The 57,671-nt window shown below is 44.3% G+C and carries 48 protein-coding genes, 2 tRNA genes and 1 pseudogene (1 of these 51 running past the window's edge); 26 read left to right on the top strand and 25 right to left on the bottom strand.

The window, feature by feature from the left end; all coding sequences use genetic code 11:
* The first annotated feature begins 713 nt into the window (after positions 1–713).
* Positions 714–2,036 (top strand): TIGR03013 family XrtA/PEP-CTERM system glycosyltransferase, encoded by a 1,323-nt coding sequence (locus FCL48_RS00005; protein WP_169309008.1) that lies wholly within the window; start codon positions 714–716, stop codon positions 2,034–2,036.
* A 56-nt stretch (positions 2,037–2,092) separates the two neighbouring features.
* Here the strand turns inward: FCL48_RS00005 and FCL48_RS00010 are convergent, their stop codons facing one another.
* On the bottom strand, positions 2,093–3,733 hold the full coding sequence (locus tag FCL48_RS00010; RefSeq protein WP_136870185.1) for a hypothetical protein: 1,641 nt from the start codon (positions 3,731–3,733) through the stop codon (positions 2,093–2,095).
* 91 nt (positions 3,734–3,824) lie between these two features.
* Positions 3,825–4,550 (bottom strand): polysaccharide biosynthesis/export family protein, encoded by a 726-nt coding sequence (locus FCL48_RS00015; RefSeq protein WP_136870186.1) that lies wholly within the window; start codon positions 4,548–4,550, stop codon positions 3,825–3,827.
* Positions 4,551–4,820: 270 nt separating this feature from the next.
* Between FCL48_RS00015 and FCL48_RS00020 the strand changes: the two genes are divergently transcribed.
* Complete coding sequence (locus tag FCL48_RS00020) at positions 4,821–7,103, top strand: tetratricopeptide repeat protein (RefSeq protein ID WP_136870187.1); 2,283 nt, start codon at positions 4,821–4,823, stop codon at positions 7,101–7,103.
* A gap of 74 nt (positions 7,104–7,177) precedes the next feature.
* On the opposite strand, the gene FCL48_RS00025 is transcribed toward FCL48_RS00020, so the two are convergent.
* From FCL48_RS00025 to FCL48_RS00035, 3 genes are all read right to left on the bottom strand, one after another.
* Positions 7,178–8,044: a polysaccharide biosynthesis tyrosine autokinase gene (locus FCL48_RS00025; RefSeq protein ID WP_136870188.1), complete on the bottom strand. Its 867-nt coding sequence runs from the start codon at positions 8,042–8,044 to the stop codon at positions 7,178–7,180.
* 8 nt (positions 8,045–8,052) lie between these two features.
* Positions 8,053–9,066: an ExeA family protein gene (locus FCL48_RS00030; RefSeq protein ID WP_136870189.1), complete on the bottom strand. Its 1,014-nt coding sequence runs from the start codon at positions 9,064–9,066 to the stop codon at positions 8,053–8,055.
* 61 nt (positions 9,067–9,127) lie between these two features.
* Entirely contained in the window at positions 9,128–10,699 is a 1,572-nt protein-coding gene (locus FCL48_RS00035; RefSeq protein ID WP_136870190.1) for a Wzz/FepE/Etk N-terminal domain-containing protein, read from the bottom strand.
* A 568-nt stretch (positions 10,700–11,267) separates the two neighbouring features.
* On the opposite strand from FCL48_RS00035, the gene FCL48_RS00040 reads away from it, so the two are divergent.
* Positions 11,268–12,056 (top strand): 1-acyl-sn-glycerol-3-phosphate acyltransferase, encoded by a 789-nt coding sequence (locus FCL48_RS00040; RefSeq protein WP_136870191.1) that lies wholly within the window; start codon positions 11,268–11,270, stop codon positions 12,054–12,056.
* Positions 12,057–12,189: 133 nt separating this feature from the next.
* On the opposite strand, the gene FCL48_RS24870 is transcribed toward FCL48_RS00040, so the two are convergent.
* Positions 12,190–12,489: a hypothetical protein gene (locus tag FCL48_RS24870; protein WP_169309006.1), complete on the bottom strand. Its 300-nt coding sequence runs from the start codon at positions 12,487–12,489 to the stop codon at positions 12,190–12,192.
* Between the two features lie 215 nt (positions 12,490–12,704).
* Between FCL48_RS24870 and FCL48_RS00050 the strand changes: the two genes are divergently transcribed.
* Positions 12,705–12,802, top strand: a tRNA-Sec gene (locus FCL48_RS00050).
* A gap of 333 nt (positions 12,803–13,135) precedes the next feature.
* On the opposite strand, the gene glyQ is transcribed toward FCL48_RS00050, so the two are convergent.
* The gene (gene glyQ / locus FCL48_RS00055) at positions 13,136–14,002 is read right to left on the bottom strand and encodes a glycine--tRNA ligase subunit alpha (protein WP_136870192.1); all 867 of its coding nucleotides are present in this window, start codon (positions 14,000–14,002) and stop codon (positions 13,136–13,138) included.
* A gap of 212 nt (positions 14,003–14,214) precedes the next feature.
* Here glyQ and FCL48_RS00060 point away from each other — a divergent pair, with 212 nt between their 5' ends.
* From FCL48_RS00060 to secB, 3 genes are all read left to right on the top strand, one after another.
* Positions 14,215–14,646 carry a CoA-binding protein gene (locus FCL48_RS00060; protein WP_136870193.1) on the top strand — a complete coding sequence of 144 codons (432 nt, stop codon included), beginning with the start codon at positions 14,215–14,217 and terminating at the stop codon, positions 14,644–14,646.
* Between the two features lie 33 nt (positions 14,647–14,679).
* Positions 14,680–17,550 (top strand): excinuclease ABC subunit UvrA, encoded by a 2,871-nt coding sequence (gene uvrA / locus FCL48_RS00065; protein WP_136870194.1) that lies wholly within the window; start codon positions 14,680–14,682, stop codon positions 17,548–17,550.
* Between the two features lie 115 nt (positions 17,551–17,665).
* Positions 17,666–18,136 (top strand): protein-export chaperone SecB, encoded by a 471-nt coding sequence (gene secB, locus FCL48_RS00070; RefSeq protein ID WP_136870195.1) that lies wholly within the window; start codon positions 17,666–17,668, stop codon positions 18,134–18,136.
* A gap of 92 nt (positions 18,137–18,228) precedes the next feature.
* Here the strand turns inward: secB and FCL48_RS00075 are convergent, their stop codons facing one another.
* The 7 genes from FCL48_RS00075 to pilM are packed head-to-tail and all read right to left on the bottom strand — an operon-like array spanning position 18,229 to position 25,994.
* Positions 18,229–19,242, bottom strand: coding sequence for a hypothetical protein (locus tag FCL48_RS00075; protein WP_136870196.1), 1,014 nt, complete (start codon positions 19,240–19,242; stop codon positions 18,229–18,231).
* 46 nt (positions 19,243–19,288) lie between these two features.
* The gene (locus FCL48_RS00080; protein ID WP_169309009.1) at positions 19,289–21,172 is read right to left on the bottom strand and encodes a hypothetical protein; all 1,884 of its coding nucleotides are present in this window, start codon (positions 21,170–21,172) and stop codon (positions 19,289–19,291) included.
* A 52-nt stretch (positions 21,173–21,224) separates the two neighbouring features.
* Positions 21,225–23,141, bottom strand: coding sequence for an AMIN domain-containing protein (locus tag FCL48_RS00085; RefSeq protein WP_136870198.1), 1,917 nt, complete (start codon positions 23,139–23,141; stop codon positions 21,225–21,227).
* A gap of 3 nt (positions 23,142–23,144) precedes the next feature.
* Entirely contained in the window at positions 23,145–23,675 is a 531-nt protein-coding gene (locus FCL48_RS00090) for a pilus assembly protein PilP (protein WP_169309010.1), read from the bottom strand.
* Between the two features lie 17 nt (positions 23,676–23,692).
* Complete coding sequence (locus FCL48_RS00095; protein WP_136870200.1) at positions 23,693–24,310, bottom strand: type 4a pilus biogenesis protein PilO; 618 nt, start codon at positions 24,308–24,310, stop codon at positions 23,693–23,695.
* 27 nt (positions 24,311–24,337) lie between these two features.
* Positions 24,338–24,916, bottom strand: a complete 579-nt coding sequence (locus FCL48_RS00100) for a PilN domain-containing protein (RefSeq protein WP_136870201.1) — start codon at positions 24,914–24,916, stop codon at positions 24,338–24,340.
* 22 nt (positions 24,917–24,938) lie between these two features.
* Positions 24,939–25,994 (bottom strand): type IV pilus assembly protein PilM, encoded by a 1,056-nt coding sequence (pilM, locus tag FCL48_RS00105; protein ID WP_136870202.1) that lies wholly within the window; start codon positions 25,992–25,994, stop codon positions 24,939–24,941.
* Positions 25,995–26,351: 357 nt separating this feature from the next.
* Here pilM and lepB point away from each other — a divergent pair, with 357 nt between their 5' ends.
* The gene (lepB, locus tag FCL48_RS00110; RefSeq protein WP_136870203.1) at positions 26,352–27,008 is read left to right on the top strand and encodes a signal peptidase I; all 657 of its coding nucleotides are present in this window, start codon (positions 26,352–26,354) and stop codon (positions 27,006–27,008) included.
* Positions 27,009–27,074: 66 nt separating this feature from the next.
* On the opposite strand, the gene sfsA is transcribed toward lepB, so the two are convergent.
* Positions 27,075–27,770: a DNA/RNA nuclease SfsA gene (sfsA, locus tag FCL48_RS00115; RefSeq protein ID WP_136870204.1), complete on the bottom strand. Its 696-nt coding sequence runs from the start codon at positions 27,768–27,770 to the stop codon at positions 27,075–27,077.
* A 181-nt stretch (positions 27,771–27,951) separates the two neighbouring features.
* Here sfsA and FCL48_RS00120 point away from each other — a divergent pair, with 181 nt between their 5' ends.
* The 5 genes and pseudogenes from FCL48_RS00120 (at position 27,952) to FCL48_RS00145 (ending at position 30,731) form a co-directional block, all read left to right on the top strand.
* A complete protein-coding gene (locus FCL48_RS00120; protein WP_136870205.1) occupies positions 27,952–29,169 on the top strand; it encodes a type I glyceraldehyde-3-phosphate dehydrogenase in 1,218 nt (405 codons plus the stop codon).
* Between the two features lie 44 nt (positions 29,170–29,213).
* Positions 29,214–29,645, top strand: a complete 432-nt coding sequence (gene rimI, locus FCL48_RS00125; RefSeq protein WP_169309011.1) for a ribosomal protein S18-alanine N-acetyltransferase — start codon at positions 29,214–29,216, stop codon at positions 29,643–29,645.
* 403 nt (positions 29,646–30,048) lie between these two features.
* Positions 30,049–30,288, top strand: a pseudogene (locus FCL48_RS00135) (triose-phosphate isomerase); the annotation flags it as partial.
* Entirely contained in the window at positions 30,285–30,632 is a 348-nt protein-coding gene (secG, locus tag FCL48_RS00140; RefSeq protein ID WP_305790998.1) for a preprotein translocase subunit SecG, read from the top strand. The pseudogene FCL48_RS00135 and the gene secG, both read left to right, overlap by 4 nt.
* Positions 30,633–30,646: 14 nt before the next feature.
* Positions 30,647–30,731 (top strand) — tRNA-Leu (locus FCL48_RS00145).
* Between the two features lie 296 nt (positions 30,732–31,027).
* Here FCL48_RS00145 and FCL48_RS00150 read toward each other — a convergent pair.
* The 3 genes from FCL48_RS00150 to FCL48_RS00160 all read right to left on the bottom strand — a co-directional run bounded on the left by FCL48_RS00150 (position 31,028) and on the right by FCL48_RS00160 (position 34,794).
* The gene (locus tag FCL48_RS00150; protein ID WP_136870210.1) at positions 31,028–32,197 is read right to left on the bottom strand and encodes an FAD-binding protein; all 1,170 of its coding nucleotides are present in this window, start codon (positions 32,195–32,197) and stop codon (positions 31,028–31,030) included.
* Between the two features lie 147 nt (positions 32,198–32,344).
* A complete protein-coding gene (locus tag FCL48_RS00155; RefSeq protein ID WP_136870211.1) occupies positions 32,345–33,142 on the bottom strand; it encodes a sulfite exporter TauE/SafE family protein in 798 nt (265 codons plus the stop codon).
* Positions 33,143–33,177: 35 nt separating this feature from the next.
* On the bottom strand, positions 33,178–34,794 hold the full coding sequence (locus FCL48_RS00160; RefSeq protein ID WP_136870212.1) for a SulP family inorganic anion transporter: 1,617 nt from the start codon (positions 34,792–34,794) through the stop codon (positions 33,178–33,180).
* Positions 34,795–35,431: 637 nt separating this feature from the next.
* Between FCL48_RS00160 and FCL48_RS00165 the strand changes: the two genes are divergently transcribed.
* The 3 genes from FCL48_RS00165 (at position 35,432) to FCL48_RS00175 (ending at position 38,502) form a co-directional block, all read left to right on the top strand.
* Positions 35,432–36,061: an NlpC/P60 family protein gene (locus FCL48_RS00165; RefSeq protein WP_136870213.1), complete on the top strand. Its 630-nt coding sequence runs from the start codon at positions 35,432–35,434 to the stop codon at positions 36,059–36,061.
* Between the two features lie 83 nt (positions 36,062–36,144).
* Positions 36,145–37,443 carry a pyridoxal phosphate-dependent aminotransferase gene (locus FCL48_RS00170; protein WP_136870214.1) on the top strand — a complete coding sequence of 433 codons (1,299 nt, stop codon included), beginning with the start codon at positions 36,145–36,147 and terminating at the stop codon, positions 37,441–37,443.
* A gap of 93 nt (positions 37,444–37,536) precedes the next feature.
* Positions 37,537–38,502: a MipA/OmpV family protein gene (locus tag FCL48_RS00175; RefSeq protein ID WP_169309012.1), complete on the top strand. Its 966-nt coding sequence runs from the start codon at positions 37,537–37,539 to the stop codon at positions 38,500–38,502.
* A 5-nt stretch (positions 38,503–38,507) separates the two neighbouring features.
* On the opposite strand, the gene FCL48_RS00180 is transcribed toward FCL48_RS00175, so the two are convergent.
* The 5 genes from FCL48_RS00180 to FCL48_RS00195 form a co-directional block, all read right to left on the bottom strand.
* Positions 38,508–41,603, bottom strand: a complete 3,096-nt coding sequence (locus FCL48_RS00180) for an efflux RND transporter permease subunit (protein WP_240744692.1) — start codon at positions 41,601–41,603, stop codon at positions 38,508–38,510.
* Complete coding sequence (locus FCL48_RS00185) at positions 41,600–42,862, bottom strand: efflux RND transporter periplasmic adaptor subunit (RefSeq protein WP_136870216.1); 1,263 nt, start codon at positions 42,860–42,862, stop codon at positions 41,600–41,602. The genes FCL48_RS00180 and FCL48_RS00185 overlap by 4 nt, the downstream gene beginning before the upstream one ends.
* A gap of 39 nt (positions 42,863–42,901) precedes the next feature.
* Entirely contained in the window at positions 42,902–44,299 is a 1,398-nt protein-coding gene (locus FCL48_RS00190; RefSeq protein ID WP_136870217.1) for an efflux transporter outer membrane subunit, read from the bottom strand.
* 151 nt (positions 44,300–44,450) lie between these two features.
* Positions 44,451–44,612: a hypothetical protein gene (locus tag FCL48_RS24875; RefSeq protein WP_169309013.1), complete on the bottom strand. Its 162-nt coding sequence runs from the start codon at positions 44,610–44,612 to the stop codon at positions 44,451–44,453.
* A 174-nt stretch (positions 44,613–44,786) separates the two neighbouring features.
* The gene (locus FCL48_RS00195) at positions 44,787–45,791 is read right to left on the bottom strand and encodes a hypothetical protein (RefSeq protein WP_136870218.1); all 1,005 of its coding nucleotides are present in this window, start codon (positions 45,789–45,791) and stop codon (positions 44,787–44,789) included.
* A gap of 158 nt (positions 45,792–45,949) precedes the next feature.
* On the opposite strand from FCL48_RS00195, the gene FCL48_RS00200 reads away from it, so the two are divergent.
* The 10 genes from FCL48_RS00200 (at position 45,950) to lipA (ending at position 56,540) form a co-directional block, all read left to right on the top strand.
* Positions 45,950–47,644, top strand: a complete 1,695-nt coding sequence (locus FCL48_RS00200; RefSeq protein ID WP_136870219.1) for a TrkA family potassium uptake protein — start codon at positions 45,950–45,952, stop codon at positions 47,642–47,644.
* Positions 47,645–47,771: 127 nt separating this feature from the next.
* Positions 47,772–48,377, top strand: coding sequence for a CDP-alcohol phosphatidyltransferase family protein (locus FCL48_RS00205; RefSeq protein WP_136870220.1), 606 nt, complete (start codon positions 47,772–47,774; stop codon positions 48,375–48,377).
* Between the two features lie 98 nt (positions 48,378–48,475).
* A complete protein-coding gene (locus tag FCL48_RS00210; protein ID WP_136870221.1) occupies positions 48,476–49,663 on the top strand; it encodes a polymer-forming cytoskeletal protein in 1,188 nt (395 codons plus the stop codon).
* 336 nt (positions 49,664–49,999) lie between these two features.
* Positions 50,000–50,446: an Lrp/AsnC family transcriptional regulator gene (locus tag FCL48_RS00215; RefSeq protein ID WP_136870222.1), complete on the top strand. Its 447-nt coding sequence runs from the start codon at positions 50,000–50,002 to the stop codon at positions 50,444–50,446.
* A gap of 56 nt (positions 50,447–50,502) precedes the next feature.
* The gene (locus tag FCL48_RS00220) at positions 50,503–51,765 is read left to right on the top strand and encodes an aminomethyltransferase family protein (protein WP_136870223.1); all 1,263 of its coding nucleotides are present in this window, start codon (positions 50,503–50,505) and stop codon (positions 51,763–51,765) included.
* 21 nt (positions 51,766–51,786) lie between these two features.
* Positions 51,787–52,182: a glycine cleavage system protein GcvH gene (gene gcvH, locus FCL48_RS00225; protein WP_136870224.1), complete on the top strand. Its 396-nt coding sequence runs from the start codon at positions 51,787–51,789 to the stop codon at positions 52,180–52,182.
* Between the two features lie 4 nt (positions 52,183–52,186).
* Complete coding sequence (gcvPA, locus tag FCL48_RS00230; RefSeq protein ID WP_205747604.1) at positions 52,187–53,518, top strand: aminomethyl-transferring glycine dehydrogenase subunit GcvPA; 1,332 nt, start codon at positions 52,187–52,189, stop codon at positions 53,516–53,518.
* Positions 53,518–54,975: an aminomethyl-transferring glycine dehydrogenase subunit GcvPB gene (gcvPB, locus tag FCL48_RS00235; protein ID WP_136870226.1), complete on the top strand. Its 1,458-nt coding sequence runs from the start codon at positions 53,518–53,520 to the stop codon at positions 54,973–54,975. Before gcvPA ends, gcvPB begins: the two co-directional genes overlap by 1 nt.
* A complete protein-coding gene (gene lipB / locus FCL48_RS00240; RefSeq protein WP_240744693.1) occupies positions 54,968–55,663 on the top strand; it encodes a lipoyl(octanoyl) transferase LipB in 696 nt (231 codons plus the stop codon). Before gcvPB ends, lipB begins: the two co-directional genes overlap by 8 nt.
* Complete coding sequence (gene lipA, locus FCL48_RS00245; protein ID WP_136870228.1) at positions 55,647–56,540, top strand: lipoyl synthase; 894 nt, start codon at positions 55,647–55,649, stop codon at positions 56,538–56,540. The genes lipB and lipA overlap by 17 nt, the downstream gene beginning before the upstream one ends.
* Positions 56,541–56,757: 217 nt before the next feature.
* Here the strand turns inward: lipA and FCL48_RS00250 are convergent, their stop codons facing one another.
* Positions 56,758–57,162, bottom strand: a complete 405-nt coding sequence (locus FCL48_RS00250; protein ID WP_136870229.1) for a GFA family protein — start codon at positions 57,160–57,162, stop codon at positions 56,758–56,760.
* 188 nt (positions 57,163–57,350) lie between these two features.
* Positions 57,351–57,671: the end of a hypothetical protein gene (locus tag FCL48_RS00255; RefSeq protein ID WP_136870230.1), read on the bottom strand. 822 nt of this gene lie beyond the right edge of the window; the window shows 321 of its 1,143 coding nt (coding positions 823–1,143); the start codon falls outside the window, past its right edge; the stop codon is at positions 57,351–57,353.

Genomic DNA, 57,671 nt, shown 5'->3' on the forward strand with positions numbered 1-57,671 from the left:
AACAGCTGTTGAGCTTAATCCTGTAAATCAGGCACCTGAAAATAGTGAGGATAAAATTGCTGCATAAAAGGAAGTATTACTCTTTTATGTGATGCAATTTAAGCACAGTGGTGAGCGGAAGTAAAAGGCAACTCTGAGAATGGGCCCCAACTGGATGTTCGTCGGAAGAGTTGGCTTTTGCTGAAGCGGATTATTACAAGGATGCCAAATTAATCTTTGTAAATGAGCAAATAAGGCGAAAACTATCTTGACACCTACCGTACATTGGCGATCAAACCCTATTGCAAAAGAGCGAAAGAACTTGCCGTTCTTGAAGAAATTGGCTTGAGATAATTTCACACAAAAGAATTGACACTACACAGAAATCTCTCCTACTGACCATAGAAGAAATGATTACAATCGGAAATATTGACATAGACACGAAGGCTTGTATATATATTCAGTTAAAAGTTTTCCACGAGAGTTCGTTAAAATAGCTTTTACTTAAGTACATCAAGCAGAAAAATACAAGCATAGCTTAGTAATTAGAGTCTGAATGTGATAAATTTTAACCTGACATTTTGATTGTAAATTCAATGACAAAGAGGATCAGGTAAGCCAAACAGTAACGATCGTGCTGTAATCCTCAACATCTAATTTTCTTATTGAATATGCCATATTTTTTCAACAAATACTATCCACTACGAGATGTCTTGTTTTTTCTTGGAGAGGGAATGATGATTTTCTCCTCGATATTGTTCTCATGTTTGATTTTTGTAGGGATGAATCAATTTATCAGCCAGATTGCACTTTATTGCAGTCAAGCGCTGCTTGTCACTTCTGTATTTCAGCTGTGCCTCTATTTTTTTGATATGTATGAAATGCGGCAGGATCTCAGTATGTTGGATAATGCAATTCGATTGACGCAGGCGTTCGGGGTAGGTTGTATTTTGCTTGGTCTCTTGTATTATATTTTCCCGTATCTGTGGATAAACACCTATATTTTTTGGACGGGCTATGTACTTGTTAGTTTTTCATTGCTGTTTTACAGGTATTTTTACCACCGGATTTTACGAAGAAGGATGTTTGCTCAGGATCTTGTGCTCATTGGTACAGGAGAGTTGGCAAGTGAGATAGCAAAAGAAATTGAGGGACGGCATAATTCTGTTTATCGAATACTTGCTTTTGTCGGTGATAGTTCTCCCATCTACAATCCTTATCATGTTCCTGTTTTTAAAAAAATAGAGGATGTTGAAAATATTTTACCTCTCACGACAATCCAGAGAATTATTGTAGCGCCAGACGACAAAAGAGGTGGCACACCTATTCGGACCTTGTTGAAATGTAAGTTAGCCGGCACGATAGTAGAGCAAGGAGTACCCTTTTATGAGCGAATTACAGGTAAGATAATGGTGGAGAAGGTGGATCCGAGTTGGATTGTCTTCTCAGATGGTTTTACAGTAATCAGTCGGTGGCGTTATTTGGTGAAGCGGTTGGTGGATGTGGTACTCAGCGGTGGATTGCTTTTTTTGAACGCCCCTGTAATGCTTGTTTCAGCAATAATTATCAAATTAGAGAGTCCCGGGCCAGTTTTTTATCTGCAAGAAAGGGTTGGTGAGGGGAATGTACCCTTTAAGGTTATTAAATTTCGGTCGATGGGCCAGGATGCCGAAAAAGATGGGGCTGTGTGGGCTCAGAAAAATGATAGCAGGGTCACAAGATTTGGTGGCTTTATACGTAAAGTTCGCATAGACGAACTGCCCCAGCTCTGGAATGTATTAAAAGGGGAGATGAGCCTGGTCGGACCAAGGCCGGAGCGACAAGTATTTGTAGATCAATTAGTTGAGGAAATTCCGTATTACGGTATTCGGCATGTGGTTAAACCGGGTATTACTGGCTGGGCTCAGGTGAGTTATCCGTACGGTGCTTCGAAACAGGATGCTCTGCGGAAGTTGGAATATGATCTTTTTTATATTAAAAATAACTCAATAGCTCTGGATCTTTTGGTTATTTTTTATACCGTGAAGACCGTGCTGTTTGGGAAGGGGGGGCGATAATATATTGGTTCAGTGTGTATTGGGCATCTCCAATACACACTGAACCAATATTCTGACTACCAGCGAAAGATCTCCTTTGAAGCAGAGAGGGTAAGATATACTCTATGCTCATCGTAATCGCGATCAATTTCTGACTGATAATCTGCGTAGCGGTAGGATGCAGAAACTGTATACCAGCGCAGGAAATTGTAGCTGAGCGTCAGACCTACATCATATGACTCCTCTGTGTATTCAGTTACATTGTCATCTGTGGTGTCCTCGCCTTCAAGGTTGAGAAGTACAGTTGTTGCTAAAGGTTCTTCGTTATCACTTCTTTCATAGCCGGTGGATAAGGATAGAGAGAGTTGTGGGGAAAATTGATAAGAGTAACCGAGTTCTGATCGCCATGTTTGGCTCAATCCGGTTCTGTCACCATCAAAATTATCAAATTCATATCCGTATGAGCTGTTTGCTGTCAACGATGCATGTTGAAAATCCCAGATCAATCCAGCATATGCATTATATCCGGTATCAGTTGAGCGTTCATCATAGGTCGCGAAGCTAGGACCACCGGAGAGGGTCATGTGCAGGGCTCTACTAAAGTCATGGCTCCAACCTAAGGTAATTTCGTGAATAGCAGCATCTTCTCTCAATACTGATTCGTAATCTGTTGCATCATAGGAGTACAGGCTAAAGAGGCGATCATGTGTCCGCCAGTCATAATTGAGCTGTAAAAGAAACTGATATTCCTCCAGATCATCACTAAACTCCTCCTCGCTCTGATTATAGACCGTTTGTTCCTCATACTCTGTTTCCATCCCTTCCTCTTCATCACTTTCATCTTCCACCGGCACTTGAATGATTTCTGGCTGAATGAATGTGATTTCAGTAGGCTCATAGATTCCCTTGACATATCCCACTTGAGTTTCCATCTGCCAGGAGCGGTTGAAACGATATGACAGTCTTCCTGTGCCTTCGTGTCGATCATAATCTTGGTAACCGTCTTCGTCATCACTGATATTGCGTAGCACTCCAAATGTATATCCTAATCCAACCACAGAATCCTGGGCATACGTGTAGTCGGTTCCGATATCCAAAGTGTTACGCCAGTACTCATGTCGTTCATTTTGTTCTCTGAGTGATTGGTCTGTTCCTTCTGCCTGCTCGGCGCCGATTGTTTGTTCGTCTTCGGTTTCGTCTGTACCTGGTATGATCGCTGAACTACTTAACAGTGCATCTTCAACGGCGTCATCTCCGTAATAATAGTTGTCACTCGCATAGAAACTCCAGTTTCTGGTGAAAGATTTTTCGGCCAGCAGATTTAGATCGTGGCCCATATCAGTATCGCTTTCAAGTTCCTCGTAGTACAAGGTCGGCGCGTAGGTGAATTCCAGAAGATCGTTGATTCCTTGGCTGGAAATTCGAATTCTGGGCGTTATAATCCATCGACGTACATCACCTTCATCAGTTTCATTTGGGCCGAGATCATCTGTTACCACGTTTTCAGCTTCTGCAAGGTTTGAATCAGTGTTCTGGCCTGCTGGGACGGTCACTTCGGTTGTGACTTCATTGTCATTATCATCATATTTGCGTTCAGCAAAATCATATCCGGTTGAAATCTCCCCAATAACAATATTCTGCCGGGAATAAGCAGAGTTATTCCAACAGAAAGCCGTTAATAAAATGAAAATTATTGCAGTACAATTTGGAGAGACCATGATTTGCTCCGCAGTCGGATGATTGGGTGATAAGGAGTTGCTCGTCACCATAATGTATTTTAGCCCGAGGTCTGAATATCTACTTCTGGTACTAATCTACGATAATGATATCGCTGGCTTGAACCAAAACATTTTTGTTGAGGGATTTGCCGGAAATGAAATCATCGTAGTCAAAAACTAAGGTGTTTCCTTTAAAAACTGATTTGTTTTCTTGCTTGATATTTTCTCGCACAACGGTGATTTTTCTACCTGCCCACTCTGTAAAACCCCCTGCTCGAGCGACTACCTGTACCAGGCTCATTGGGTAGTCGAGAAAGAAAATCCCGGGTGCGGTCACCTCACCCATCACGGTGTAACGCAGGCTGTTGCTTTGGGCCAAAGTTGTTGTGATAATAGGATCATCATATATCACTGAGTATAGTGTTTTGAGATAGTCTGCAAGCTCTGTCAGTGTCAGTCCAACAACCTCAACGTCACCAATATTTTTTAGCGAAATACGCCCATCCATCATCACTGGGGTGCCTACACCGGCAGAGCGAGGTGCGTCGGTTGCTTGATCATCTCTTCCTGCAGTTATGGGTGCTGATACAGACATGTCACCTTCCTCAAAAATACTGACGGTGAGGATATCTCCATGACCAATGATGTATTCATCGTTGGATTGTGACTGTAACGTTTTGGAGCCGAGTATTTTAGCTAAGGCGGATTTCTTTTGCTCAGGTGACACTGTGACATCCGCACTGGACTGAGCTGAAAAAACGAATGAAGTATTGAGCGTGAGAAACAAAAATTGAACAACTAAAAGAAGTCTGATCATTGAACATCTCCTGATGTACTGTTAGTTTTCTCGTTAGTATATTTGAAATACCTCTTTCCCTTACAAAGAAAGGAAAATCATATAAAATCATATTTATTCTGTTTTGTCACTGTCTGACCTACACATGCAGGCATTTATTCTAAAAAAAATGGTGGCCTGTTCGTTTGTTTGTGCATAATTGTTGCTTATAACATGGATGTGTTGTTTCTTGTATAGAGAATCAGTTCCGTTTAATAACTCGGTTGATATATTAACAATTAAGGTAACAGTATGGGCATATTAACAAACACGTTTAAATTAATTTTCCTCGTTTTTTGTATGAGTATGATTATTTCCTGCTCTTCTCCCGAAAAAGATAAAGTGGAGTATTACCAAAGCGCGCTTGAGTATGTAAAAAAAAATGAGACTCAAGCCGCTATTCTACAACTGCTCAATGCGTTGCAGATTGATGCCAAATATGGAGATGCTCACTATCAGCTGGGGCTACTCTACCTAGAAGAAAAACAGCCGAAAAAAGCTTTTGATTCCCTGTTGAGAGCTGCAGATCTTCAGCCTGAAAATCTTGACGCAAGCCTTCGAGTCGCACAGTTTTACCTGTATAACAGACAAAAAGAAGAAAGTCGGAAACGGATAGATCATATTCTTAGCAAAGAACCTAATAATCGCGACGCTTTGATCCTTCTGACGAACCTTGAGTTGGTAGAAGGAAATTATGCAGAATCCATGACGGTTCTCGATAAAATCGGAGCTGATGTAGAAACCTCTGCGGAGTTACAAAACCTCAAAGGCAGAATCTTTGCTGCTCAAGAGAATTGGGAGCTTGCAGAAGAAGCTTTTTTGAAAGCGGTTTCACTTGGTAAGGATGACTTGAACAATTACCGGACTCTTCTTCTTCTCTATCAAAAAAATCAGGATAAAGAAAAAACTAAACAATTACTCGATGACATGATAGTGCAGTTTCCTGAAAATGCGCTGGTTCATCAGTTGCTCGCAAATTTTTATCAAAGTATTGGGGACAAAAAGCTCTTCGTTGAAGAATTGCACAAACTCATAGGGATGGCTCCTGATAATCCTCGCTACAGATTGCAACTTGCAGAGTATTACCGGGAAAACAATCAAGATACTGAAGCAGAAAAGGTTCTATCCGACGGGCTCTCGGCTATGGAGGATAATGCTGACCTGACAGCAGCGCTCGCAACCCTTTATTTTGATCAGATGAAATTTGAGGAAACCAAAGTACTTCTTGAAAAATTGGAGAGTAAAAGTAAGGGGCATGGTGGCGCTAAGCTGCTTCAAGCTCGTTTTTTGATGAAGGATGGAAAAACAAGAGAGGCCATCACCCTCATGCAGGAGCTCAATAAGGATTTCCCGAATTGGGGGGAACCCTATTTTTACCTTGGCTTGGCACACTATAGTTTAGGGGATGTTGACCTGGCACAAAGTGCAGTTTCAAGTGCAATCGACAAATACGGTAAAAGCGCAAAGTATCATACGCTCATGGCGCAAATATTTCAAACTCAGGGGGAGTTTGAAAATGCGCAAGAAGAGGCAGTGAGTGCTTTGCGGTTGAATCCTAAAAATATTCGTTCAGCTCTTATTCTAAGCCGGGCGCTAGTCGACTTGAAGCGCTACGATCAAGCGATTTCACTACTCAGCAACATGAATAGCCAGGTTGCTGGTAATGTTGAAATTTTAGGCAATCTTGCAGTAGCGTATTTAGGTGCGGGCCAAAAAGAAGAAGGAGAGAAAACTCTTATCTCTCTTCTCGACTCTCATCCAGGAAATGTTAAGGCAGTGTCACTTTTGCTCGATTCTAAATATAAAAAAGATTATCCGGCTGCTGAAGCGTTTGTGCAGCAACAAATTGAGCAAGCACCGGAAAATGACAAATTGTACCTGTTACTAGGAGATGTTTTTAGTAGGCAATCGAAATATGATGATGCATTGCAGGCATATAAACAAGCACAAAGTTTGTCTCCTGATGATATTAACGCATTTTTTGCAGAGGCAAAATTACTTCGTCAAATGGATAAAATAAATGAGGCAATGGAGCTCTATCAGGTAATACTTGAGAAGCAACCTCGGTCCTTGCCTGCCCAGATGAGTATAGCCGATTTGTTGCAGGCAAAAGGCGATACGGTAAAGGCGGTGGAGCATTATAGAGAAGTTCTCAAGATTCAGGAGAACTTTGCTCCTGCGGCTAACAATCTGGCCTGGTTGATTGCGTCAGATCCTGCGGGTGACCTTGGTGAGGCGTTGATGCTTGCGATGCGTGCAAAGCAGGCTAGTCCTGATTCCCCTGTAATTGCAGATACTCTCGGTTGGGTTCACTATAAAAGGCAATCTTACTCACTGGCTATCACGCAATTTGAACAGGCACTTAAAGGCCTTCCTGATAATCCGACTATGGCCTATCACCTTGCCTTGGCTCTAGTGGGTAATAATGAAAAGGAAAAAGCTATCAAAACTCTTGAGCCTTTGGTGGCCGGCAAAAAAGAATTTGCTGAGCGAATTGACGCAGAAAACCTCCTGGCTGAATTGAAAAAAGGATGATTTCTGATAGTTGCCACCGAGACATGTCTAACTCTTCTTAAATGTGTCTCGGTTGACTGTATCACTACACCATTTTAATGATTATCAGCTTCAGTGTGCTGGTAATAACCATAACTTGTGGAATAGACTTTGTTAAGGAAATGTTCTGTCTGGTCGTTGTAGACTAGTCCCAAAATCTTGTCTTTGCCGATGGCGTCAATAGTCTTCTGAATCTCAGTTTTTTGTGCCAGCCCTTCTCTGACAACAAGAATTATGGTGTCGACCAACCCTGCTAAAACTCCAGATTCAGCAGCAACCATAACAGGTGGAGAATCGAAGATAATGATTCGATCGTCGTACCTTCTCGATAATTCAGTTACGAGGTCTTTCATGCGTGATGAACTCAGGAGTTCCGAAGGATTCAGGGGAGGTCTACCACTTGGAAGAATTGATAATTTATTCATGGAGGTTTTGGTTATCAGCTCTGGTAGGTCCATATCCTCCTTAAGGTAGTCAACGAGACCGTACATCTGGTTGAGGCCTAGTAATCGAGACAATGTTGGTTTTCTGAGGTCGCAATCAACCAATAGAGAGTGTTGGTCGAGTCCTTGAGCAAGCGAAATGCCAAGATTTGCAGTTATGAAGCTTTTACCTTCTCTGGGTACTGCGGAAGTAACCATTACGGTTTTTATATTTTTACTCCCAGCTTTCGGATGGAGTATTTTGGATCGTAACAGCTTGAAAATCTCTGGTATTGCGGAATCTTCATTTATCGCTTTAAAGAGCCGCTCATCCCATTTTCCCACAGGCGAATCTGAGGAGAGTGATGTGCCAGCGGTCAGTGTATCTGTTATCGAAGCGGTAGGGAGGTTCACTGTTTCAGGCTCAAGCCAGCTTTCAGCGTTATTTTGCACGTTTTTGTGTTGATTTGCTTTCTCGAGGGTTTTGGAAAATTTACCCATTTTTTTACCTATTTAAATGTATCTAAAATTGGAGACGTTAGTTCGACGATGCGCTGCCACCATTGCTCGGGGACAAATTCATATAAGATTAAACCCGTAACGGATAAAACGAACAAAATTAATATAGTAGCAGTGAGAATTGAAATGTTGGAATCTTTTCCAAATAATTTTCTGTTGGATTGGGGGGATTTGTTTGTATCCGACGCTTGTAATCTTTTCTCTCCAGCCAGTTTAATCTCTTTGATGCAGTCTTCAATGATTGTTTTGTCAATGTGATTGAGGTCCTGATTAAATCCAGAAATCAGAGCATGATCACAAATTATGTTTATAAGCCGAGGGTTACCTCTGCTTTCTTTGTGGATGAGGTTAGTGGCACCACTATCAAACAATGCACTATTGACAGCCCCCGCTTTATTGAGACGGTAAACAATGTACTGAGCAGTGTCTTGCTCGGTGAGTGGTTCCAGATGATGACGAATGCCAATTCGCTGCCTAAGAGGAAGGAGCAGGGGGTCTGCTAGCTTTTCCTGTAACTCAGGCTGACCGATGAGAAATATACTTAAGGCGTTTTTTTCCCCTGCATGATTGGAGAGTAACCGTATCTCTTCGAGTAAATTAATTGGAAACGCCTGAGCTTCGTCAATTATCAGTAGTACTTTTCCCCCTTCTTCTTCATAATTTTTTAGAAAGCTTGCGAAATCAAGAATGAAGTCGCCTTTGTTCTTTTTATATGGGATACCAAGGGAGCCTGACAGGTAAGAGAAAAATTCATGTTTGCTCAGAGTCGGATTATTGAGGACACATACCTTTATCTTGTCTCTAACCATTCCGAGCAGGGTGTTTAAAACTGTTGTCTTTCCTGTACCTACACCGCCTGTGAGTAGAAGAAATCCTTTGTTTGCAATGACTCCATAGCGTAAAGTGGCAAGCGCCTCGCGATGACTTTCACTAAGGTAAACGCGTCCTCCTACCGGAGCAAGTTCAAATGGTTTTTGTATTAAGCCATAATACTTACGATACATTGGTTGCCGTTAGTTGAATGTTGAGAGGAGAGTTATGGTTAAATTAATCTAAATGGTAAAATTACAGAACTATTAAGCCACGTTGTATAAGGTAGTAAATTGCTAACATAAGGCCTACAGTCCAACTGAGATAAAATATAACTCCAGCGGTTGTTATTATTCGTGTCCTGACATTTTCCTTTTTAAGTGATAAATGCGGAACGGAACAGATAACTTCTAAATCAAAAACCTGGGAAAGTCTTACTGGATCTCTAAACGAATTATTCAGGAATTCCAGTGCTGCAACAATGCCACCCCCAAGTGCAGCTCCAGCAAGGAGAAAAACTCCCATTATTTTTATAAAGTCAGGACTGATAGGTTTGAGTGGTGTTCGTGCAGGGTCTACGATTTTAAACTGACTGCCTTTTTGTTTCTGTTCGAGATGCAGAGCCGAGCCAGCCTGCAGATTTTGAGATACTAAAAAATCATAGTGTCGTTTTAACTCCCCGTATTCACGTGTGAGGGCAGACCATTCTGCTTCACGTACAGGTGATGCTCCAACCCATTGTTCATACTGATCGATGAGAGCTTGCGTGTCTTTTTTTTCCTTATTGATCTTGTCTATACTGAGTTGAATACCTTTTATTTCGGATTGCAAATCAAAAAGGGTTGCGTCGAAATTGTTTGATCCTGTTTGCCCGGCAAGCACTTGGGCTTCGGGTTTATTCGCTGTAAGTTTTTCTAGAAAAGCAATTTTCTTTTTGAGGCTTTTTATTTTAGGATGTTGATCGGTGTAACGTTCTTGAGATAAGGCGAGGGTTTTTTGCAATCTTTCCAATTTCATATGGTCAGTTTCTGCAGAAACAGGTTGATTGTCTGGAGATATGGAAGAGCTATTGGTTAAACCAGCCAATATTTGTTTGCGGACCTCAATCTGGTCTCTTATAAGAACCCGAGTTCGTTCAAGTTCCTGTATCGACTCTTGTTTGCTTTGATATTGAGTCTGTAGAGAAGCAAGTCGTGACATATTGGCTATCCGTTGTTCCGGCATCTCATTGTAATGCTTTAACTTATAATCCCTCATTATAGCTTCTTTTCGATCGAGAATGACCTTTGCCATATCCAGTTCATCCTGGGTGTAGGTAGAAGTTTCTGTCGCTTTGTCTTCTCGGTATTTCATGTTTTCTTCAATGAAATTAGAGGCGAGGGTATTTGTTACTCTGGCAACTTTGTTGAGGTCGGCGCTGTCATATGTGACTACAAATGTGTCTCCCCTGCGAGAAGGTGTGATGCTGATATGTTTTCGCATCTGCAGTATCACATCTTCCATGGGGAAGGTTTCTAATAGTTTCGTGTAGAGACCTTCATTGGTAATCACTTTTTCAAGATTGGTTCTACTTGTAACTATTTCTGACAGCGTTGAAACAATATCTCTAATTTGAGCCTGCTCGTCCGGGGACATCCGCGCGGGATTGATTTTTGTTTGTTGATAGCTCAGGAGAGCAGTTCCTTGATAAACTTTAGGTTGAGTAAGGTATACTGCTAAGCCAAGAGTTATGCCGATAAGGAGGCAGCTGACTATTATTGTTTTTCTGCGGAGAATTACATCAACCATTTGATTTATACTAATACCTTGAGGTAATTGTGTTTCCATTAAGTTGTCAGACTCCAAGATTTTTTCTATAGATAGGAACAGGAACGCGTATTTGTGTCGAGCGTATGGGAGATTAATGCCAATTTCAAATATTTATCGATTAGCTGCATGAAAGACTGATTGGTTAAATAATGCATATCTTGCGTTATTGCATGTTTTATGCCTGATTAGCACTGATTTTTTGATTTTATTGCCAGATTCACTGTCGTGAATTTGAGCAATTTCTCCATATCAATGGGAGTTAGTAGAGGAGAACTCTCTCTATATTTTTATCAAGCTGCTTTCTTTGATGTCATAATGACTCATTGTACTACGTTAATGGCAGAATATTAAGAACAGAATATTTATATCAAAAATAAATATTTCCTGCAAAACGGAAACCTAAGGGGCATTTCCTTAAAAAAGGAAAAGTGGCTGTGTAGCCTAATGCGTATAGATGGTTTCTATTTGCTACCTGATATTAGATAATTTCATAGCGGTTTAAATATGAATGTTGAAAAGAACTATCTTTGTGTGATAGTTTCAGGACTTTCTTTTTTATCAATTTCTAACATTTTTACTGTGTACTATGCAAAATTTAATTTTTGAAAATAATAGCTATCAAAGCCCTGCTCGAAAGCTGTCTCTGTTTGCAAGGTTGTTTCCAACCTTTACTTTTTATTGTACCCTTATCTTTATAGTGATTAAGGCCAGCAGGGCAGCCCACAAAGGTGTCTATGGCAATGACGATTGGGTCAAGAGTAGTTATGCCGTCTTGAGATCACTTGAGAAAGTGGGTATCCGACTGGATGTTTCGGGCATTGACAATGTGAAAAATACTGTCGGCCCAGTGATCATAGTTGGTAATCATATGAGTATGATGGAAACTTTAATTTTACCAGGGATTGTCCAGCCGATAAAGCCTTTAACTTTTGTCGTCAAAGAAGATCTTTTAAACTATCCTGTTTTTAAATATGTCATGCGGTCTAGAAATCCAATTGCCGTAACTCGAACAAATCCTCGACAGGATTTGAAAACCGTCTTGAGTGAAGGCGTTGATAGGATAGAAAATGATATTTCAGTGATTGTTTTTCCCCAGACGACACGTGCACACAGCTTTGACCCAAGTCAGATGAGTACTATAGGTGTCAAGTTGGCGAAAAAATCTGGTATAACAATTATACCTTTGGCGTTAAAAACAGATTGTTGGGAAAATGGGAGGAAAATAAAAGATTTTGGTCGTCTCAACTTGAGTAAAACCGCTTATTTCTCATTTGGACCGCCTCTTGAGATTACAGGAAAAGGTGATAACGAACAGGAGCAGATCAATAAATTTATCAGTTCGAAGTTAGCGGAATGGGAAGAAACTGGGGGATGAAAGAATTAAGGTCATACTGTAATTCAACAGAGAAAAGTGGAAAGAGTACCGGCGTGAAAATGTATATTGATACGAGCAATTATATGAACAGGAATAATTGCTCGTAGTATATTGAGGGATTTAAGTGAGGTGTTTATGACAGAGGATCACCGTCATCAATTCCGAGTTCGTCCTCTTCGTCCTCCTCGTCATCGTCGATTGATTCAACCTCTTCTTCGTCGTCTTCAACCTCATCTTCTACTTCTTCCTCATCCTCTTCGTCGTCGGGTTCTGTGTCGCTATTTTGTTGTCGAACGGCTTTAGGAATTTTGGATTCTGGAAGTATCAGTTCTGTAATTTTGGCAACCTCTTCTTTGAGGTCGGGGTCATTCAAACACACGTCACATGTTTCAATATGTCGCTCCATAAAAGAAACCATGCGAGCTGGAGCCATGGTTTCGTCTTTGACGTGTATGTACCAGGATTTTATTTGTTTAATTAGTCTATCGCACTGCATATATGGGTAGGAAGGATCCTCAGTTTTAGATAAAAGAATAAAATATAGTGATTTTGCTCATTAATTAACTATTTCATACTAATATATTAAAAAATTGTTTTCAAGCTCAAGTCTTAATAGTATAATAAATTCTTTTTTATAGTTGTCTCAGCGGAAGTGGATAGGGCACTGGTGGCTTTCCCGGACTTCAAATCCGGTGTAGCGGGTTAATAGCCCGTTAGGTGGGTTCGATTCCCATGCACTTCCGCCATTTTGTTATCAAAATCAATTCTCTGTTCAAATCACCTCCTCAATAGGACGTTCTGCTTTTCCAGTTTTTTAATCATTTTTTACTTCTATAAGGCCAAACTCCATAGTTACCGTCATTTCTCGACCATCTCCGATAATTGGTTTTTTGCTGAAAAAATCAAAATAATATGCCTTTGCAGTGATTTTTTTCCTATTGCAATAAATTTGATATGGAGAAAGGTATAAATCGAACTGTGTCTACTCTTTAGAATATAATGGAATGACAAGAAGAGTTCAGGGGTATTCGCAGGCCGATTATCGTCTTGGCAGTAATCGGCCTGTTGTGTGGTGTTGATTACTTGATAAGCGGGTGCCCCATTTCTTCTCGCTGAACGACATAGGCTTCGGCTACTTTTCTCGCGATATTTCTGATACGTCCAATATACCGAGTCCGTTCATTGACGCTTATAGCTTTTCTCGCATCAAGGAGATTGAAGGTATGCGAACATTTCAGACAATAGTCATAGGCTGGCAGAATAAGGTTGTTCGCCACAAGTTTGAGAGCTTCTTCTTCATAGCTGTCAAAAAAATGTAACAGTTTTGGTACATTGGCTTCTTCAAAGTTGAATGTGGAAAATTCCACTTCCGCCTGGTGAAATATCTCTCCATAGGTGACCTGGTCGTTCCACTTAATGTCATAGACACTTTCAACGCCTTGAAGGTACATGGCGATTCGTTCGAGGCCATAGGTGATTTCAACTGTAGTCGGGTAAAGATCAATAGAACCTGCCTGTTGGAAGTATGTGAATTGAGTTATTTCCATACCATCAAGCCACACTTCCCACCCCAGGCCAGAGGCTCCAAGAGTTGGAGATTCCCAATCATCCTCAACAAAACGAATATCGTGATCCAGAAGATCCAGACCAAAACGTTTGAGGCTGCCAAGGTAAAGCTCCTGGACTTCGATAGGGGAAGGTTTCAAAACCACCTGGTACTGGTAGTAATGTTGTAATCGATTGGGATTGGCTCCATATCTTCCGTCCGTGGGGCGTCTGGATGGCTGAGGGTACGCCGCTTTCCAGGGTTCTGGGCCAAGCGCCCGTAAAAGTGTTGCAGGATGAAATGTACCAGCCCCGACTTCGTTATCATATGGTTGTTGTATAAGACAGCCTTGATCTGCCCAATAAGTACTAAGTTCAAAAATAATATCTTGAAAATTCATCGAATTTCCCCTTGTAGAACTAGATTGATCAGGATTTGTTGTCTGTTCCTGAACGATAAATATGCTTGCATAATGGGTTTTTAATATGGACTACTTATATAATTGGTATCTTGACTTTTGTCTATGGGCTCCTCATTATATCTTCTTATTTGGAGCAAAAATTGCTCTAACGTCTAAAGACGTATTTGTCGATAATTAGTGAGAAAAACTTTATGCAATCTTTGTATTCCTTAGAAGAAAACACATTACTTACTCGTTTGCTGACTGAGAGCACATCTATTGCCATTGTTGGCCTGTCCCCAAAGGAGCAGAGACCGAGCAATATGGTTGGTCGCTACCTACTGGAAAACGGATATACTGTATATCCTGTGAACCCAGGACAGCGTGAGATTTTTGGGTTGGTTTGTTATTCGGATCTTACAGAACTTAAAAAGCCTGTTGATATTGTAGACATATTTCGAAAATCAACAGATGTGCTTGAGGTGGTACAGCAAGCACTACGTATGCCCAGACTTCCCAGAGCAATTTGGATGCAGCAAGGTATTGTAAATCATGACGCCGCAGCTCTTGCTAAAGAGCATGGAATCACTGTTGTAATGGATCGTTGTATCAAAGTTGATCATCAAAATCTTGTGAAGATGTAGTTTTCCTTTCACGCTTCCCACAGTAAAAAATACATGGAACCAAAAACTCTATCCATCCGTGGTGCGCGGATGCATAATTTGAAGAATATTGATGTAGACCTGCCGCGCAATCAGTTGGTTCTTTTTACAGGGCTTTCGGGGTCAGGGAAGTCGACACTTGCCTTTGACACCCTATACGCAGAAGGGCAGCGGCGGTACGTTGAGTCACTGTCGACCTATGCAAGGCAGTTTCTTGGCCAGATGGATAAGCCGGATGTTGATTCTTTAGAAGGACTATCTCCGGCGGTGTCGATTGAACAGAAAACAACAAGTAAAAATCCACGATCAACGGTTGGTACTGTAACTGAAATTTACGACCACCTCAGGCTGTTGTACGCACGGTGCGGACGTCCGCATTGCCATCAGTGTGGCAATGAAATAGCTGCGCAGTCCATTGAGGATATGGTCAATACGCTTATGCAACTACCAGAAGGCAAGAAAGTTATTCTTCTTGCCCCTCTTGTCACAGAGCGTAAAGGGCGACACGAACAGTTGCTTGTGCGCATTCGAAAAGAAGGTTTCGTCCGAGTTCGTATTGATGGAGAGATCTTGCATGCAGATGATGTTGGAGCTCTTGAAAAAAACAAGAAGCACACAATAGAAGTGGTGGTCGATCGGCTGGTGATAAATAGCTCTGGAAGACGGCGCTTATCTGATTCAGTCTCGACGGCAGTAAAATTAACTGAAGGTTTTTTGCTTGCGTATTACCCAGATGATAATAAAGAACAATTGTTCAGCGAGCTTGCAGCCTGTCACAGCTGTGGTATCTCGTTGCCTCCGATATCAACTCAACTTTTTTCGTTCAACAACCCTCAGGGAGCTTGCGCCGAGTGTGGGGGGCTGGGCGTAAAACAGTTTTTCGATCCGAATCTTGTCGTTCCAGACGATTCAAAGTCTATACGGGAAGGAGCGATAGCTCCATGGGGGTGGCGTAAGGAAGAGTCCTACTACGGACACATGCTAGAGTCCGTGGCAAAACATTTTAAGGTATCGCTTGATACACCTTTCATGGAGCTGGACACTAAAGTTCAGGACGTATTTCTTTTTGGCTCCGGTAATACCGAGATTGAATTTCACTATCAAAAAGGGCGTCGGGTCATGTCTTCTGTTAAGTGCTTTGAAGGTGTAATTCCGCAACTCGACAGGCGTTTTCATGAGACACAATCCTCGATGATCCGTGAAGAGCTCAGTAAGTATATGAATGAGCAGCTTTGTCCTCTCTGCTCTGGCGCAAGATTGAAGCCAGAAGCTCTTTCTGTAAAGGCTGGCGAGTACTCAATTTATGACTTAACATGCATGTCTATTGGCCAGCTTCTCAAGGTGTTACCTTTACTGCCATTTAATACAAGAGAACGAACAATTGGCGAGCCGATCCTTAAGGAAATCGTTGATCGGCTCTCTTTTCTTGAAGACGTCGGTCTAGGTTACCTCAGTCTTGAGCGACGTGCAGGCACATTGTCTGGTGGTGAAGCGCAACGAATTCGACTCGCTTCGCAAATCGGCTCTCGATTGGCGGGAGTTTTATACATCCTTGATGAACCATCGATAGGTCTGCACCAAAGAGATAATCAGAAGTTGATAAATACTCTGCTTGAACTCAGAGATTTAGGTAATAGCGTGATTGTTGTAGAACATGATACGGATACCATTCTTGCGGCTGATCACATACTTGATATGGGACCTGGTGCAGGAATTCATGGGGGGGAAGTGGTTTACTCAGGTGATATCAATGGCTTGCTCAACAGCGAAACCTCAGTCACAGGTGCATATCTTTCTGGACGGTTGTCTATTGCTCCTCCTGTGAAGAGACGGCGGATATACAGTGGTGATAAACATAACCTCCGGTTAAAAAATTGTAGAACCAATAACCTCAAAGGCATTAATGTTTCATTTCCGCTTGAAGCAATGACATGTGTTACAGGCGTTTCAGGCTCAGGGAAAAGTTCGTTGGTAATCGAAACCTTGTTTAAGTTTGCTAAAGCTGGAGTACGCAAAAAGCGGGAGAGTTATACAGATAACGACACCACGCTTTCAGGGTTAGGACAGATCGATAAAATTATCGACATCGACCAGAGTCCGATCGGTAGAACGCCCAGGTCAAATCCTGCCACATATACTGGGGTGTTCGGCCCTATTCGAGATCTCTTTACTCGTCTTCCTGAATCACGCTCAAGAGGCTATAAACCTGGTCGGTTCAGCTTCAATGTAAAAGGTGGTCGATGTGAGGCGTGCGAAGGTGAAGGTGTAAATAAAATCGCAATGCACTTCCTACCTGATATTTATGTCGAATGTGAAAGCTGCAAAGGTAGACGATATAATAGTGAAACATTAGAGATCAAGTATAAAGATCTTAATATTCACGAAGTATTGAGACTTACCGTTGAGGAAGCCTTAGAATTTTTTAAAAACGTTCCTTCAATTAGCAACCGCCTACAGACGCTTTACGATGTGGGTTTGTCTTACATTTCTTTGGGGCAGTCATCGGTGACTCTTTCTGGTGGGGAAGCTCAGAGAATAAAACTTGCAAAAGAACTGTCGGGAAGAAGCAGTGGTAATACACTCTACATTCTTGATGAACCGACTACTGGTCTTCATCCTGCTGATATTCAGCATCTCTTAAACGTTTTAAACAGGTTGGTTGATCAAAAAAATACCGTTGTTGTCATTGAACATAATTTAGACGTGGTGAAAACAGCGGACTGGGTAATTGATATTGGTCCAGAGGGTGGAGATGGCGGGGGAGAGGTTGTGGCCGTTGGCAGGCCGGAGGAGCTTGCAGAAATTTCTGAGTCTTATACCGGTCAGTTTTTACAAGGTATATTGTTAACGAATAATCAGGATAATATCGCCGCTATAGTTGCATAAAAACGATATTTACAGTCTATTTGCCTAAATTTATATTTGGTTGAAAAGACCATTAGCTTTTAAGGTAGAAGAAGAAAGACTAATCGATAACCTAAAATCAAAACAGAGGATTAAGATGGCTGAAAAGGCAGATGCAGGGAACACGGCAAGACCTGAGTTTCGGATGCAGAAGATGTATATTAAGGACTTGTCATTTGAGAACCCCAATGCTCCTGAGGTGTTTACTACAATGAAAGGTGACCCTGCAGTTGAGGTGAACCTGCAACTCAATAATAAGCAGATTAACGATGATCATTGGGAAATCTCACTGCAGATAACGGCAAAGGTATCCGCAAAAGAAGATGCTAAAGTATTGTTCATACTTGAAATTGAGCATGCTGCTGTTTTCATGTTAAAAAATATTCCACAAGAGCACATGAAAATGCTTCTTGGGGTAGATTGTCCTACATTGCTTTTCCCTTTCACCAGGCAGGTAGTAAGTCAGGTGTCGATTGATGGTGGCTTCGTACCTTTCTTAATGGAACCTGTCAATTTTATGGCCCTGTATCAAAATGCCCAGAAGAAACAAGAAGCAAGTAACAACTAATCGTTATACATAGTTTAAAATAAAAAAAGGGGTGATAACACATGAAGTGTTATCGCCCCTCTTTTTATTTCGGGAAATGATAATTGAGCTTATTACATTCCGTAAGTTACAAAATGATCAACGAGTGTGGTGACTCCCTTCTCAATAGCGAGATTAAAAAGAGTGTCATATTGATTGTCGGCAAGGATGGATTCAGGTGATACAAGTACTCTTACTCTGTTAGACCACACCACATTTCCAGTAGATGCCTCTTGAATCCATACACGTAATTGAACTGCTGCTTGATCTACTTTTCCACTAGTATGGGTTACTTTTCCTATACCGTATCCTGCACCACCCCATAGAACCGCATTGGATGAGCTGCCAGATAACTCAAAGAGGGAATCTTTGTCACTAAATGGCATGCTCCCTGCGTTGTAACCTATTATGCTGCCAATGAGAGCACCTGTTAGTGCTTCATTTCTTTCATCGTACTCATCAGAGTTGGCGAAGCCATTGAGAATTCTGTTGGTCCCACCATTTACGAATGGTAGTATACCTTTTTTCCAAGGAGCCCATGTTGCTTCGTCTCTTGTTTTAAATTCAAGAATACGGCCACGGACAATGTAATCAGCATCAAAATGTCGTCCAATTTTAGCAACTTTCGTAGGGGTGAGACGATGGGTCCCAGGGGATTTCGTTTGGGATTGAGAAACATCAGTTTCGATTTGGTTTTTATACCGACGTATTTCCATTTTCATGGCTTCTGACCAGTCAGCCTGCAATTCGTACTCAAGAGAGGCGGTATTTGACTGTTGGTAAGAAGTACCCTCAATAATTTTTTCATCTACGAGGTAGTCAAATACATCTTCCTGAACAGGAAGTACAAAACCGTTGCTAATGAACTTATCAGTCATGCTTTCAGTGATCACCATATTCCTACGCTGCGCTGATTGGAGATCACCTTGGGAATAATCTGCAAAAGGAAGAATTACAATGCTTTTTCCAGCTCCAGGACCATTAACTTGGGGGCCTTGAGTAACATTTAAGGTTTCTACGACTGTCTGTCCACATCCAGCTAAGCTAATAGCTAAAATTCCAATGACTAAAGATTTCAGCCTATTCATATTTGTCCTCTCTAATGAAAAAAAATAAATTCATATTTGAAAAATATTAAATGATTCTTGGTTGTAAAAGAATTATCAACTCGCGTTTAGTTTTAGTTTTTTCTTCATAGCCAAAGAGGTACTTGAAAAACGGAATACCACTGGTTCCGGGAATGAAGGATCCGTCATTAGAATCAGAACTTGAGATTAATCCCCCAATCACAAGCATGTCACCATTGTTGACTTTTACAGTTGTACTCATTTCTCTCACATTGATTATCGGAAGTCCAACTTCCCCCAGACCTACAGTGCGATATTCTATGGGTTCCTCCAACTCAGATGTGACTGGAACAAGATTTAAGATAATTTCATTATCATCAAGAATATTAGCAGTTAATGCCAGGCCAACTCCGGAGAGCGCTCGTGCGGTTTCAGCGGTATACGTTATCGTTCCGTTGTCTGAATCAACATCGGATGTAATCTGATCAATATAGGTGACATTACGACCAACTGTCATTAATGCTGGTTGTCCATTTAAAACACTTAACTTAGGATTAGACAGGATGTTTGTTTGGCCCTGTTCTGAAACTGCATTGATAAATGTATCAAAAGTGAATGAGGCGAGCGAAATTGCACCAGCATAGCCTGATGAGAAACCATTGGTCAGTACGGTAGCAGCCGAGGTTATGCTCGAAGCTATATTATTCGATATATTCGTACCTATATCATCTGTTATATTCGTTCTTATACCATCCGATGTGTTATTAGTAGAAGTATACGACCTGCCATTTTCTCTAGTACTCGTATTGGTGTTATCCGTACTATTTGTTTTGGTATTGCTGTAGCTTCTTGAGGTTGAAGCCGAACCAGACGAAACAGAAAGATTTTCAAGAATTGCATTCCAGTTCAACCCGACAGAGCTGTAGTCGTCTAATTGTACTTCAATAATTTTGGCTTCAATGGAGATCTGCTTATATAATTCTTTTTTCAGAGATTTGAAATATACGTCCAGTTTGTCTATGAGAGGGCGGGGGGCGGTAACAGTGATTAATCCAACAGGTTTGTCAATAAAGTAGGAATTACCCCCGGAAGATTTTCGAAAGGTAGCTTCGACTATCTGTTTGTCCTTATTAGTGTCAGTTCCAAGAGCAGGATCATTTGTGTTTACAGTATTTTCAGAATTTGAAGTAGCAATACCCTTTACTTCTTCTGTTGTCCAGATGTTGAGAATAGCATTGAGATTATTCTCAATGCTACTCCAAGTATTGAATTCAATTCCTCCTAGTTCGCCGTTTGTTGTCCTGTTTATTGCAGCACCATCGGTCATTAATGAAATCTCTCCGGCAACATTAGTATTACTTTCTCCCCCGCCGGTGCTACCTAAGACATCGCCACCTGTGTTGGTTTTATATGCCTGTTTTATAAATGGCATAGCAATATGAAATTGCCTAGTCTCTTTATACTTTACAATAATGGTAGTTCCCTGCATTTCATGATAATAATCGACTTGTCTGAGCATGTTGTCGATGGCTTCGTAAAAATCATCATTAGCGCCTATGTTGACATCAACAAGTACATTTTTGTCGACATCGCTGGCCCAGGAGACATTCATGTCTTTGAGAGATGCTAATCGTTTGAGAATATCAACAAGTGGTTGAGGCCCCCGCACGGATGTTATTTTTGCTCCAACCTTCAGTTTACTCTCTTCTGATATTAGTACGTCGTCTGCTTCATCTTTGTCCACAATATATGATCCGGTTTGGTATCTAACCGGCAGACTAGCTGGCGAGACAGGAACGTTCATTGTCTCGGGAGGGCTAACGGGCGGCACCATTTCTGTTGCCTTGCTGGGAATTTGTTCTTTTTGTGGTGTCTCAGTGGCACATGAACTAAACAGCAATGAGAGTAGCAAGAGGCTACTGCAAATAAAACAATATTTTAGGTACTTCATAAAAACCTCTTGGAATGAAAATTTTGAGAGAGAATTAGATTCCATTTTATTTTTAATAAAGATCTTTAGCAGCCAAGCGGCCTTCTATATATTTCTTGAGATCGCTTCGTATCTGAAAGCCAGATGTAAGAATTGCCTGATACTGCTTCGTCGCTTCTTTAGCCTTTCCGAGTTTGTCAAGAATTCTAGCTTTGGAAACCATAGTTTCTAGATTTTCACCGTAATAAGAATCGTATTTATCAAGAAGTTTGAGTGCTGCTTCGTTTTGACTATTGTTTTCACTGAACGCAGCAAAACTGATAAGAGCTTCTTTCATTGGTGGTGAATTACTTATGCTTTGTGAAAAATATTCTTTTGCTTCGGAAATCCTTTGCATATTGGCTGAACCAATTGCAGCGTAAAGTGCTGCTTGAGCATTTTGAGGATCTTGCTTCAAGCTTTCCTTTGCATAGTATACGGCTTTGGCATTGAATCCTAGGTTAACCAGATAGAGAGTGGCGAGCTTATTTGAAATTTTGATATTTTCGGGCCAGAGCTCCAATGCTTTGATATAGAGAAGAGAAGCATTTTCAAATTCTTCGCGCGTCTCAAGATCCTGGGCTTTTGCCATGAACTCTTTCGCCAGCATAATTTCCTTTGAAAGGGTGTTGGACTTTTCAATCACTAAGGCTTCTTGCTCGATAACTTCAACATCTGCCTCAAAGGCAAGGTTATTTTCCGCCCTGGTCGGCCAGACGAACTCTTTTTTGGCAGGATATATCACGATAGTATTAAAGCGTTCTTCTTTTTTCAGGTCCATGAGGTTGAGAATTATATCAAGGGCAAAATCCCATGGAACATCAGTTAAAGCGAGTGTGAGTACTCCTTCTACCTGTTCATCTACAATGATATTTAAATCAGTAATCTGTCTGAAAAGTCGAAAAACGTTATGGATATCAATTTTATAGAAATCAACACTGATCCGTTGTTTCTTGTAGCCAGAAAAAGAGAAGCTGTCTTCAAGAGCAGAGGCTTGTGCCTGAGCTGCTTGCTCAACAATTTCGTCAGGATCCTGACTCAATAATTTTTCTGAAGAACCTATAAGAGCATCTAAAGTCGTATCACCTTGTGGCTGAGTGGTTGATGCGGGAGCTGCAGTTGCAACGTTAGCTGCTGTTTCATTGCTGATTGTTTGGCCTTTGTTTGTTTCGTCGATGACGACACTGAGTCCATTGGGAGATGGGGCGACGGTGTAGGTAAAAAGGTTTTGAGACGCAGAGTCAAAAACGATCCGGGCACCTTTACCTCGAGCTGCGACGCGAACTTTATCTACACTGGTACCTATCTGTTTTTCCGGAACCAGTTCATTGATTGCCACATCTTCGATATCTATGTACATCCGAGGTGGTCTATTCGCCCCACTACCTATCGTGTCAACGGTGTAATTGTCTATTGGACCATTAGAGAGAATGGTAATCGTTGTGCTGTTAGGGGTACTTTCAACTTTAAAATCAGTCAGCGATCGCACATCTACTGGGGTGAGGTCGGCAGTTTTATTAGTGGCACTTCCAGGTGTTACTGATAATTTAATATCGTTGCCAACAAGTTCGACATCATAGTCGTGGGTATCTGCAAGTGTGAAAATAAGCCGTTTGATATGTGGCGTCTGATCAGTCAAATCTTCGATAGCCAATGAACTGAAATCATTTTTAGGAACTGCTATTTTTTCTTCTGTAATTTGCGAATTCAGAGTAGCACCTGCAATATCTATGACGACTCTGAATGGTGCAAATCTTTCTGAAACTGTGTATGCTGGTTTGGATTTACCAAATAGTGTGTATTCCAGGCTATCTGTAGTCAGTGTTGCAGTAACATCTATGATTTCATAGGAAACGTCTGTTGCCGATTTTGCAAAATCTGTCTGAAATGTGAACAAGATGCAAAATGCGAAGAAAACAGCAAGTTTTGTTTTTGCGAGCCATTTAAGCATTTTCTATTCTTCTCCCTCTTTCTTGAGTATCATTACAATTTCTGTAATGATTTTCTTTCCTGCACGAGTCTCGGCAGTCTCTTCTATGAGGACGCGGTTCAAGGCAATATCTTTTACAACCCCTCTGCGTCCTATTTTTATTCCCTCGGTCAGGACGTAGCCCTTTCCTGTGAAATCCTCTACCATGGCGATGTCTTCACCGCCTTTTTGCATCAATGCTACAAGTGTTAGCTGGCCAGGTTCAAAAAGTTGCATCCCTGTAAGTGGTTCTTTACTTTCAATGACTTCATTCATGTCGACACTTGCAGTTGCGGCTTTTTCCGAAAGAAAAGGAACGAAAGGGTCGGCTCTGTTTTCTAAGACGTATTCAAAACGATTTGCATTTACGTTTTCCCCAAGCAGGTTTGGTTCGCTTGTATCAACGGCACTCATGGATACCGCAGGGAGGACAAGAATTGAAGACGCAAGCAGAAAACAAACAGCAACACTATTGTATATTTTTCTAACATGTATCTTTGGGGTCTTGTTATACATAGGTAAACTCATAACATTCATTTTTTGGGTGCTTTGGGAAGTTCAACATTCGTAAAGCGATACGTAACGAGTTTGCAATCAGAGCTGAGCAACATCTCACCACCTTCTTTTTTAGGTGAACTCATTTTTATGTTGGTGACAGACACTATCCTCTCAAGTTTGCTGACCTGGTCAAAGAAAAATCCCATATTATGATATGGACCCCGGACATTGATGGTTACAGGCAATTCGGCATAAAAGTCTTTTGGAACATCTGCAAGTGGCTTGAAAGTGAGAAAATCAAGCCCTGCATTGCGGCCCAGAGACGAAATATCCTTTAAAAGTTTAGGAATCTCACTGTCTTTGGGTAATAGAACTGAGGTTTCATCAAATTTTAACTGGGCGTCTGCAAGTTCTTGTTCAAACTTTTCTTTATTGGCAGCCTTGGCCTTTGCTTCCTGAACCTGTTGTTTGAGTTGTTCCGTTTGCCCTGTAAGTGTCTCAATCGTTGTCGATTTGGGCTGATAGTACGCGAAATAAAAGGCGACAATAGGAAGAAGTAGTATTGCGACAACAATTGCAATCTTCGTCCGTTGTTCCAGAGGGATATATTTTTCGTTGATAAAATTTGTTAAAGCTTGATTACTCTTTTTCATACAGTTGTCTCAGAAATATTAGGAGCATCATTGAGGCTCAGAAATCTTTGGTTCTGCCGGTGCGGGGTGAGCCACACTGCATGCGAGTTCAAAACTCTTTAAATTCTTACCAGATATTATCTTAAGAGAAGAATCTGTCAGAGTAACATCAGTTACAAAGGGTGATTCTTTTAAATTATCCATAAATTGTGCCACGGTCTGGTTATCAAGAGCAATTCCGGATAGCCGCAGCGAGGATTCTTGCTGATGTAAGGACAGGAGCCACATTCGCTGATTATCAATGCGGTTTGCAACTTCGTCGAGCACCCTCACTGTAAGGGACGAATCCGTTTTCAATTGCTTGATGATATCTGTTTTTCTTGTCAGTTCTTCCCTGTCTTTTTTAAGCTTAGCAATTTCAGCAAGAGTTTTGTTATAGGAATTCTTCTCGGTGTTAAGTTGCTTCACTTCATCCTGTAGTGAAGAAATTTTCTGTGCTTGTATGAATCCAACAGTTGCAAGCATGGCAAGAAGCAATAAGAAGAATAAAAAGATCGTTGTTATCTGCTTCCGTGCCTTGGCCCTTCTCTTGAGTTGCCTTACCGGCAGCAGGTTGATTTTTAACATAGCTAAACCTTAGCGAGAATAATTATAAAGATGAGGGCCTGAGAGCTATTCCTGCAGCAATGGCCATTTCCGGGCCAATGCTTTTAAGATAGTCAGCGTCAATTCTTTTATCGTTTGATGCCATGTTGGCAAAAGGATTGAAAAGTTCAATTTTCAAGTCCGTCTCTTGAGCTAGAAAATCTATAAGACCTGCTACTTTAGCCCCACCACCACTCAGGATCAGTTTTTTCAGGGGCTGTTCTGGGTGGTTTGAGTGGTACAGATCAATGGCTTTTTTTATTTCAAGAATCCATTGGGTGCAGGTTGCAGAAAAAATATCTTCTATTTCTTCTCGTTTATCTCCTGCGGGCAGTGAACCGAGCTTAAGTTCTTCGGCCTCATCAAATTCTATATCAAAAACGTTCTGGATCTGTTCAGTCAACTGCCTGCTTCCAACAATGATATCTCTGGCAACAACAGATACACCTTGAGAGAGAATGTTGATGTTCATTTTTGAAGCACCAATATCCACCAATGCAATATTGTCGTTTTTTTCGTAATTATACTCGTACACGTTTTCTAGGGCGAAACCATCAACATCCACAACAACCGCGGTAAGACTTATGCTTTGAAGCATTTCAAGATATTCGTCTACGATATCTTTTTTAGCAGCTACCAGCATAACATCGGTTTTCCCTGGGTTTTCCGATGTTTTCAAATCATGAAAATCAAGATAAACGTCATCAATGTCAAAGGGTATATATTGCTCAGCTTCTGACATTATGTGTTCTTCAAGTTCGGCTTCCTCCATGACTGCAAGATTTACCTTTTTCACTATGACAGAATAGCCTGAAATAGAGAAACCTACTTTTTTATTCCGTATCTTTAAGTTTTTGAAGAGATCAGAGATAACCTCGGCGACGACCTCAGGATCATTCAGCGTGCCGTCCTCAACAGCTCCTTCGGGTAAAACATTACTCCCGAGGGCAACGATGGCATAACCGTCTGAAGTCCGTTTAAGTTGACAGACTTTTACGGCATGGGAGCCAATGTCAATACCTACAACTAAATCGTTTTGGGATGTGAACGGCAAATTCATGTCGGTTGTATTGAAAAAGTTAATGTTGACTTACACGGTATCAATTTTTGTACATCGATAAACACCTGATTTTTCATGTACATACCGCTATTAGGGCACAAATAAAATTCTTTGTCAAGGAAAAGAATGGTTGTTAAAGTCAAAAAATTCTTATTTAACAGGTGCTTATTTCAATACGAGCTGGCGTGTTTTGAGGTGTTTTCCACAACATATTGTTGATAGGAGGTTGTCTGGTACTGCATGCGGTATGGTTGTAAAAATTATACCGGTGTAAGGATGAACTCACTTGTAATTGATGTTTAATTCAAGTAGTTTTCGGCAAACTGTTTTTTGATTTTATTCCAATTTTAATTTTTGATGAGGTTTGCTTTGTCCAATACAGGAAAAACGAAATCGGTCTTTAGAGAATATTTTGAAGCGATTTGTATTGCAATACTGCTAGCGTTATTTATTCGGACCTTCATTGTACAGGCTTTTAAAATACCATCAGGTTCTATGTTGCCAACACTTTTGATTGGTGATCATCTTCTGGTGAATAAATTTATCTATGGAATACGTGTTCCATTTACCGGTAAAATTATCATTCCCATCGTCGACCCTTCTAAGGGTGACATCGTGGTTTTTAAATTTCCAAAAGATCGATCTGTTGACTATATAAAAAGAGTAGTTGGGACTCCTGGTGATACCGTTGAGATTAAGAACAAGAAAGTTTTTGTAAATGGGATCGGTGTGGATGATCCTCATGCACATGTCAGTTCTCCTGCTGTTCTTGACGCCCAGGTGAGCCCGCGAGATAATTTTGGTCCAATCCTGGTTCCTGAAGACCGAATATTTGTGATGGGAGATAATCGAGACAACAGTTACGACAGTCGGTTCTGGGGCTTTGTCGATCAGAAGGATATTCTCGGTAAAGCTTTTATTCTATACTGGTCATGGGATATCGATAAATCCCTGTTTTCTGTCGAGAGACTTAAGTCAATCAGGTGGGGACGGATCGCAAATTTGATTGATTAGCATAACAGGCCTTCCTTTTCCTTGGTAAACCGTGGATTTGGGAAGGCCTTGTGTTGAACATGTCTATTATAGTCTAACCGTTAGTGGGCGGTTGACCTCAATGTATTCTGGTTGTACATCTGCCTGGTAGGCCAGGACCATCACTCCTTTCGTCTTGGCTTCCTGCAGAGTTTTGGCATACAGCTCATCAATGTGGGCGGCTGGAGTAAAGTGGTCGGCATCCATTCTCTGAACGAGAAAGAATATACAGCAATTTTCTCCTTCTTCCTTTAGACGCATGAGCTCGGTCAGATGCTTTGTGCCTCTAGTTGTTACTGCATCCGGAAACATCGCACAATTGTTCTGTGCAAGAGAACAATTTTTAACCTCTATGTAAATGTCTACATTCTCTGTAAAAACCTGTAAGTCTAATCTGGTATGAACAGAAGTTTTTACCTCTCGCTTTATTTCTTTTACTGCGTCAAATTCTTTAATCTTTCCTGTTCGTATTGCTTCGGCGACAAGCACGTTGGTTTTTGCAGTATTGACTCCGACCCAGGTAGAGTTGTCCTGCACCATTTCAAGAGTGTAAGCATATTTACGATTAGGGTTGTTCGATAAGGAAAGGGCCACAGGACTTCCAGGGGTAGAGCAGGACAGCATGGTTCCGGTGTTAGGACAGTGCGCTGTAATGGTTTCCCCGTTTTCCAGCTCGATATCTGCCAGAAATCTTTTATATCTCTTAATAAGTCGTCCGTGGATAAGTGGAGTTGTGAATTGCATTGATGGGTTCTCTCTTGGGTGGTCTTAATTAATGTTATTGTTGCATGTCATTAGAGTTAGTGATACATAATGAGACTAACCAGATGAAGTGTCATTTATATACATTCGCCCCCTATGCATGCTGTCAAGGGGATGACTTGAGCTCAGTATTCCATGTTAAATGGAAAGGAGATGCATTGCTATGAAATTAGGAATCAATGGATTAGGCAGGATTGGTAAATTGTCTCTCTGGCAGCAGGTTTCCAGAAAACATTTTTCCGGGATCGTCGCCAATATTGGCCGGGAGGTCGGATCTAGCCTCGAAGATCTGGCGTCAATGCTCGAAAGAGATTCCACCTATGGCCGCCTTGGCACCTATCTCTACGGGCATAGTTGTCCGCGTGTGATTGAAGAACTCAACGATGCCGCAGGTACAATGGTTGTAAACGGGGTGCCGGTTACGATACTTCGTAATGCGAGAAATCCTAAAGACATCGCCTGGCAGGAAAATGATGTTAAACTTGTTGTCGATACAACGGGTGTTTTTACGGACCCTACAGCGGATCCTGATGCCAGCCGAGGAGCTTTGCGTGGTCATATGCAGGCTGGGGCTGAAAAGGTAATTTTGTCAGCACCTTTTAAGATTAAATCCAAAGGTCTTGATATGCCGGCCGATGCAGTCACAACTGTCATGGGTATTAATGAAGAAACCTATGACTCAGGCCATCACTCCCTCATTTCGGCGGCATCCTGCACAACGACCTGCTTATCGTACATGATCAAACCTCTCATGGAAAAAATTGGTGCAGATAAGATTCTGAGCGCCTCCATGGTTACGGTGCATGCCGCTACGGGAAGTCAGCAGGTGCTGGATAGGCTGCCTGGTGCCGGTGCCACAGATATGAGAAAAAATCGTTCCATTCTCAATAATATCATTTTGACAACGACCGGAGCCGCTAAGGCCCTGTCGCTTGTCATTCCAGAGATGTCATCCATCGGTTTTATGGCGGAATCCGTGCGCATTCCGACATCGACCGGATCGCTTATTATTCTTGTTTTGAATTTGCAGGATGATTTTGATAAGCCGATCAAAAGAAGTGATATCAATTCAATCTATGAAGAGTATGCCGGAAATAATCCGTATCTGGTCTTCTCGAACCAGCAAAATGTTTCATCAGACATCATAGGGATGCCAGCCGCTGCAGCTACCATTGAGGGGACTGAAACCCATACCCGGACAGCCAATATTCAGGTGGATCTTGCAAAGGTAAAGGCAGAAAGTCTTGTCACTGGCGCGGATCCGATTTTGAATATTCCAGTTACCCAGGCGGTTGTCTATGGTTGGTATGATAATGAACTTGGCAGTTATACAAATATGCTGAGCGACCTTGTGGTCCATGTCAGTGAGGAGATGATCTAAAAGAATTGTTCCGTGTCAGAAAAATGTTCAAAGCGGACGTGGCTATGGTCGAACGCATTGAACAGCAAACCTTTTCTCCCTGGTCCCAGTCCTCGTTAATAGAAGAGTTGCACCAGGACCGGGGGGTAGTCTTTGTGGCGGAGGAAGCCGCTGATCTCTGTATTTCAGGGATCGATCGTATTCTAGGTTGGTGTGCTTGCAGGTTTTGCGTCCCCGAAGCGGAATTGTTAAAAATTGCTGTGCATACAAGAGCACGAAGGCAAGGGCTTGCCATTCATCTCCTCAAACATCTTGAACAATTTCTTGTCAGCAAGGGGGTTGATACTCTCTTTCTCGAGGTGCGCTCCCAAAATCAAAGTGCCTTGAACCTTTATGTCAAAAGTGGTTTTTTACAAGTTGGTAAAAGGTCTGGTTACTACAGCAACCCTGAAGATAATGCATTGATTTATCGTAAAAAAATAGCAGGAAATGTTTGAGATAATTTATTCCCTTCGTGAAGGGTAAATGTGCAATCTACAGTTGATCTGCAGGAGAAGTCTAAAAGAGTTCTTTTACGGGCAGACTTTAATGTACCCATGGATAACGAAAGAAATAGAACCGATGATTTTGCATCCACATGGTACTGCTCAGTATAGTTTACATAATAAAGGAGCCGGGAAAGTTGATTATCTACTCCCATATGTGGCAACCAAAGGGTAGTCGAGTCGAAGAGTATAGTCTGGGACCTGTTGCTGCACATTGAAGCTCGTTGTTGGGAGTAAATGCCACTCTTACACCTTGAAAAGCTGAGGTTTCATAAAGAGGAAACCGAGAACGACAGTGTTTTTTAAGGAACTGAGTAAGCTGGCTGATGTTTATATCAATGATGGGTTTCCGGTTCCAAGCCGAGCTCAGGCCTTCGTTCGGGGAATTATTGAAAAAATATATAAAAAAAGGGTTGCCGAGCAAATCCGAATATTGTATGGTGGCTCGGTCAAACCAACCAACGTTGACGAATTGATGGTCCAACCTGATATTGACGGGGCATTGGTTGGTGGAGCGTCCCTGATTGCAGCATCTTTTGGACGTATTATAAATTTTAAATTTTTTTTTTTGTTTACGGTATGGATACTTTATTGACCATTGTACATGTTATCGTCTGCCTTTTCCTGGTTGGCATCGTATTGCTCCAGCATGGTAAGGGTGCCGATATCGGTGCAACGTTTGGTGGGTCCAGCCAGTCTCTGTTTGGAACGGAAGGACCTCTGCCGCTGTTGAATAAAATTACAACGGCTGCAGCGATAATTTTTATGTTGACTTCTGTTACGTTAGCGTATATTTCAACTCAGACAAGTAAATCTTCTGTGATGAGTGGGGTGACAGTGAGTCAGCCAGCAGTTGAAGTTGCGGCTCCAATAGCCAAAGAAGATATGGTTATGGATCCAAAAGCAGAAGAGCCAAAAACAGAGAAAACGGCAGAATAATAATAGAAATGTGTGCCGAAGTGGTGGAATTGGTAGACGCGCACGCTTGAGGGGCGTGTGGGGAGACCCGTGCCGGTTCGACTCCGGCCTTCGGCACCATCTTTTTGTATAAAGGCTTCCATCAAAGTCTTTTCAACCCGCGACTGGCAACAGTTTGCGGGTTTTTTCTTGTCTTTTTTCTCCATTACATTCCATTAACGTATAGAGAAATCCATTGTCAAAAGGGTGTACTCAGGGGTGTATTTTGAAAAAAGTCGAACTGAGCCTTCGAATTTACCTTTTCAAGGATGTTTTTCGAAAGCTTACGGCGAAGATCTCCACAATGTAATATAACATTCCGGTTCGCAGATGCTAAAGGTTATATTCTGTGAGATCAAACCTCTCTGGGTTTACAATCAATGAGAGGGCATACCAAGATTTTTAGCCCAGACAGGTTCGTCTGTTCCCTTAACGAATGTAATCTTTTTCAGAAAATCACTGAGATCAAAATTCTCGAAATTTCCCAAGAATCGTACCTCGTTTTCAAGGGATATTCCGGTTCTGGCAAGTACTTCTGATTGAATGATTTTGCTCACGGCGAGGATCTCAGAACCTGTAGAAGCCGAACCCGGTATGCAAATGGCTAAAATGTGATGAGGGCTCAAGGCAACCTGTCCCCACTGGTCCCCATTGAGAAAGCCAGCTGCCCGCATTACAAGGGCGGCTGGCAGTCGCGTGTGTCCAGCATCGGGCTTATACCAGGAAGAGAGGCTTGCAGCAAAGTTATCCCCACGGATACCCTTTGCTATTTTCAGTGCTGTTTCATTGCCTACTATGGGACTTAGAAAGAAACTCCCGGCACAGGGAAGCCAGTTTTCACAACCAACGACCATGCCTTTTCTGTTACGAATAGACAGAACACTTGCTCGTCTTCCTTTGATATCCTCCTGGGATCTTCCGACGGAAAGGTGATAATCAAGAATATCTTTATAACCAACGGGAGAGACAACTTGATTGCTCGAAAAAGTGAAGGTTGCTTCAAGTATTATTAATTCTGGAGAGAAGCGGGGAGTTTGCTTGAGCAGGCTTGTGCGGTACGAAAACTGAAGCGATGAAGCGGGAAGTATGACCAGCCTGTTCTTTTTACGATCAAAGGCGCGTATGGATAATAGGTGAGACGATACTTGTTGGCCGTAAGCCGCTATGTTTTGTGAAATGGCTCCTCCCACCGTTCCCGGAATACCTGAAAGCAGTTCCAGACCGGGGATATTATTCTGGCACAAGGAGCTGACAAAGCTGTCAAAGGGGTAGCTGCCTGCAACATGAGCGGTAATCCTATCGGCAGTTCTTTTAATATCTAAGAATGCACCATCCCTAAAGAGAATCAACGGCTGATCGATGCTTTTCCCGAGAACAGTATTGGATAATTCACCCGCAACAATGCAGTTATTTCTTGCATCTTCTGGAAGGCTTGCAAGATAATCATGTAATTCCTCATGATCATTTATGAGCCGCAGGTCAGCACATGCTGTCTGCAACCCAAAGCTGTTCAGCAATTGGATTTGTTTTGAGGGTATTCTCTGCATCCTGTAATTGACTTAAGGGAATGATTTCAATCTCTTCGCACCTATGATTTGGATAAGAAATAGTTTTGTATTTAAAGGGATAGATTTATTCAACATGGGTTTCGGAAAATGTAATTACCACTGAAGAAACCAGCTGAAGCATTACAATCACAGGGCACTGACCAACATTTTCGTTGCAACAACATAAAGAAGTAACGAAAAAATCCTCTTGAGTTTGTCGACAGGAAGACTGTGGGCAAGTCTCACTCCAAGTGGAGCCGTCAAAATGCTTACGGCGGCAATGCCAAAAAGTGCAGGTAGATACACGTATCCCAGGGAGTATGCGGGAAGGTTTGCAACATTCCAGCCATTGAAAATATAACCTATTGCACCTGCCAAGGCTATCGGCAGGCCGATTGCAGCTGATGTACCGATGGCATGATGCGCGTTTATATTGCACCAGAGCATAAAGGGGACGGAAAGAGTACCGCCACCAATTCCAACAAGACTTGAGAATACACCAATGATGTTTCCAGTAGCAAACATTCCGAGATTGCCGGGTATTTCGCGTCCAGGTTTAGGTTTTTTGTTCAGCAGAAGCTGGGTTGCGACAAAATAGAGAAAGATGACAAAGAATATTTTAAGAAAGTTAGTGGACATTAAAGACGCTATGCAGGAACCAAGAAAGGTGCCGGTCAGAATCCCGATGACGATTTTTTTTACGATGTCCCAATGCACTGCCCCTCTTTTATGATGGGCGAGAAAACTGGAGATCGAGGTGAATATAATACTCGCAAGAGAAGTCCCCAGCGCCAGGTGCATGGTCAATTCATGGGGAATGTTTTGTAGAGAGAATGCATAAATCAGCATGGGTACAATGACGAGGCCACCGCCTATGCCAAATAAGCCTGCCAGGATACCAACAATTGCTCCTACGAGCCCGTAAATTAAAAGTGTTGTTAACATAGTTCTGTATTTGTTTTTTTGTCGAATTAAAATAATTATTTCTGGTCTTCGAGATAATCCCAAGCCAGATGCAGGGCCACATTGTAATCAACCTGAATACCGTCAGAACCGAGTAAGTTTTCATAACCCATATTTAGCATCTGGGTTTTGATACCGACACCTTCGCGGACGACGACAATTGTTTTTATCTTTTCGTATTTAAGCCTGTCGATCATTTCACTTAGCGCAAAATAGCCGGATAAGTCGATAAAAGAAACATCAAGGCAGTTTATTATAACAACTTTTGTTCCAATTAATTTACTTACTTGCTCCTGCATTTTTGCAGTCGTTCCAAAAAAGAATGCACCCATTACAGAGAGGGTGCGTATACGATAATCTGTTTCTTCTTCCAGGCTTTTTTCCAGATCCCGTTGCCATTCGTGATGCCGCACTCCCTTAATATCAACTTCCAGCTGGCGTGATATGCGGTACGTGATCATTAAAGAGGAGAGGGTCACACCAACGCCCACAGCGATCATGAGATCAACAAATACTGTAGTGACAAAGACGATGAGCATCACAGCTAGATCGGGACCAGGTATCCGCTTAACCATTCGGAGCAGACGGTAATCAAGGATGTCTATTCCTACTTTCATGAGAATTCCTGCAAGGACGGGGAGTGGAATGTGTGCTGCGTATTGCCCCATGCCAAGTAAGATAGTGAGTAGAAAGAGAGAATGGCTAAGGCCTGAAACTCGCGTTGTTCCGCCGGCCTTGATATTGACTACGGTTCGCATCGTCGCACCCGCACCGGGCAAGCCTCCGATTATAGAAGCAAAAATATTTCCAAGGCCCTGACCAATTAATTCCCGGTTGGAATTGTGTCTGGTTTTCGTCATGGAATCTGCGACAACGGAGGTAAGAAGAGAATCCATCATTCCGAGGATAGCAAGAGCCATGGCCATGGGCAGAATATCTGACAGCAATGAAGGTGAGAAAAATGGGAGAGCGACCTTTGGCAGGGCTGCAGGAATGGGACCTATGGTATCAACTGGAAATTTAAAGATAATGGACAGTGTGGTGCAACCAAGAAGAGCAATAAGCGGTGAAGGGATTATTGCTGAAATTCTGGAGGGGGTGAAAAAGACAATTGCCATCGTCGAAAAAGCAAGGATAAGGCTGTAATTATTTACAATGGACAGAGCCTGAGGGAGTTTGAGTACCGCTTCTATCGGAGAACTCACAGAGGGAGCCCCAAGAAGGGGGTGGAGCTGGATGAGTATGATAATGACCCCGATGCCGCTCATAAATCCCGAGATTACAGGGTAGGGAATATAGCGAACAAACCCTCCCACCTTAAGCAGACCGAAACCTATCTGAAACAATCCTGCAAAAAAGACTACACCTAGAATTGCTGATGGATTGCCCGGAAATGCCATCACTGCACTGGCAAACACAACAGTCATGGGCCCCGTAGGCCCAGAAATCTGTGTAGGTGTTCCACCAAAAAGAGCTGCAAAAAGTCCTAAAGCTATGGCACCATAAAGGCCCGCAACGGCACCAAATCCACTGGCCACTCCAAAAGCGAGTGCCAGGGGAAGAGCAACAACTCCGGCTGTTAAGCCGCCGAAGAGATCTCCTTTCAACTGCCCAAAGATGTATTGACTTTTCATGTTGTGGTAAATTCCTCCTATATGAGCTCATTTTTTGAGAGAATTGAAGCGAGCCCACAATCTCATCCATTCTGGATGAAGGTTCTCAGGCGTTCCCCAGTATATCGAATGAGTATGCTGTTATACCACCAGGGTGCTCAATAATAAATGGTCTAATACAAGGCGGAGCTTAAAATCATTTTTTTTTTGCATTTCATGCGAAAAAAGGTAAAGATATTTTACGGTTGAATTTGTTGGTAAATGACTGGTACTATCGTTTTGGGCAACACGTCATCCGATGTTTGCCGTATCAGATCTATAGAGAACGGGTTGCAAATACATAGTTTTACTCTCGGCTCTGGTCACTCCTGTATCCGGATCCGATTTGCTGCACGTGATATCTAATGGCTTATAGCCTCTTTTGCTTTTCAATGAAGGGTCTGTAATGATTCTTCAACGCTTCATTTTACTGTAGTTTTTAAGTGACTTACCTGTTTTCGTTTTTTGGGAAATGGTCTCCGGTAGATACGTAGTTGTGTGACAAAATCATCCAACCATGTTATGAACTCAACGGCCAGTTTTGTTGTAATCTCCTGGCCTGACCGGAAAATACGCTCTGACTGAGCAATGAAATGAAACTTTAACTAATTGTAACCCAATGAATGTGCGTCTTGCTGATGTTGTAGAAAAATGCGGTCTTTTCTGTCAAAAAAATCATGTGGTTTTTCTTTTGTTTTTTCTTCTCTGTCTGTCCGGCTGCATGCAGAAGGTCGATGTGAGTTATATTCCATGTGAGCCAGCACATAAGGCAAGGCGAACTCTGCTTTCCGTTGAGCCTTCGATGTCGCAGATTGTGTCCACTGAGAAGCAAAGTGAAGAAAAAGCCTCCTGTATGGCTTCTTTAAACACCAAGATCGATGATCAGTTAAAGGATTTTTTTGATAGCTGGCAGGGGGTTCGTTACAGACTTGGTGGCCTTTCCAGCAAGGGAATAGATTGCTCCGGTTTAACCCTGCGGGCCTATGAAGAACTTTTCGGGGTAAGCCTTCCCAGGACGGTTATCGGCCAGTCTAAAAAAGGAAAGAGTGTGAAGAAAAAAGCTCTTCAGCCAGGAGATCTGGTCTTTTTCAAAACCGGTCGTTTTTCTCGGCACGTTGGTATCTACGTCGGGGAAAATCAGTTTCTGCATGCCTCCCGTTCAAGTGGCGTAACGGTTTCAGACCTTGATAACGTCTACTGGCAGAAAAAATTCTGGCAGGCCAAAAGACTTCAAACCATAAATTCTTAAATTTCCTGTACGTTCTTTTTTAGTAGAGCTTCAAGCCTTTTCTGGGGCAGAATAATGTACCCACTGATTGACGGAGATCAGAGATGAGTGATACAACGGAAACGTATAAACATGAAGTTCATCTGAACATTAATGTTAGAGGCCTCTCCCTTTCTCCGACTCTAGAGATCAATGAAACCAGCCGCCGTTTAGTAAAAGAAGGCAAGACAATTTATAAATTTGGCTTGGGGCAGTCACCTTTTCCTGTACCGGCTGAAGTTGTGGAGAGTCTCAGGGCCAGTGCCGGGGAAAAGGACTATCTTGCGGTTCGCGGACTCGAAGAATTACGGCAAACAATCTCAGGTTATTACCAGCGGGAGTATGGACTTCAGTTCGACTGGAAAAACATGCTGGTGGGGCCCGGGTCAAAAGAACTCATGTTTCTTTTACAGCTTGTCTATTATGGCGATCTTATCATCCCCTTACCGAGCTGGGTTTCTTATGCGCCCCAGGCTAATATTGTCGGCAGGCCGGTTCGCTGGTTGAAGACGAATCAAAACAATCACTGGTTAATCACCCCCGAAGATCTTGAACGGCTATGTAGGCAGGATCCTACGAAACCAAGAATACTCATTCTCAACTATCCAAACAATCCCACCGGTAAAAGCTATACCGAGTCCATGCTCAAAGATCTCGCAGATGTTGCACGAAAATACCATGTTATCGTGCTTTCCGATGAGATTTATGGCGAGGTTAATTTTGCTTTTTCCCACAGGTCTATTGCTCAATATTATCCTGAGGGGACAATTATCAGCAGTGGTCTCAGTAAGTGGTGTGGTGCGGGCGGATGGCGCCTTGGTATCAATGTTTTTCCTGAACAGTTGACCTGGCTTTTGGATGCTATGTCCTCTGTTGCAAGTGAGACCTTTACCTCGACGAGTGCCCCCATTCAATATGCGGCAATAACAGCTTTTGAGGGTGGACCCTGGTTGAAGAGTTATCTGCAGGGGAGTCGGAAAATTCTGGCGGCTCTCGCTGACCGGGTTTATTCAGGCCTTACCGGGGCCGGTGCCGATGTTGTCCGCGCTGATGGGGGGTTCTATCTCTTTCCCGATTTCTCGCCTTTTACAGACCGTCTCATGAAAAAAGAGATCTTTGACAGTGAAACGCTCTGTACGACCATCCTTAAAGATACCGGGGTGGCGATGCTGCCAGGCTCTGCCTTTGGCCTTTCATCGGACAAGTATCTGGCCAGATTGGCATATGTTGACTTTGATGGAGCTGCAGCCCTTGACGCTCTCGGAGCAATGGCGGAAGACCAGTTACCAGACGAAGAATTTCTTGCAAGCTATTGTCCTAAGATTGTCAAAGCAACGGACCTTTTGTGCGACTGGCTTCGTTAGGTCTCATTGAATTTCAGGTTTTCACCTTACTTCCCCACAGCGCACCCTGGGTTCCTTGCCTCCACTGTTTATTCCATGATATGGCGTAGACTCATGTCTCATCATGGCGCTGGCAATGGAGGAGGGCCTGGGATACACTGTCGCCAGGCTCTTATTGCCAAGCTTGTTCACCATTTTCTGTCTGCCTTTTGTAGGCTCACGATGCGCTTTTCTTCCCATTTTCTGGTGAGTTTTCTCAGTGTTGTCTGGTCTGTTTCCGCCTCTTTAGCAGGTGAGGAGATGCGACGACAGGAAAAGCTTCCTCTGTACGAGTATGGTATTGTCGGCCTGACTGCTCAACTGCCTGACTATAGAGGTTCTGATGAATACACGACTTATGCTTTTCCTTTACCCTATTTTGTCTACAGAGGTGAGCGGCTCAAAGCCAGCAGAGACGGTGTGAGGGGGATTTTCTGGCGGAACAGGCACGTTGAGACTGATCTGTCTTTTTCCGGCAATCCACCGGTCTCCACTGATAACGAGGCGAGGGCAGGTATGGGTGAACTTGATGGTTTGGTCGAAGTCGGTCCTGCACTTCGATACTATTTCTATGAATACGGGGAGCGCGACTCTTTTTTTATTCAGTGGAATATCAGGGCCGCCTTCTCTTTTGGTTTTGACAGTGGGCTGGAGGTCTCTTACCAGGGACTTCTCTCGGACGTCTCTCTTGTCTTTGGGAATGCTTCACTTTTTCATGAGCAGAACATTAGATTTCATTTGAGCACCGGTCCCCAGTTTGCTGATAGTGGTCTGCACGGTTATTTCTATGAGGTGGCGCCTCAGTTTGTGACAGGGACGAGGGAGCGCTACAGTGCAGAATCGGGTTATGGCGGCTGGCAGTTATCGGGATCAGTTGTTAAAGAACTGACGCCTGAGATTTGGTTGAGTTTGTATGGGCGCTGGATGAATTCCACTGGGGCTGTCTTTACAGACAGCCCCCTGGTGGAGACTGAGAATAACTATGTTATCGGAACCCTGCTGGTCTGGAAGTTCGGAGAGTCCGATGAACTGGAAAGGTAAATTCCTTAGAAAAGCCGGGCAACGCTTTTTTTGCAGTCATCAATAATGAGGTACAGGCAGGGAACAAGCGCCAGAGTGACAATCGTTGCAAAGAGGATTCCAAACCCCAGTGATATGGCCATTGGAATCATAAAGCGAGCCTGTCGTGAGGTTTCAAAGATCATCGGTGCCAGGCCGCCAAAGGTTGTCAGAGTTGTCAACATGACGGGACGAAAGCGCCGGAGTCCTGCGGTCTTGATTGCCTCAAAAGAGTGGGTTCCCTTTCTTTTTTGTTTATTTGCGTAGTCAACAAGGACGAGAGAGTCGTTAACCACCACTCCTGAAAGCGCAACGACGCCCATCATACTCATCAGGCTTAGGTTGTAGTTCATGATCATATGGCCAAAGACGGCTCCAATGATGCCAAAGGGAATGGCGATCATCACCACTATGGGTTGAATATAGCTGCGAAAGGGGATGGCGAGAAGAAAATAGATACCGCCAAGAGCAAAGAGAAACCCAAAAAGAAGCTTGCCAACACTCTCTTTTCGATCTGCCTCTCTGCCACTGTAGCCATAAGAAAGGCCGGGGAATTTTTGGGCCAGTTCCGGAAGTATTGTTTCATCCAGAGTCGCAATGATGATTGGAGAGTCGCCAATGGGGTCGACGTTTGCTGAGACCGTGATAGTCCGCCTGGCGTTGTTTCGTGCGATTGTGGTGTAGGCCCGGCTTTTTTCAAGCGTTGCCACCTCTGCCAGGGGAACGTAGGTTGATGCCGGAGTGAGAATCAGAAGATTTTCCAGAGAATACTGGTTGGAGCGTTCTTCTTTGGGCAGACGGATTCTTACAGTGACCTCGTTGTTGCCTCGTTGTTGCCGTAACGCGATTGCTCCCTGGAAACTGTTGCGTATCTGCCTGCCGATTTCGCTGGAGGTCAGGCCGAGACTCTCCCCCCAGGGGTTGACCTGGTAATTGAACTGAATTTTCCCAGCCGAGTAACCACTGTCCACATCTTTGCTGGAGGAGAATTCTTCAAGCTTTTCGGCCAAGATAATACTTGCCTCATCAAGTATATGACTGTCTCTGTGGCGGAGTTCAATGGCGATTGCTGCACCTCCACCTGGTCCTCCCCGGTCGGATTCATAGCGAATTGAGCTGAGACCGATGATAGAGCCGGTGGCCTTGCGCCAGGCCTGGGTTACGTCGCCTGTGCTCAACGGTCGGATATCCGGGGAGGTGAGATAGGCATTTACCTCTACCTCGTTGTCGTCTATCAGAGCGAAGGTTCCATCAAGCAGGTCTGTTCCACCATTATTTTTCGCAACTTCGTCTATCCCTGCAATGAGTCGTTCTCTAACCCGCACCATTTCGCTTAAAGGACTGCCATAGGGCAGGGTTGCGGTTACAACAGCGCGGTCAGACTCCACCCGGGGGGAGAGGATCATTCGTATCCTGCCGCTTTTAACGTAGGCTATGGTGACCACAAGAACAGCCATGAGGACAACAACAGCCAGGTATCTGACGCTGAGAATACGATCCAGAACTGGACCATAAACATTGTAAATAAAACGAAGCAGCAGATTGGCAAATTTCTGTTGAAATCGATGGATAGAACCAGCGATACTGCCTTTACCATTTTCTTTACTGTGGGCGAGGTGGGAGGGGAGTATATAAAGAGATTCAACCCATGAAATAAGAAATACCACAATAACGACAACGGGAATGACTCGCCAGACCTTACCCATGACGCCAGGTACAAATGCCATGGGTAGAAAAGCAATGATATTGGTGAGAATACTGAAGGTTATAGGTATGGCAACATCTTTGGCCCCTTCAATAGCGGCATCCAGGTAGTTCATTCCTCTCTGGCGGTATTCGTATATATTTTCACCTGCGATGATGGCATCATCCACCACAATTCCAAGGGCTATGATAAAGGCAAACATCGATATCATATTGATGGAAACATCAAAAAAAGGCAGGAAAAGAAGGGCTCCAAGGAAGGATATGGGAATGCCCATGGTGACCCAGAATGCCAGCCTCATCTCAAGAAACAGGCCAAGCAACAGGAGAACGAGAAACAGACCAGCATAGGCGTTTTTTAAGAGGAGCTGCAGCCGCTGTTTATAGACATCTGAGCGGTCACTGCTAATTGCCCAGTGGATATCAGGTGGAATAGTATTTTGAATCTCTTCCATTGCCTTGTGGGTTACATCGGAAACCCCAATTGGCGTCTCCTGACCAACCCGGTAAACGTAGAGCTGGATTGATGGCTGGTTGTTGAAGGTGCCAAACCTGCTGGAATCTTCGAAGCCGTCCCGCACAGTTGCGATATCTTCAAGAAAGAGCATTGTCCCGTCTTTGCTGCTGATGATGGGAATTCGGGCAAACTCTTTTGCCCATTCACTTTTGTTTTTTACCCGCAGGAGGATTTCTCCTCCACTTGTTTCGAGTTTACCTCCCGGTATCTCAACTGAACTTTTGGCGATACTAGCGGCAACAGAAGCAATCGAGAGATTGTATTTTCGCAGGGTATCTGTGGGGATTGAGATTTCGATCTCATAATCCCTGACCCCACGCAAATCTATCTGGGTAATACCATCTTCCTGCAGCAGCTGGTCGCGGACGTCTTCGGCTGCTTTTCGCAAGGTTTTTTCGGGGACATCTCCATAGATGTTGAGCTGTAATACCTGGCGTTTTATTGCGGCAATGGAGATGGTCGGGTCTTCAGCATCTTCAGGGAAGGTTGTGATACGATCAACTTCCTGCTGGATGTCCTGCATCAGTTTCTGCGGATCTGCCTCGTCGCTCAGTTCGGCGACAATACTGGCCGATCCTTCATTTGCCGTGGCGGTAATCTCCTTGACCCCCTCAATTCCCTGTATGGCTTCCTCTACAGCGAGGATAATCCCCTGTTCAACCTCTTCGGGACTCGCCCCCGGGTAGCTCACAGATATGGTGATGTTGTCGAGTTCAAAGGCGGGAAAAACTTCCCGGGTAATTTTGGAGCTCATAAAAATTCCGCCGATCATAAGAATGAGCATGAGCAGGTTTGGTGTTACCCTGTTATGGATCATCCAGGTGATTGGTCCATTATTATGCGGGGACTCTGTTGTGCTCACTGGGTTTTCTCCATTGCTGATTTAGGTGGGTTCTTCGGGGTTGTGTTGTTCCCAGGAAGCTGTAGTGGCATGCCGTTGGCGGCGTTGGAGAGTTGCGAGGTTATCAGGAGCGAACCCGGTTCAAGGTTTGAGCTGATGTAGACTTTGTCTCTTGTTCGTGCCAGAACATCAACCGGTCTTATTTCCAGAGTGTTCTCTGTAGAAAAGAGCCAGAGGGTATCGTTTTCGTGGAGATGATTGCGGTCTATGACGTAGACATCATTTAGTTTTCTGCCCTGAAAGATGACCTGTACAAAAGATCCGAGCAACAGTTTAGGTTGTTGGCTGTTTTCAGGCGTCAGTGCGAGGGGGTCGTTCACGGCAACATAGAGTACTGCCATCCTGCCTTCCGTTTCAAGGTCCGCTGCAAGGCGTATGACTCTTCCAGCCCGTTGAGCCGTGCTTTTATTTTTATTCTCTAAAAAAATAAGTGCGCTGGAACCGGTATCAGAAGTCGTCCCGGGGATATTAAGCCATTGCAGCTGGCTTACAGGTACACTCACTTTTATCCAGAACTGGTCAGTTCCTGCGATTTGAGCCAGTGGGGAGCCAGAACTTACTCTGGAACCGATATTCACAGATCTTGAAAGAATAACCCCGTTAAATGGAGCGGTAACTTCCGTTCTTGCCAGATCAATTTCAGCCTTTTTCAGTTTAGCTTTAGCGTTTTCAACATTGGCTTTTGCTATGCCAAGTTGAGGTTCTCTCAACATAAGCTTTTTTTCTGTATCACTTACCTTTTGTCCGAGTATCTCAAACTCTTTCACGGCAATACGTTGGTTGCCCATTTCAAGAACAAGGTCGCTGTAGGCCTTTTCCAGGTCACTTTTCAGTTGCAGAATGGTGATCTCGTAATCGGTGGGGTCTATGGAGACGAGATGATCACCCTTTTTAAAGTATCCACCTGGTACCATGTCAGGGCTCATCCTGATGACTTCACCACTGACCTGGGGGGAAAGTTGCACTTCTCTGGCGCTTCCAACCGTCCCCATGGCATCAAATTCATAGATGATGTCCTGGGGGCTGATAGAGCGTGCTGTGACCAGCGGGGCAATGGGCATACGCTCGCGTGGCTTGGCCTTTGGAGGTGTTTTTATATAGTACGAGGCAAGGGCTGCCGCCCCGACGATGACTATGATTGCGAGTAGAATCTGTAATAGGGTTCGTCCAGTGCTGGCTTTTACTGGGGTGTCGCCAGTTGGTGCAGGATTCGAGCTCATGAAAATTTCGCCTTTGTTGGGAGTAAAGAATAAGGAATGTTATTCAAGTGGGCCGCTGAGGGCTCGGTATAGTGCTATGCGGTTACCGAGAAGTGAGAGCCTTGTACTGACAATTGATCGCTGGAGATTTTGTTGAGAGATCAGAGCAAGCAGTACTCTCTGGTAATCTTCCACTCCCTGCCTGTATCTGTGGCCGACATGTTCTACTGTTTCGGCTGCCAGCTGCAGCTGTATCTTCTCGCTTTCAAGGGACAGGAGTTGTTCCTTTTCACGGACAAGAGCATCTTCTACCTCAGTCATTGCCTCAAGAATGACCTGGCTGTAGGTGTTGAGCTGTTGGCGTGCAACCGACTCGGTTCTTGTCACCTCAGCCTTTCGATAGCCTCCATCAATAATCGGGGCAAAGAGATTGGCAGCCAAGGTACTGAACCAGTCAGAAAAGAGATCTTTTGCTGAACTGCCATAGGTCGTAAGCTCTGCGGAGAGACTGAGGCGGGGAAAGCGGTTGGCGACCGCCGCCGCGGCCTTTTGATCGGTTGCCTGGAGGGTTAAAAAGCTGCTTTGCACGTCTGGTCTTCGTTGCAGCAGATCAAGCGGCAGGCCCGCTTCCGGCAGTGGTGGTAAGTCCGGCAAGGCCTGTTGGGTGTCTGTATAGGCAGAAGTTGTCGCCTGCGGAGGGTTGCCGAGAAGTATTGAAAGTTGATGATCGAGGACTCGTTTGCTGGCTCTGAGTGTAGCAAGAGAGCCATTGTTGCTTTCAATCAGCTGGCGCTGTTGAAGGACATCGGAAATGTCGGTTTTCCCAGAGCGAAACTGTGTGGTGATGACGTCGAGAACCTTTTCGTTGGTTTCTTTCTGTTCTGTGAGCAACTTGATCTGCTGGTGGGCTTCGGTTATCTGCAGCCAGACCAGGGCAACTTCAGCCGCAAGCGAGATCTGGGCTGTGTGAAAATCAGAGGTGGTCGCTTCCAGCTCAAGTAGTGCGGCATCTTTGGTGTTTTGCAGTCGACCCCAGAGATCGACTTCATAGGAGGCGGCAAGGTCCAGGGAAAAATAATTGGTTGTCTTGCCTGTCTGGTAGCTTCTCGTGAAAGATCCTGAACCCTCAGCGTCTAGTGAAGGAATGAGTGCGGCTCCGGCCTGTATGGCAACGGCCTGTGCCTGAGTAATCCGTTCCCTGGCTGCAAGTAAGGAGAAATTGTGGCTGAGAGCGTGGTCGATGACCTGATTGAGATCCGGGTCATCAAAGACCAGCCACCACCTGCCTTCAAGGGGAAGCTCTCCGCTGTCTGCAAAAGAGGCGGGGAGGGCCAAGGGATTTATGGAACGTTCAGGTATTGATACACACCCTGAGAGGAACAGCAGACAATAAACAACGGCGTAAAGGAAATATTTCGGGATCATTCTACTGTGTGCGTGGCGATTGCGGCAAAGCATTTCTGAACCCCTTGTCTCCTAAAAAAAACGGTCCAGTAAGCGTGTACAGTCCTGCATGTACTGTCGTTATTGTACTCTTTGTAATCAACATGACACCTCAATTTAAGAAATACCTCTGTTATACTTTTTTTGCATGGAGGTTCAAGATATATCACTCCTCCTTCTCAATCTCCCGAACAGTAACATTTGAGCCTTGTGGAGGATGAATACAGCGGGACCTGTAGAGCATTTCCATCTGACTGAAAGCTTGTTCTATCTTGTCCTCATCACTGTGTTCCTGGTCATCTGGTCTGAAATCATCAGCTGTTGTCATAGCCTTGTGCCTCCTGAGGGACATAATCGTGGTATCTGTTATTTCCTGTTCGTCGGAAAAGAAAATACGAATTTATAGTGGCAGAATCAAGCTTTAATGTTTTTACCTCTCTCTATTTTGTTCATCAGAGACTTTGTGTCAGAGGTCTTTTCTTGTTATTGATGCACTGAAACGCTATTTCTGTTGCAAAACAGTTGTATAGATTTGGGTAAGTACAATAAACTGTTCAGCATCCCCGCCTTGATCGGGGTGCAGTTCCAACGCCTTTTTACGGTAGAGACGGCTGAGTTCAGGTTTTGACATGCGTTTGAGTGCGGCATGAGAGATTCCAAAAAGTTTTGTAATTGCCTCCGGGCTCACCTGATTTTTTGGTTCTGGCCAGCGGAAGTTTCGGTGCTGGCCCATAAAGGTTCTGGCAAAATCTCTCTGAAAAGAAGGGCTGTGTGGGATATAATCAAAAAACATGCAGATATAGCGAAAAAGATGGGGGTGGAGAAAAGCTCCTGTCTCTTCACCTTTCCAGAAGGAGGCGTCTTTTTGCAGACGGCAGATTGCGCTGGTGAAGCTGTTTGCGACCTCTTTTCTGGCAAGAGCTTCGGGCAGCCAGGGCGCAAACGATTGGAGAAAGTCGTTTTTCAGGTTGAAGATTGCAAAGATGTATTGAAAATAACAACCCGGCTCCAGGGCTTTTTCTTCTGCCATAAAATAGAACTCTCGTTCATCACGGCTCTGGCCAAGCAGAGGCCTGCAGCATTTTTCGTGCAGTTTTGTCAGCCGGCTCTGATCGACGGCTCCATAGCGGAGGTAATACAGTCTCCTCCGGTCAAAGATATGAATTTGTCCGTTTATAGCCTGGAGTTCTTCCGGAGTCAGCCTTCCTTTGTAGCTGGCTGTTCTGCCTTTGAAGGTAAGTAGTTGCTGTTGCACCATGGATGGAAAAAAATCAAAAAGCAGTTCTTCAAGTATTGGCTCAGGATTTTTGTTTGTGGTACCTGCAAGTGTCTTCAGCAGGTCTTCATCGAAAATGACGATATGATCATCGAAAATAGTGAAAAAATCGGAAGGGGTGTATCCCAGGTCAAAGAGTACCTCGGAAATGTGGTTCCCCTCGCTGTTCTCAAGAGACCGACGAATCTGGTAGGAGGATCTTTCATTGCGTTTTAATGTAGCAAGGTACATGTCGGGCCTTTATGGATGGAGAATTTGGCATACTTTCCTGTCTATTGACAATATTCAAAGATTTGTTGATAATAGTTGATCCACATGTATGATGGGGCTCACCAAACTATCGAACTTTCAATACATGTTAGTCATTTTATTTTCACTTTTTATATAATATGAAGTTTCTCCCCTCTCAGCTGTTGTTTTTTTTTCAAAACAAGACAACCCGTAAGAATCTCGTTTTACTGGTAAAGTTCCTTGGTTTTATTCTCCTGATTATCTCGCTGTATTCGGTACTGTTTCATGTGCTGATGCTGTATGAAGGCCGTGATTTCAGTTGGATAACTGGCCTCTACTGGACACTTACCGTTATGTCCACCCTTGGGTTTGGTGATATTACCTTTCATACAGATTTGGGTTTGATTTTTACTCTTGCGGTCCTGGCATCTGGTATTGTGCTTCTTCTTATCATGTTGCCATTTACATTTATCCAGTTTTTTTATGCACCGTGGCTTGAGGCGCAATCTAAAATTCGCACCCCCCGAGAACTTCCCAAGGAAACGGCCGGGCACGTGATTATCACAAATCTTGACCCGATAACTGAAAAGCTCGTAGCCAAACTCAAAAGAAGAAATTTTGACTATGTTCTCGTTGTGGATGAATTGCAGCGTGCCGCCGAGTTATATGATGCTGGCTATAAGGTTGTGGTAGGTGAGCCTGATGATCCTGAGACATATGAACGGCTGCGGGTAAGAAACGCGGCACTTGTGGTGGCGACAAACGATGACCTTGTGAATACATCAGTGGCGTTTACCGTAAGAGAGATTACCGGCAGGGTTCCCATCGTAACGAGTGCCAATAATGAACATTCTATCGACATTCTTGAATTCCCTGGAAATACGCATGTATTTCAGTTTGCAAAAATGCTTGGTCGGGAACTGGGAAACCGAACTGTGGGGCTTGGTCGACCGGTCAATATTGTCAGCCGTTTTGAAAAGCTCAATATTGCCGAGATTTCCGCAACACAAACGACCCTCTCAGGAAAAAGTCTTTTGGATCTTAACATGCGGGCAAAAACAGGGGCAACTGTTGTAGGTCTCTGGGAAAAAGGCCGCTTTGAGGTGCCGACAGCGGCAACGGTGATTTCCGCAAGAACCCTGTTGCTGCTTGCTGGTACGGAAAATCAGCTCGACCGCTTTGAGCAACAGTATGCGTTGTCCGATTCATCTCTTACCTCTGACGCACCTGTTCTCATTCTTGGTGGAGGCAGGGTCGGTCTGGCGGCAGCTGAGGTGCTGGCCGATAATGGTATCAGTTATGGTATTGTTGAGAAAAGGGCAAATCTCACCACGGGTAAAGAGATTAACTTTATTCAAGGTGATGCCGCAGATATAAACATTCTGGAAAAAGCCGGTGTCATGGAGGCGAGAACCGTTATTATTACGACCCATAATGATGCCATGAACATCTACCTGGCCTTTTACTGTCGGCAGTTAAGGCCGGATGTCCAGATAATCAGCAGGGCGACTAATCAGCGTAGCGTTTCCAAGTTGCATATGGGTGGTGCAGATCTGGTCATGTCTTTTGCTTCCCTGGGGGCGAACAGTATAATTAATCTTTTAAAGACAGACGAGATTTCCATGTTTACAGAGGGGCTCAACATCTTTAGCAGTACTATGCCCAAGGTGCTTGTGGGTAAGAATCTGGTCAAAAGTAATATCCGTGAGGCCACCGGCTGTTCGGTTGTTGCTTTAAAATCTCAAGAAGGCCTTGTGGTTGGCCCGGATCCGACTATACCGTTAAGAAAAGAGGACGAAATTATTCTTATTGGGGCCACCGAGTCTGAGCAGAAATTTTTAGAATTGTACTAACCCCGGTGACCGGAAAGAAGGTCGGGATAACTGCCAGGAAATTGATAGTGCCCATCAGTGTGGAATCTAGACCTTGTTTCAACTATTTCGCCTGGATTTTTCTATATAGAGTAAAAAAGAGCAGCCCGTGCTTGACCGATACGCCATAAAAATACTCAAGCAGCCCCTGCATCAGTGTGCACGTCTGCTGAACTCTTTTGGAGTGACTGCAGATCAGGTGACGATGAGTTCGTTTCTTATAGGTCTTGGAGTCTTGCCCGCCTTGTATTTCAAGTGTTACGGCTGTGCACTGTTTTTTCTGGTGATAAACCGGATAGGAGATGGAGTCGACGGGGCACTCGCGAGGCTGACTCATACCAGCGATGGGGGTGGATTTCTTGACATTGTTCTCGACTTCATCTTCTATTCCTCTGTTGTACTTGGCTTCGCGCTGGCGGAACCCATTCAAAACGGTTTGCCTGCTGTCGTCCTGCTCTTTTCTTTTATTGGAACCGGAACCAGTTTTCTGGCCTTTGCCATAATGGCAGAGCGGCGTGGAATTACCAGTATAACCTATCCTCACAAGGGAATTTATTATCTTGAAGGGCTCACAGAAGCAACCGAGACGGTGGCTTTTTTTGTGCTTTTCTGTCTTTTCCCTGGGGCTTTTCCTCTCCTGGCTTATATCTTTGCCTTCTTATGTCTGGTGACTACGGCCACAAGAGTCGCAGGCGGCTATTTGAGTCTGAAATAGATGGTAAAAGGGGTATTGTTGCTGGGCCTGAGTTATAGAGGATTTGGAAAAATAAATGACTAAAAAACCTGAAAAAGATAATCTTATATCGAACACTGATGGACGAAAATACAAGTAAAATAGATGTGTCTATGCGCATACTGGGAGATATCGTAACGGATGGCGACCTCCTGCTTGAGGGCGAATTGCGCGGCTCCCTTGTCGGGCGAAACCTTATCGTCGGGGCCTCAGGCTCTGTTGTGGGGCAAGTCATAGGGAAGACGATTGATTGTGCTGGACGCCTTGAGGGAAATGTTCAAACGGAATCTTTGAAGCTTCGGAGGGGAGGATGCCAGGTCGGGACCGTTGTAACCCGTCAACTTGAGGTGGAGCCCGGAGCCGTGATCGATTGCGCCCTGCAAAGCGGGGCTCTGGTTACCCCGAGGGCTTCTCCTGTGCCGCCAACAAAGGAGGCGGTGCCCCCCTTTGACTTTACCAAATACCTGGGGGCCTTTGTGGAAAACCAGCGGCCATGCTGTTATGAAGTTCCCTGGTCCGACCGGCGGGAGATCTATGAGCATATTGTTGACTTGTTGAAAAAGGAAAAACCGTTGATCAAGGTTGTGGGGGAAGAGGGGAGTGGCAAGTCTGTTCTGGCTGAAAAAATTTTTCAGGATTCCTCTGCCCCGTTCCACGTACTTTTATTGCGAGAAAAGGCTGGTGCGGTTGTTAGCCTGCTGAAAGAAGTTGCCGTAAGTCTTGGGCTGGCAGATCTGGGAAAGCTCCAGGAGCAGGAAGATCTGCTTGCGGGGATTCGACAGGAACTTGCATGGCGCTATGGTTCGGGTGAAAGGGTGGTGCTGATCATTGATGATGCAGAAGAAATGTTTCAGGCGACCATGGAGGGGGTGCTTCGCCTGCTGTGCGGTGCCTATGGTGACGAAGCGGTTGAGACGGAGAAGTTACTGCAGATCATTATCCTGGGCACGGAGACGATGAAAGATAATATGGTGGCGACAATCCATGAGTATTTTGAAGACGAGACCAACTGTCAGATTTACCTCGAGCCGCTGACGATGAAAGATACCGCAGATTATGTACGCCTGGGGCTTCAGTTGGCTTCCCGGGGAGATGAGCAAAGGGCTATGTCCTTACTGCCCAATGAGACAATTAAAGAAATTCATGTGTCGAGTAAAGGTTCAATTGCTGCGATAAATGTTATAATGAACGGAGCACTGAGAAAGGCTCATGACTTGGGCAAAAACTGCCTGACACCAAAGATTATAAAAGAGGTAGCTGCTAAATAACTTGTGGTTTGTATTGTGGTGCCAAATTCTGTGTGAGGGGCAATAGAAGTAGTCGATGGGGCGCTCTGACAAATGTCAGACCGGCCCATTTTTATTTTTATGCGGTGGAGGAGAAAAGTGTTTGATCTGAAAAATTGCTCATTTTTTTGTAGCAATTGCTATAAATTAGCACATTTTATATTTGCTCATCTAATTAAAAGTATAATTAATAATGATATATAAATACGAAATACGTAAAATTATATCTTGAAAATATTGTATCCGGAATATATTATCAAAATAATGATGTAGTTGTATTTTGCCTTTGGGCTGACATTCATCCTAAGAGGAACCTCAATGGAGCTTGATGAAATAAATCTGGCCATTATCAATCATCTTCGAGACGGGCGCATGCCCTATAAAAAGATTGCCGATGCCCTCGGTTTATCTGAAGGAACGATCCGGGGCAGGGTGAAAAGGCTTAAAGAAGATGGTCTTCTTGATATAACAGCACTCATTGATCCTGATGCGATCCCCGATCAGTCCATTGTAATGGTTGGGGTAAACCTCAAAGACATGGATCTGGTCAAAAAGGGAGAAGAGTTCAGTAAGCTACGTGGGGTTATCTCTGTATGTGTGGTAACCGGAAGATTTGATCTGATTCTGACCGTATTGCTTACAAAAGACTTTAATATGGTCAAATTTTATACTGAAGAAGTGGCAAAACTTGAAAATGTACGCGGGGTTGAGACTTTTGTTGTCTACAAGAGTTTCAATCTGAAGGTTCCCCTTCCAGCGAGCTGAACCAGTAATCCTCAACCTTGCGTTTTAGTAATAGCCCTCTGATAACGGAGTAAAAGATGGAAACAACAAAAACGACTGTATTACATGATTTCCACTGCCAGCAGGGCGCCAATATGGCCTCCTTTGGTAACTATGACATGCCGCTCTGGTACAAGTCGGGAACAAAGGCAGAGCATCTGGCAGTTATTGATTCTGCAGGCATTTTCGATACCAGTCATATGGCTGTGGTTACTGTAAAAGGAAATGGAGCAAGAGCACTTCTCCAATATGCTCTTACCAAGGACATCGATTCCTGCATCGGTATAAACAAGACACCTCTTACAGAGGGCCGCTGTGTTTATGGACTCTTTCTGGATAACGATGGCCTTGTGATCGACGATGCGATTGTCTACTGCCTGGGCGATGAGTCATATATGGTTGTGGTCAATGCGGGTATGGGGGGTGACATTGCAGTTCATCTGAAAGCATTGGCAGGTTCTGGGGCAGTAGTCATTGAAGATTTGACGGACCGGGTTGGCAAGATGGATATCCAGGGCCCCAATTCAGCTAAAGTACTCAAAAAGATAGTGAAAGATCCGAAGTCTCTTTTTGAAAAACTGATGTATTTTTCTTTTAAGGGTGGCTTTGGCAGCTGTATTTCGTCCAGCACGGTAGAGCTGAAAGATGGCACGAAGGTTCTGGTCTCGCGGACGGGATATACAGGCGAGTTCGGCTTTGAACTTTTTGTTGAAATAGGAGCCCTTGTGCCTCTCTGGAATCAGATACTTGAGGCGGGAAAAGAGTTTTCCGTCATTCCCTGTGGTCTTGCCGCAAGGGATTCACTGCGAGCAGGGGCAGTTCTGCCATTATCCCACCAGGATATAGGACATTGGCCTTTTGCCAATACCCCATGGTCTTTTGCCCTTGCAGACAGAGATGAAGCGGGCAATTTTACCAAGGATTTCCATGGGGCGAAGGCCTTACTGAAGAGTACATGGACGAGACATACCCTGGCCTTTGCCGGTTTTGATCCAAGGAAAATCGGGGCAGAGGAAGCAAATTATGTTGCCGATTCCGAAGGCCGGAAAATAGGCAAGATTCTCACCTGCACCACTGATATGGCCATTGGTCGGGTGGACGGCGAGATTCTGTCCATTGCCGGTAATAAGGAGCTCAAGGTCAAGGGTCTCTGTTGTGGCTTTGTCCTGCTGGATGTTGCCAGACAGCCAGGAGAAACCGTTTTTCTGACCGATGGAAAAAGAAAAATTGAAGTGGAAATCAGGGCGGATGTTCGCCCGCAACGTACTGCCAGGGCACCAATTGGCACTATGGTAGACTAACTTTTATAAATGAGGTGAGTTGTGAAGGAACTCAGTGAACTGATTTTTGTTGATGGGCTGCGTTACACCGAGGATCATGAGTGGGTGACGACAAATGGGGATACCCTCAGAGTTGGCATTACCGATTACGCTCAGGATCAGATGGGTGATGTTGTCTTTGTCGAGGCACCTGAGGTTGGCACAGAACTGAATAAAGGTGACGAATTTGGAACCATTGAGTCCGTTAAGGCGGTTTCAGAACTGTTCCTGCCGGTGAGTGGCAAGATCGTTGCGGTGAATGAAGATCTCGATGACGCGCCTGAACTGGTCAACGAAGACCCTTATAAAAACTGGCTTGTTGAAATCAAACCATCTGACCCAAGTGAACTCGAAGGGCTTTTGACCGTCGAAGCCTACAAAGAGCTACTGAAAGGATAAAATCATGCGATACTTGCCTCATACCAGCGAAGAAATTGATGCGATGCTGAAGGTTGTCGGGCGAAAGCGTCTCGACGAACTCTTCTGCTCAGTACCCGATGATTGTCGGTACGACGGAACGATGGATTTGCCTGAACCCATGACGGAATGGGCGCTGACTGACCACGCGAGTGAGTTGGCTGAGGCAATGAAAATTAACCATCGTCATAAGGTCCTGATAGGAGCAGGAAGCTATCATCATTATATTCCTGCGACAATTCCAGCCCTTATCAGCCGTTCTGAATTTCTTACCGCCTATACTCCGTATCAGCCAGAGATTGCTCAGGGAACCCTACAGTCACTGTTTGAGTACCAGACACTCACGGCCCGTCTTTTAGGCATGGATGTTGCCAATGCCTCGATTTATGATGGCGCCTCAGCCCTTGCGGAAGCACTGTTGATGGGACTGCGCATCAGTAAGAAAAAGAAAAAAGTGGCCATTTCCAAGGCGGTTCACCCCCACTATCGTCAGGTGGCAAGCACCTATCTGCACCCCTCAGAGTATGAACTTGTTGAACTGCCCTACGGTGAAGACGGTAGAACTGATCTGAGTGGCCTTTCTGAGATTGATGACCTCGCCGCAGTAGCCATCCAGTCCCCTAACTTCTTTGGGGTTGTAGAAGACCTCGAAGGTCTGGGCGAAAAGATCCATGCCGCAGGGGCGCTTTTTATCACAACCTTTACCGAACCTCTCGCCTATGGCCTGTACAAGAATCCCGGTCAGTGTGGTGCGGATATTGTCTGCGGTGAAGGCCAGAGTTTTGGCCTACCCAGATCCTTTGGTGGAGCAGCCCTCGGGATGTTTGCCTGCAAAGATCAGTTTACCCGGAATATGCCTGGCCGACTGGTGGGTGAAACCATCGATATGGACGGTAAAAGAGGTTTTGTTCTGACGCTTTCCACCCGTGAACAGCACATCAGAAGGGAGAAGGCGACGTCTAACATCTGCTCAAACCAGGGCGTCTGTACCGTTATTGCCTCCATGTATATGGCATCTCTTGGCGGTTCCGGTCTTCGACGTCTGGCAAAGCAGAATTTTGACAAGATGGAATACCTGAAGTCAGCCATGCAGGCCAAAGGGGCAAGAGCCGTTTTTAACTCCCCTGGTTTTAACGAAGCCGTAATCGAATTTAAAAACGATTTTAAACCGGTCTTTGATACCCTTGTGGAACGTGGAATTGTTGCAGGTCTTGAGCTTGGGAAATACTATCCGGAGCTTGCCGGCAAGTATCTTTTTTGTGTGACTGAAACAATATCTAAAGATGTGATAGATGCAGTTGTTGCGGAGGTGAAATAATGGCCAGAAATCCAGGTACAACCGGACTGATAATGGAAGAGCCTCTGTTATGGGAAAAAGGTAAAAAAGGTCGACTGGGGATGAGTATCCCTGAGTCTGACGTCCCAGAGGTTGCAGCAGATGCCGCCCTTACCGGAGCAGGACCCGACTTTCCTGATCTCAGTGAAGTTGATGTGGTGCGACACTATACGAGATTATCTCAATGGAACTTTGGAGTTGATACCGGAATGTATCCACTTGGCTCCTGTACCATGAAGTATAATCCGAAAATCAATGAAACATTCGCTGCAACCCCCGCACTTGCCGCCGCCCATCCAATGTTGGCGGACGAATATGTCCAGGGAAATCTGCAGATTATGTACGAGTTGCAGAACTATCTGGGCGCCATAACCGGTCTTCCGGGGGTCACATTGCAACCGGCCGCCGGAGCCCATGGCGAGTTGACTGGGATGCTGATCTTTGCAGCTTACCATGCCAGCCGGGACTCCAAGCGCAACAAGATTCTCATCCCCGATACGGCCCACGGGACAAATCCTGCCAGTGCCGCACTTTGTGGTTATAAACCGGTACCTCTGAAGTCCGGTTTTAACGGGATTCTGACGGTCAAGTCTGTGGTCGATGCCATGGATGAGGAAACCGCAGGGATCATGATCACCAACCCCAATACTCTGGGGCTCTTTGAGACAAATATTCGAGAGATAGCCGAAGCAGTACATGCCAAAGGTGGTCTTGTTTATGGTGACGGGGCCAATATGAACGCGGTCATGGGGGTGATCAATGCTGCAAAATGCGGTATTGATGTGATGCATTTAAATCTGCATAAGACTTTTTCCACCCCCCATGGCGGTGGTGGACCGGGTGCCGGCCCTGTCTGTGTGACAAAAGAGCTCGAGCAATTTCTGCCCGTTCCCCGCGCCGTCAAGGTAGGTGACAGGTATAAATTAGAATACAACTGTCCGCAATCAGTGGGCAAGGTCCACAGCTTCCACGGGAATTTTTCGGTTTTGATGCGGGCCTACAGCTACATCCGGACCATGGGTGCTGAAAACCTCAAAAAAGCAAGCCACCTGGCGGTACTCAATGCAGCCTATATCAAGGAACAGTTAAAAGGTACTCTTAAACTTGCCTATAACAGGCCATGTATGCACGAATGTGTTTTCTCCGATGAATGGCAGCAGGAATATAAGATTACCACCCTTGATATCGCCAAAAGGCTAATCGACTATGGGTATCATCCGCCGACCATTTACTTTCCACTGGTCGTCCATGGTGCCATCATGATTGAGCCCACGGAAACAGAGTGCAAGGATGACATTGACCAGTTTATCGAGGCGGTGAAAACGGTGGTTGAGGAAGGTAAAACCGACCCGGATAACCTCAGAAAAGCACCCGTCAATGCGAAACTGAGAAGACTCGATGAAACCCAGGCGGCCAGGAGACCCTGTCTCTGTGGCTGAGAAACCGCAAAAAGCCAACCTGCTCGATCTCGGTCTCAGCGATTACGCTGGGACCTATCGACTGCAGCAGGAGCTTGTTGCCAGAAGAAAAAGCGGTGGGTTGAATAAGGATCTTTTTCTCGTAACAGAACATCCGGCTACATTTACCCTTGGCAGACGAGGAGGCCGGGAAAATCTGATGGTCTCTGAGACCTTTCTTCAAAAAAGACAGATTCCTCTTGTGCATATTGAGCGGGGTGGAGATATAACCTTTCATGGACAAGGCCAGCTTGTTATATATCCGATCTTTGATCTGCGCAGGGGGGGGCTTACCGTGGCAGACTATGTCGCCTGTCTTGAAGAGGTGATGCTGCAACTTGCCGCAAGCCAGGGAGTTGTGGCCAGCCGGGATAAACGCAATCATGGGGTCTGGGTTGGGAGTAAAAAACTGGGCAGTGTTGGTATTGCCATCCGCCATGGAATTTCTTTTCATGGACTGGCCTTAAATGTAAATATCTCACTTGAGCCGTTTTCCTGGGTGAATCCCTGCGGCCTTACCGGAGTGTCCATGACGACCCTATCCAGGGAAGCAGGCCGGGATATACAGCTTGCCGAGGTGAAACAAGGTGTGGGAGACATTATAGGCGCAGTATTTGGGCGCCATATTTCAGTTGTTTCGGAGGTACCAGAAAGTGACACAGTGCAATAATAAGATTCGTGTTGGCAAGCCAAAATGGTTGCGGCGCACCCTGCCAACCGGACCGGAATATGAAAACATCCGAAAGCTTCTGAAAAACCATTCCCTCACCACAGTCTGCCAGGAGGCAAAGTGCCCCAACCAGTTTGAGTGTTACGGCGAAGGTACCGCAACCTTTATGATTTTGGGTGAAAAATGCACCCGTAACTGCAGATTCTGCGCGGTAGGCCATCCACCGGAGTCCCTGCCGGACCCGGAAGAGCCTGCAAGAGTTGCCGAAGCCGTTGTTCTTTTAAAGCTGCGCTATGCGGTTGTGACTTCCGTTACCAGAGATGATCTTGCAGATGGAGGTGCGTCTCTATTTGTCAAAACCATTGAGGCTATTCGCAGGGAGAGTCCAGAAACTTTAATTGAAGTCCTGATTCCAGATCTCCAGGGAAACTGGCAGGCCTTGAGGACGATTGTAGAGGCAAGGCCGGATGTTCTCAACCATAACGTCGAGACCATCTCGCGCCTTTATCCTGAGGTACGCCCGCAAGCTATTTACAGCAGATCTCTTGAGCTGCTGAAAAAGGTAAAAGAGATGGCTCCTGGGATGGTGACGAAATCGGGCCTTATGGTGGGGCTCGGTGAGACCATGGAGGAGTTGACAGAGACCTGGCGAGATATCCTGGCATCAGGCACCGATATTCTCACCATAGGCCAATACCTCCAGCCCAGTGCGGAGCATCTTGAAGTGCAGCGATTCATTCCACCCGAGGAGTTTGACATCTACACTGAACGGGCAAAAGAAGATGGTTTTACCGGTGTCGCTTCCGGGGCCTTTGTCCGCTCCTCATATAAAGCAGAAGCTCTTTATCGTAAGGCTGCGAAAGCAATTGAAGTATAAATGCATCGCGGGGCGGTTCTGGGACGCATTCAGATAAAATAACGACATCAGAGTCTAAAGAAACGATAGCATCTATCATTTTATCAGGAATCTTCGTCTCCTTAACCCTACGATTTACATTCAAAGCGATCACTTTCATTTTTATTTTGCGCAACGCTGTTAATCAGCCGCACTGCATTACGGGTCGGCTTACTCGCTTTGTCATGCAGTTGCATGGCTATGATGGCAGGGTCTCTATCATATCGAATTTATGGAGATCTGTATCCCAATTTGCTTTGCTGGAAACAAAAATGTGAGCTGTAGGAGTGGTGGATATATCACAATCAAGGCTTGCAGCAGGGACCACTAATAGCTCACCTCCCATTTGAATATTTGGGAGGGCGGATCCACAAATTGAGCAGAAGGATTTGTTGTGTTGAGTTGCAGGCAAAGTAAAATTTGTGACTTTATCCTCTCCTGATACCCATTGTAATTTGGCAGTAGAAGAAAAAAGATTGGCTCCATGAGCCGAGCCTGTATCTTTTCGACACCGGCTACAATGACAAAGATAGAAATTTTCAAAATCACCATCTATTTCGAAAGTGATTTCACCACAAAGGCATGATCCTGATTTTACACTCATAGATTTAACTCCTCATGATTGTGACTGATACAGCCAGGGTGCACATAACGTCGCAGTTCTCCTGTAGCTCTCACCTGTTGCGACTAATGGCTTGTTGGCAGATACCTGTTTTTTACATGATGGAATATCATACCAAGATGCTGTATGTCTGCGATCACGTGTCAAGGCCATACGCGCGAAGTCCCACATCACTTTTTGGCCGGCAGATCCCAGTTATCGTCTAATTCTATCAGAACCGTCACGCCTTCCTGGGTCACCAGGTTTATCTGCAGATATGCAATCAGGAATTTTCCGTTTGGACTGAAGCTTGCGTCGGCCGCCACAATGAGCTTCTTCTTAAAGGTCGGTAAATTGGGATTATTGAAATCTGTGAGCCGTACCTTGTCGCTTCCGTCAAGGTTCATCGACCAATAATCAGTGCCCCTGTTCATGTTCTCCTGGCCGGTCATCCATACTATCCGTTTCCAGTCGGGTGAGTACATTGCATGTTCGTTCCATTTTTCGTCTGC

This window comes from Desulforhopalus sp. IMCC35007, from assembly GCF_005116575.1.
Classification (GTDB): domain Bacteria; phylum Desulfobacterota; class Desulfobulbia; order Desulfobulbales; family Desulfocapsaceae; genus Desulforhopalus_A.

What these genes read in the sequence shown, in the direction of transcription:
- FCL48_RS00155 (WP_136870211.1), bottom strand. Translation starts at nt 33,142, where the DNA reads ATGTTAACAACACTTTTAATTTACGGGCTCGTAGGAGCAATTGTTGGT.
- FCL48_RS00035 (WP_136870190.1), bottom strand. Translation starts at nt 10,699, where the DNA reads ATGGAAACACAATTACCTCAAGGTATTAGTATAAATCAAATGGTTGAT.
- FCL48_RS00190 (WP_136870217.1), bottom strand. Translation starts at nt 44,299, where the DNA reads ATGCTTTGCCGCAATCGCCACGCACACAGTAGAATGATCCCGAAATAT.
- uvrA (WP_136870194.1), top strand. Translation starts at nt 14,680, where the DNA reads ATGGAACCAAAAACTCTATCCATCCGTGGTGCGCGGATGCATAATTTG.
- rimI (WP_169309011.1), top strand. Translation starts at nt 29,214, where the DNA reads ATGGTCGAACGCATTGAACAGCAAACCTTTTCTCCCTGGTCCCAGTCC.
- secB (WP_136870195.1), top strand. Translation starts at nt 17,666, where the DNA reads ATGGCTGAAAAGGCAGATGCAGGGAACACGGCAAGACCTGAGTTTCGG.
- FCL48_RS00195 (WP_136870218.1), bottom strand. Translation starts at nt 45,791, where the DNA reads ATGTACCTTGCTACATTAAAACGCAATGAAAGATCCTCCTACCAGATT.
- FCL48_RS00060 (WP_136870193.1), top strand. Translation starts at nt 14,215, where the DNA reads ATGCAATCTTTGTATTCCTTAGAAGAAAACACATTACTTACTCGTTTG.
- FCL48_RS00090 (WP_169309010.1), bottom strand. Translation starts at nt 23,675, where the DNA reads ATGTATAACAAGACCCCAAAGATACATGTTAGAAAAATATACAATAGT.
- FCL48_RS00160 (WP_136870212.1), bottom strand. Translation starts at nt 34,794, where the DNA reads ATGAAAAGTCAATACATCTTTGGGCAGTTGAAAGGAGATCTCTTCGGC.
- gcvPA (WP_205747604.1), top strand. Translation starts at nt 52,187, where the DNA reads ATGCGATACTTGCCTCATACCAGCGAAGAAATTGATGCGATGCTGAAG.
- FCL48_RS00150 (WP_136870210.1), bottom strand. Translation starts at nt 32,197, where the DNA reads ATGCAGAGAATACCCTCAAAACAAATCCAATTGCTGAACAGCTTTGGG.
- FCL48_RS00250 (WP_136870229.1), bottom strand. Translation starts at nt 57,162, where the DNA reads ATGAGTGTAAAATCAGGATCATGCCTTTGTGGTGAAATCACTTTCGAA.
- FCL48_RS00015 (WP_136870186.1), bottom strand. Translation starts at nt 4,550, where the DNA reads ATGATCAGACTTCTTTTAGTTGTTCAATTTTTGTTTCTCACGCTCAAT.
- FCL48_RS00085 (WP_136870198.1), bottom strand. Translation starts at nt 23,141, where the DNA reads ATGCTTAAATGGCTCGCAAAAACAAAACTTGCTGTTTTCTTCGCATTT.
- pilM (WP_136870202.1), bottom strand. Translation starts at nt 25,994, where the DNA reads ATGAATTTGCCGTTCACATCCCAAAACGATTTAGTTGTAGGTATTGAC.
- FCL48_RS24870 (WP_169309006.1), bottom strand. Translation starts at nt 12,489, where the DNA reads ATGGCTCCAGCTCGCATGGTTTCTTTTATGGAGCGACATATTGAAACA.
- FCL48_RS00075 (WP_136870196.1), bottom strand. Translation starts at nt 19,242, where the DNA reads ATGAATAGGCTGAAATCTTTAGTCATTGGAATTTTAGCTATTAGCTTA.
- FCL48_RS00040 (WP_136870191.1), top strand. Translation starts at nt 11,268, where the DNA reads ATGCAAAATTTAATTTTTGAAAATAATAGCTATCAAAGCCCTGCTCGA.
- FCL48_RS00005 (WP_169309008.1), top strand. Translation starts at nt 714, where the DNA reads ATGATGATTTTCTCCTCGATATTGTTCTCATGTTTGATTTTTGTAGGG.
- gcvPB (WP_136870226.1), top strand. Translation starts at nt 53,518, where the DNA reads ATGGCCAGAAATCCAGGTACAACCGGACTGATAATGGAAGAGCCTCTG.
- FCL48_RS00215 (WP_136870222.1), top strand. Translation starts at nt 50,000, where the DNA reads ATGGAGCTTGATGAAATAAATCTGGCCATTATCAATCATCTTCGAGAC.
- FCL48_RS00220 (WP_136870223.1), top strand. Translation starts at nt 50,503, where the DNA reads ATGGAAACAACAAAAACGACTGTATTACATGATTTCCACTGCCAGCAG.
- FCL48_RS00185 (WP_136870216.1), bottom strand. Translation starts at nt 42,862, where the DNA reads ATGAGCTCGAATCCTGCACCAACTGGCGACACCCCAGTAAAAGCCAGC.
- FCL48_RS00210 (WP_136870221.1), top strand. Translation starts at nt 48,476, where the DNA reads ATGGACGAAAATACAAGTAAAATAGATGTGTCTATGCGCATACTGGGA.
- FCL48_RS00165 (WP_136870213.1), top strand. Translation starts at nt 35,432, where the DNA reads ATGAATGTGCGTCTTGCTGATGTTGTAGAAAAATGCGGTCTTTTCTGT.
- FCL48_RS00080 (WP_169309009.1), bottom strand. Translation starts at nt 21,172, where the DNA reads ATGAAGTACCTAAAATATTGTTTTATTTGCAGTAGCCTCTTGCTACTC.
- lepB (WP_136870203.1), top strand. Translation starts at nt 26,352, where the DNA reads ATGAGGTTTGCTTTGTCCAATACAGGAAAAACGAAATCGGTCTTTAGA.
- sfsA (WP_136870204.1), bottom strand. Translation starts at nt 27,770, where the DNA reads ATGCAATTCACAACTCCACTTATCCACGGACGACTTATTAAGAGATAT.
- FCL48_RS00200 (WP_136870219.1), top strand. Translation starts at nt 45,950, where the DNA reads ATGAAGTTTCTCCCCTCTCAGCTGTTGTTTTTTTTTCAAAACAAGACA.
- FCL48_RS00100 (WP_136870201.1), bottom strand. Translation starts at nt 24,916, where the DNA reads ATGTTAAAAATCAACCTGCTGCCGGTAAGGCAACTCAAGAGAAGGGCC.
- FCL48_RS00175 (WP_169309012.1), top strand. Translation starts at nt 37,537, where the DNA reads ATGTCTCATCATGGCGCTGGCAATGGAGGAGGGCCTGGGATACACTGT.
- FCL48_RS00095 (WP_136870200.1), bottom strand. Translation starts at nt 24,310, where the DNA reads ATGAAAAAGAGTAATCAAGCTTTAACAAATTTTATCAACGAAAAATAT.
- FCL48_RS00020 (WP_136870187.1), top strand. Translation starts at nt 4,821, where the DNA reads ATGGGCATATTAACAAACACGTTTAAATTAATTTTCCTCGTTTTTTGT.
- FCL48_RS00120 (WP_136870205.1), top strand. Translation starts at nt 27,952, where the DNA reads ATGAAATTAGGAATCAATGGATTAGGCAGGATTGGTAAATTGTCTCTC.
- FCL48_RS00030 (WP_136870189.1), bottom strand. Translation starts at nt 9,066, where the DNA reads ATGTATCGTAAGTATTATGGCTTAATACAAAAACCATTTGAACTTGCT.
- FCL48_RS24875 (WP_169309013.1), bottom strand. Translation starts at nt 44,612, where the DNA reads ATGACAACAGCTGATGATTTCAGACCAGATGACCAGGAACACAGTGAT.
- FCL48_RS00170 (WP_136870214.1), top strand. Translation starts at nt 36,145, where the DNA reads ATGAGTGATACAACGGAAACGTATAAACATGAAGTTCATCTGAACATT.
- FCL48_RS00010 (WP_136870185.1), bottom strand. Translation starts at nt 3,733, where the DNA reads ATGGTCTCTCCAAATTGTACTGCAATAATTTTCATTTTATTAACGGCT.
- glyQ (WP_136870192.1), bottom strand. Translation starts at nt 14,002, where the DNA reads ATGAATTTTCAAGATATTATTTTTGAACTTAGTACTTATTGGGCAGAT.
- FCL48_RS00025 (WP_136870188.1), bottom strand. Translation starts at nt 8,044, where the DNA reads ATGGGTAAATTTTCCAAAACCCTCGAGAAAGCAAATCAACACAAAAAC.